The organism is Pseudoalteromonas sp. SCQQ13, from assembly GCF_015864415.1.
In the GTDB taxonomy this organism is placed as follows: domain Bacteria; phylum Pseudomonadota; class Gammaproteobacteria; order Enterobacterales; family Alteromonadaceae; genus Pseudoalteromonas; species Pseudoalteromonas nigrifaciens.
In genome coordinates this window covers 1-57671 of the sequence record NZ_JADYXG010000015.1, presented here as the reverse complement: position 1 = coordinate 57671, position 57671 = coordinate 1, and the positions used below count along the sequence as shown (strand labels likewise).

At 41.8% G+C, this 57671-nt stretch carries 51 protein-coding genes, 1 tRNA gene and 1 riboswitch (1 of these 53 running past the window's edge); of the genes, 34 read left to right on the top strand and 18 right to left on the bottom strand.

The features are described 5' to 3' along the window. Positions 1–123 carry the start of a DUF2959 domain-containing protein gene (locus I6F41_RS12840; protein WP_011326888.1) on the bottom strand. The gene continues 534 nt to the left of window position 1, outside the view, so only the first 123 of its 657 coding nucleotides appear in the window; the start codon lies at positions 121–123; its stop codon lies off the left edge, out of view. Positions 124–210: 87 nt separating this feature from the next. On the opposite strand from I6F41_RS12840, the gene I6F41_RS12835 reads away from it, so the two are divergent. Together I6F41_RS12835 and dtd are read left to right on the top strand one after the other, a co-directional pair. Beyond that, positions 211–1113 carry a virulence factor BrkB family protein gene (locus tag I6F41_RS12835; RefSeq protein ID WP_011326889.1) on the top strand — a complete coding sequence of 301 codons (903 nt, stop codon included), beginning with the start codon at positions 211–213 and terminating at the stop codon, positions 1111–1113. A gap of 1 nt (position 1114) precedes the next feature. Then, positions 1115–1552, top strand: a complete 438-nt coding sequence (dtd, locus tag I6F41_RS12830; protein WP_058372331.1) for a D-aminoacyl-tRNA deacylase — start codon at positions 1115–1117, stop codon at positions 1550–1552. Here the strand turns inward: dtd and I6F41_RS12825 are convergent. Beyond that, on the bottom strand, positions 1536–2264 hold the full coding sequence (locus I6F41_RS12825) for a spermidine synthase (RefSeq protein WP_182684119.1): 729 nt from the start codon (positions 2262–2264) through the stop codon (positions 1536–1538). The genes dtd and I6F41_RS12825 overlap by 17 nt on opposite strands. Positions 2265–2426: 162 nt before the next feature. On the opposite strand from I6F41_RS12825, the gene I6F41_RS12820 reads away from it, so the two are divergent. Continuing rightward, positions 2427–3320, top strand: coding sequence for a bifunctional GNAT family N-acetyltransferase/hotdog fold thioesterase (locus I6F41_RS12820; protein WP_011326892.1), 894 nt, complete (start codon positions 2427–2429; stop codon positions 3318–3320). 76 nt (positions 3321–3396) lie between these two features. Here the strand turns inward: I6F41_RS12820 and I6F41_RS12815 are convergent, their stop codons facing one another. The 5 genes from I6F41_RS12815 to dapA all read right to left on the bottom strand — a co-directional run bounded on the left by I6F41_RS12815 (position 3397) and on the right by dapA (position 8639). After that, on the bottom strand, positions 3397–4431 hold the full coding sequence (locus tag I6F41_RS12815; protein ID WP_182684118.1) for a phospholipase A: 1035 nt from the start codon (positions 4429–4431) through the stop codon (positions 3397–3399). 194 nt (positions 4432–4625) lie between these two features. Beyond that, complete coding sequence (locus I6F41_RS12810; RefSeq protein WP_089367575.1) at positions 4626–5744, bottom strand: succinylglutamate desuccinylase/aspartoacylase family protein; 1119 nt, start codon at positions 5742–5744, stop codon at positions 4626–4628. Between the two features lie 49 nt (positions 5745–5793). Then, the gene (locus I6F41_RS12805; RefSeq protein ID WP_182684117.1) at positions 5794–6999 is read right to left on the bottom strand and encodes a PLP-dependent decarboxylase; all 1206 of its coding nucleotides are present in this window, start codon (positions 6997–6999) and stop codon (positions 5794–5796) included. Continuing rightward, complete coding sequence (locus I6F41_RS12800) at positions 6999–7739, bottom strand: 2,3,4,5-tetrahydropyridine-2,6-dicarboxylate N-succinyltransferase (RefSeq protein WP_011326897.1); 741 nt, start codon at positions 7737–7739, stop codon at positions 6999–7001. The genes I6F41_RS12805 and I6F41_RS12800 overlap by 1 nt, the downstream gene beginning before the upstream one ends. A 15-nt stretch (positions 7740–7754) precedes the next feature. Further along, positions 7755–8639 (bottom strand): 4-hydroxy-tetrahydrodipicolinate synthase, encoded by an 885-nt coding sequence (gene dapA, locus I6F41_RS12795; protein WP_011326898.1) that lies wholly within the window; start codon positions 8637–8639, stop codon positions 7755–7757. A 152-nt stretch (positions 8640–8791) separates the two neighbouring features. Next, positions 8792–8989: riboswitch (Lysine riboswitch) on the bottom strand. Positions 8990–9192: 203 nt separating this feature from the next. Between dapA and I6F41_RS12790 the strand changes: the two genes are divergently transcribed. The 6 genes from I6F41_RS12790 (at position 9193) to I6F41_RS12765 (ending at position 17731) form a co-directional block, all read left to right on the top strand. After that, a complete protein-coding gene (locus tag I6F41_RS12790) occupies positions 9193–9891 on the top strand; it encodes a DNA-3-methyladenine glycosylase I (RefSeq protein ID WP_197108630.1) in 699 nt (232 codons plus the stop codon). A 9-nt stretch (positions 9892–9900) separates the two neighbouring features. Beyond that, positions 9901–11310 (top strand): protein adenylyltransferase SelO, encoded by a 1410-nt coding sequence (locus tag I6F41_RS12785; RefSeq protein ID WP_182684115.1) that lies wholly within the window; start codon positions 9901–9903, stop codon positions 11308–11310. A 385-nt stretch (positions 11311–11695) separates the two neighbouring features. Then, positions 11696–12760: an OmpA family protein gene (locus I6F41_RS12780; protein WP_197108629.1), complete on the top strand. Its 1065-nt coding sequence runs from the start codon at positions 11696–11698 to the stop codon at positions 12758–12760. 296 nt (positions 12761–13056) lie between these two features. Beyond that, on the top strand, positions 13057–15654 hold the full coding sequence (gene acnB, locus I6F41_RS12775) for a bifunctional aconitate hydratase 2/2-methylisocitrate dehydratase (protein WP_011326902.1): 2598 nt from the start codon (positions 13057–13059) through the stop codon (positions 15652–15654). 199 nt (positions 15655–15853) lie between these two features. Beyond that, on the top strand, positions 15854–16486 hold the full coding sequence (locus tag I6F41_RS12770; RefSeq protein WP_011326903.1) for a 2OG-Fe dioxygenase family protein: 633 nt from the start codon (positions 15854–15856) through the stop codon (positions 16484–16486). 9 nt (positions 16487–16495) lie between these two features. Continuing rightward, entirely contained in the window at positions 16496–17731 is a 1236-nt protein-coding gene (locus I6F41_RS12765) for a cysteine desulfurase-like protein (protein WP_011326904.1), read from the top strand. A gap of 19 nt (positions 17732–17750) precedes the next feature. On the opposite strand, the gene I6F41_RS12760 is transcribed toward I6F41_RS12765, so the two are convergent. Next, positions 17751–18455, bottom strand: a complete 705-nt coding sequence (locus tag I6F41_RS12760) for a 2OG-Fe(II) oxygenase (protein ID WP_011326905.1) — start codon at positions 18453–18455, stop codon at positions 17751–17753. 33 nt (positions 18456–18488) lie between these two features. Between I6F41_RS12760 and I6F41_RS12755 the strand changes: the two genes are divergently transcribed. Continuing rightward, positions 18489–18887: an acyl-CoA thioesterase gene (locus tag I6F41_RS12755; protein ID WP_011326906.1), complete on the top strand. Its 399-nt coding sequence runs from the start codon at positions 18489–18491 to the stop codon at positions 18885–18887. Positions 18888–18899: 12 nt separating this feature from the next. On the opposite strand, the gene glpD is transcribed toward I6F41_RS12755, so the two are convergent. From glpD to I6F41_RS12740, 3 genes are all read right to left on the bottom strand, one after another. Then, complete coding sequence (gene glpD / locus I6F41_RS12750) at positions 18900–20405, bottom strand: glycerol-3-phosphate dehydrogenase (RefSeq protein WP_197108628.1); 1506 nt, start codon at positions 20403–20405, stop codon at positions 18900–18902. A 58-nt stretch (positions 20406–20463) separates the two neighbouring features. Further along, positions 20464–21969, bottom strand: coding sequence for a glycerol kinase GlpK (gene glpK, locus I6F41_RS12745; RefSeq protein ID WP_197108626.1), 1506 nt, complete (start codon positions 21967–21969; stop codon positions 20464–20466). Positions 21970–22171: 202 nt separating this feature from the next. Further along, positions 22172–22414 (bottom strand): YdcH family protein, encoded by a 243-nt coding sequence (locus I6F41_RS12740; RefSeq protein ID WP_011326909.1) that lies wholly within the window; start codon positions 22412–22414, stop codon positions 22172–22174. A gap of 271 nt (positions 22415–22685) precedes the next feature. On the opposite strand from I6F41_RS12740, the gene I6F41_RS12735 reads away from it, so the two are divergent. The 8 genes from I6F41_RS12735 to speD all read left to right on the top strand — a co-directional run bounded on the left by I6F41_RS12735 (position 22686) and on the right by speD (position 30587). Continuing rightward, a complete protein-coding gene (locus tag I6F41_RS12735; protein WP_011326910.1) occupies positions 22686–23267 on the top strand; it encodes an anthranilate synthase component II in 582 nt (193 codons plus the stop codon). Between the two features lie 45 nt (positions 23268–23312). After that, entirely contained in the window at positions 23313–24473 is a 1161-nt protein-coding gene (locus tag I6F41_RS12730; RefSeq protein ID WP_011326911.1) for an HDOD domain-containing protein, read from the top strand. A gap of 368 nt (positions 24474–24841) precedes the next feature. Then, a complete protein-coding gene (locus tag I6F41_RS12725) occupies positions 24842–26047 on the top strand; it encodes an aspartate aminotransferase family protein (protein WP_011326912.1) in 1206 nt (401 codons plus the stop codon). Between the two features lie 87 nt (positions 26048–26134). Next, positions 26135–27151: an arginine N-succinyltransferase gene (gene astA / locus I6F41_RS12720; RefSeq protein WP_011326913.1), complete on the top strand. Its 1017-nt coding sequence runs from the start codon at positions 26135–26137 to the stop codon at positions 27149–27151. A gap of 16 nt (positions 27152–27167) precedes the next feature. After that, entirely contained in the window at positions 27168–28637 is a 1470-nt protein-coding gene (gene astD / locus I6F41_RS12715) for a succinylglutamate-semialdehyde dehydrogenase (protein ID WP_011326914.1), read from the top strand. A 128-nt stretch (positions 28638–28765) separates the two neighbouring features. Further along, positions 28766–29104, top strand: coding sequence for a DUF3802 family protein (locus I6F41_RS12710; RefSeq protein WP_011326915.1), 339 nt, complete (start codon positions 28766–28768; stop codon positions 29102–29104). Positions 29105–29273: 169 nt separating this feature from the next. After that, complete coding sequence (locus I6F41_RS12705; protein WP_011326916.1) at positions 29274–29687, top strand: OsmC family protein; 414 nt, start codon at positions 29274–29276, stop codon at positions 29685–29687. An 87-nt stretch (positions 29688–29774) separates the two neighbouring features. Beyond that, complete coding sequence (gene speD, locus I6F41_RS12700) at positions 29775–30587, top strand: adenosylmethionine decarboxylase (protein ID WP_011326917.1); 813 nt, start codon at positions 29775–29777, stop codon at positions 30585–30587. Positions 30588–30671: 84 nt separating this feature from the next. On the opposite strand, the gene I6F41_RS12695 is transcribed toward speD, so the two are convergent. Further along, complete coding sequence (locus I6F41_RS12695) at positions 30672–31931, bottom strand: aromatic amino acid transport family protein (protein WP_011326918.1); 1260 nt, start codon at positions 31929–31931, stop codon at positions 30672–30674. 331 nt (positions 31932–32262) lie between these two features. On the opposite strand from I6F41_RS12695, the gene I6F41_RS12690 reads away from it, so the two are divergent. Then, entirely contained in the window at positions 32263–32769 is a 507-nt protein-coding gene (locus I6F41_RS12690; RefSeq protein WP_182684112.1) for a GNAT family N-acetyltransferase, read from the top strand. Between the two features lie 143 nt (positions 32770–32912). Here I6F41_RS12690 and cysQ read toward each other — a convergent pair whose 3' ends face one another. From cysQ to cysG, 6 genes are read right to left on the bottom strand one after another with little or no spacing between them, the layout of a single operon-like run. Further along, complete coding sequence (gene cysQ / locus I6F41_RS12685) at positions 32913–33683, bottom strand: 3'(2'),5'-bisphosphate nucleotidase CysQ (RefSeq protein ID WP_182684111.1); 771 nt, start codon at positions 33681–33683, stop codon at positions 32913–32915. Between the two features lie 10 nt (positions 33684–33693). Beyond that, a complete protein-coding gene (gene cysC / locus I6F41_RS12680; RefSeq protein ID WP_011326927.1) occupies positions 33694–34287 on the bottom strand; it encodes an adenylyl-sulfate kinase in 594 nt (197 codons plus the stop codon). 34 nt (positions 34288–34321) lie between these two features. Next, positions 34322–36046, bottom strand: coding sequence for an SLC13 family permease (locus I6F41_RS12675; RefSeq protein WP_011326928.1), 1725 nt, complete (start codon positions 36044–36046; stop codon positions 34322–34324). Positions 36047–36077: 31 nt separating this feature from the next. Continuing rightward, entirely contained in the window at positions 36078–37502 is a 1425-nt protein-coding gene (gene cysN, locus I6F41_RS12670) for a sulfate adenylyltransferase subunit CysN (RefSeq protein WP_011326929.1), read from the bottom strand. Further along, positions 37502–38401, bottom strand: a complete 900-nt coding sequence (gene cysD, locus I6F41_RS12665; protein WP_011326930.1) for a sulfate adenylyltransferase subunit CysD — start codon at positions 38399–38401, stop codon at positions 37502–37504. The genes cysN and cysD overlap by 1 nt, the downstream gene beginning before the upstream one ends. 55 nt (positions 38402–38456) lie before the next feature. Beyond that, the gene (gene cysG, locus I6F41_RS12660) at positions 38457–39878 is read right to left on the bottom strand and encodes a siroheme synthase CysG (RefSeq protein WP_182677334.1); all 1422 of its coding nucleotides are present in this window, start codon (positions 39876–39878) and stop codon (positions 38457–38459) included. Between the two features lie 267 nt (positions 39879–40145). Here cysG and deoC point away from each other — a divergent pair, with 267 nt between their 5' ends. From deoC to I6F41_RS12585, 15 genes are all read left to right on the top strand, one after another. Beyond that, entirely contained in the window at positions 40146–40892 is a 747-nt protein-coding gene (deoC, locus tag I6F41_RS12655; protein ID WP_086995174.1) for a deoxyribose-phosphate aldolase, read from the top strand. Then, positions 40882–41382 carry a hypothetical protein gene (locus I6F41_RS12650; protein ID WP_089367604.1) on the top strand — a complete coding sequence of 167 codons (501 nt, stop codon included), beginning with the start codon at positions 40882–40884 and terminating at the stop codon, positions 41380–41382. The genes deoC and I6F41_RS12650 overlap by 11 nt, the downstream gene beginning before the upstream one ends. A gap of 175 nt (positions 41383–41557) precedes the next feature. After that, positions 41558–41634, top strand: a tRNA-Trp gene (locus tag I6F41_RS12645). A 132-nt stretch (positions 41635–41766) separates the two neighbouring features. Further along, positions 41767–42144 carry a preprotein translocase subunit SecE gene (gene secE / locus I6F41_RS12640; protein WP_011326934.1) on the top strand — a complete coding sequence of 126 codons (378 nt, stop codon included), beginning with the start codon at positions 41767–41769 and terminating at the stop codon, positions 42142–42144. Between the two features lie 4 nt (positions 42145–42148). Then, complete coding sequence (gene nusG / locus I6F41_RS12635) at positions 42149–42706, top strand: transcription termination/antitermination protein NusG (protein WP_011326935.1); 558 nt, start codon at positions 42149–42151, stop codon at positions 42704–42706. A gap of 211 nt (positions 42707–42917) precedes the next feature. Further along, a complete protein-coding gene (gene rplK / locus I6F41_RS12630; protein WP_011326936.1) occupies positions 42918–43346 on the top strand; it encodes a 50S ribosomal protein L11 in 429 nt (142 codons plus the stop codon). 4 nt (positions 43347–43350) lie between these two features. Further along, positions 43351–44055 (top strand): 50S ribosomal protein L1, encoded by a 705-nt coding sequence (rplA, locus tag I6F41_RS12625; RefSeq protein WP_011326937.1) that lies wholly within the window; start codon positions 43351–43353, stop codon positions 44053–44055. A 322-nt stretch (positions 44056–44377) separates the two neighbouring features. Then, positions 44378–44872, top strand: a complete 495-nt coding sequence (rplJ, locus tag I6F41_RS12620) for a 50S ribosomal protein L10 (protein WP_011326938.1) — start codon at positions 44378–44380, stop codon at positions 44870–44872. 74 nt (positions 44873–44946) lie between these two features. Next, positions 44947–45309, top strand: a complete 363-nt coding sequence (rplL, locus tag I6F41_RS12615; protein WP_011326939.1) for a 50S ribosomal protein L7/L12 — start codon at positions 44947–44949, stop codon at positions 45307–45309. Between the two features lie 270 nt (positions 45310–45579). Next, positions 45580–49605, top strand: coding sequence for a DNA-directed RNA polymerase subunit beta (gene rpoB / locus I6F41_RS12610; RefSeq protein WP_086995185.1), 4026 nt, complete (start codon positions 45580–45582; stop codon positions 49603–49605). A gap of 104 nt (positions 49606–49709) precedes the next feature. After that, positions 49710–53882, top strand: a complete 4173-nt coding sequence (rpoC, locus tag I6F41_RS12605; protein WP_011326941.1) for a DNA-directed RNA polymerase subunit beta' — start codon at positions 49710–49712, stop codon at positions 53880–53882. Positions 53883–54074: 192 nt separating this feature from the next. Further along, positions 54075–54449 carry a 30S ribosomal protein S12 gene (rpsL, locus tag I6F41_RS12600; RefSeq protein ID WP_008165517.1) on the top strand — a complete coding sequence of 125 codons (375 nt, stop codon included), beginning with the start codon at positions 54075–54077 and terminating at the stop codon, positions 54447–54449. A gap of 98 nt (positions 54450–54547) precedes the next feature. Beyond that, a complete protein-coding gene (gene rpsG / locus I6F41_RS12595; protein ID WP_011326942.1) occupies positions 54548–55018 on the top strand; it encodes a 30S ribosomal protein S7 in 471 nt (156 codons plus the stop codon). 27 nt (positions 55019–55045) lie between these two features. Beyond that, positions 55046–57160, top strand: a complete 2115-nt coding sequence (fusA, locus tag I6F41_RS12590) for an elongation factor G (protein ID WP_011326943.1) — start codon at positions 55046–55048, stop codon at positions 57158–57160. A 62-nt stretch (positions 57161–57222) separates the two neighbouring features. After that, on the top strand, positions 57223–57671 hold a 449-nt coding region (locus tag I6F41_RS12585; RefSeq protein WP_197108533.1), incomplete at its 3' end, for a GTP-binding protein.

Below are 57671 nucleotides of genomic sequence, written 5' to 3'. Positions count from 1 at the left end.
AATAAGAATATCGCGCTTGTGTACGCCTACCTTTTCCATGGCCGAGTAATAAGCTGACTGGCAACCCGATAATGTTAGTACAAGTGCAAGTACGGTAACACTCAGTAATGTTTGTTTTTTCATTTGGTTTCCTATTTACGTGTGTTAATGCTGTAAATTATGGTGCTGATTGTTATTATGGTCAAAATTATATTAGCACAAGTCAATGTTATGAACGATAAGCTCTCTTATTATAAACAGCAAGTTGGATCTTTTTTACGGCAGCAACCCGGCTGGTGGATGCAATATATTAACCGCTGTATTGATGACCAAATAACCGTTAACGCGGGCTATTTAGCTTATGTAACTTTGCTGTCTTTGGTGCCATTAATTGCCGTAGGTGTGGCGATATTTTCGGCTTTTCCGGGGTTTGAATCAACTCGATTAGCAATTGAAAGCTTTTTATTTACTAACTTTGTGCCTACTTCGTCAGATGTTATTAAAGAGCATATTAGCTCGTTTGCGGGCAATGCAAATCAAATGACCGCAGTGGGCATTGGCTTTTTAGCTGCTATTGCCTTGTTACTTATTCGTAATGTTGATGCCACGCTTAACCGTATTTGGCGAATTAAGAAAAAGCGTCCAATGATGATTTCGTTTGCCGTTTATTGGATGGTACTTAGTTTAGGGCCCGTATTTTTAGGCGGCAGTATTGCAGTTACTTCGTATATTGTATCGTTGGTGTCGTTTGCTGATCAGGGGATTCCGGGGTTTAGTGGCTTTTTATTAAAGTTATTGCCGTACGGCATTTCTATGGTGGGTTTTATTATGCTCTACACCTTGGTGCCCAACACTCGGGTTTCGTTTAAAGCGGCGATACCAGGTGCACTATTTGCTGCCATGTTGTTTGAGTTAACTAAAAAAGGTTTTGCGCTTTATATTAGCCACTTTCCATCTTATGAAGTTATTTATGGTGCAGTTGCTACCATTCCTATTTTGTTTGTGTGGATATATTTGTCGTGGATAGTGGTGTTGCTAGGCGCTGAGCTTACGGCGTGTATTAGCCCTGAAAATATTGAAGACACGCCCGAAATAGAGCTAGACGAGCAAGAAAATACAAAGGATACGCTATAAAATGCAAGGTTTAATACAACGTGTAAAACATGCCAAAGTAGAAATTAATAACCAAGTAGTTGGCGAAATTGGCCAAGGAATTTTAGTGTTGTTGGGTGTTGAAAAACAAGATGACGAGCAAGCGGCCGATAAGTTGCTGCATAAGATTAGTAATTACCGCATTTTTACTGACGAAAACGACAAAATGAACTTAAGTCTAAAAGATATTGCTGGTGAGCTGTTGGTAGTATCGCAGTTTACTTTGGCGGCAAATACTAAAAAGGGCATGCGACCTAGCTTTTCATCGGCGGCAACTCCAAGCCAAGCTAATGAGTTATACGAATACTTTGTAGCGCAAGCCAAGGCGCTCAATTTAACGGTTGCTACCGGTGAGTTTGGTGCCGATATGCAAGTGAGCTTGTGTAACGATGGGCCAGTAACCTTTAATTTAGCTGTTTAGTGATCACCACAATATGATTTATATAGCCTGCTACCTTTTGCGGGCTAACTTTATAACCAAATACATTAAGTAATACTTGCTGTAACTGTTTTAATTGCGACTCATGTTGCGATAAAAAATTAATAAATAGCGTGCCGTTGTTGTTAAGGGCTGCGTGTATTTTTTGATAAAAAGCGGGTGCGAATAAAAATCGTGGTGCGTCTATTTGGCTAAATAAATCTAAAATAATCCAATCTATGTTGCGGGCGCGACCCAGTACTTGTTGAGCATCCTCACAAAGTAACCGCTGTGTATTATTACTAGGCACTTGCTGCGTAGTAAAAAACTTTTTATAACAACTAATTATATCTGCATTTATTTCAGCTGAGGTGATTTTTGCGTGTGGATATTGGTGCAGCAAATAATTACGAATTGCGCCGCCGCCAAGCCCCAGTTCGAGTACTTTTTTAGGGGTACTTAATGTGTGCCAATGCTGTGCTAAGCACTGTAAGTGTGGCAGTAATAAATTGCTTGGTTGCTGCTGCGTTACCACAGATTGCAGAGTGTCATTTATTAGCAGCCAACGCAGTTGCTGATGTTGGCGTACTTGAATGTGATCGCCCCCATATTTATGCCAATAAAGTAACTGGCCAATACTGTGGCTATTTTCAATAAAATAGCTATTAATCAGGCCATTTACAGGGTTTATGTATTCGCTCATGTTGCCCAGCATAAACTAGCCGAAGCAAAGCGCAATGGCTTTTGTCATTAATTTTTTACACTTTGTATTTGCCATCACCAAAGTCGTATTGGCAGTTTTTTTTAGATGGAGTATGGTATTTGCCATAATTAAGTGACGTTGTATTTTATTTACGGCTTAACAGCAGGAGTATGTATGTTTCAGGTAAGTACACCGCAAAGTAGTGAAGATTGGCAAGCCTATTATCAATTACGTTGGGAAATTTTACGTGCCCCTTGGGGTGAGCCACGTGGTTCTGAACAGGATGATTTAGAACAAGATGCCGAGCATCGCTTTATTAAAAATAAAGCGGGTAAAGTATTAGGGGTGGCGCGGCTGCACTTTAATAACCAGCAACAAGCTCAGGTTCGCTATATGGCTGTAGCTGAAGAAAGTCGTAATCAGCATATTGGTAGTCGTTTATTACATGACCTAGAAAAAATAGCATGGTCACAAGACGCTGCAGAGTTGGTGTTATTTGCACGCGAGCGCGCACTCGAATTTTATAAGCGCCATGGTTATGAAACACAAGAAAAAGCGCATTTAGCGTACGGCGATGTACAACACTATAAAATGGTAAAACAAAAGCCATCAGAGCCAGGCTGGTTTCGCCACCCTAACTGGACTCAAGTGCTGCAAAACACCTGGCGTGAATCAATCCCAATTAGTGATGCAATGGGCATTAAAGTAGAGAGCTATACCGACTGGCAATTTACGACTAGCGCAGATTTAGATGCTAATTTAAACCTGCATAACACTATGTTTGCTGGTTCTATTTATAGCTTAGCAACCCTTACGGGGTGGGGCGCAACCTACTTAGCACTAAAAGAAGCAGGGCTTGAAGGAAATATTGTATTAGCCGATGCCAATATTAAATATTTAAAACCGCTTAGCAGTGATCCACGCGGCTGTGTTGATATACAAAGCTGTAAGGGTAAGCTCAGCGAGTTAGAAACTGAAGGTAAAGCCAGCTATTTAGTACCTGTTATTATTTATGATGGTGATAAGGTAGTGGCTGAATTTGAAGGGCAGTTTGTAGTAAAAAAATAACTGTTTAACTCTTTAAAACGCAAAAAAGCCAAGCGATGCTTGGCTTTTTAATTTGTTTAATTTAATCGCTAATTAATTAAAGTAAATCGGTAAGTAGTATACCTACGCCAATTCTTTCTATATCAGCGTTATAATCAATTAAGCTTTCGCCATAGCCATTAAAATACTGTGCATAACCACGCACTCGGCCCCAAAGCGGAAATGACCAATCGAGCTGTAATGCACCGCGATTGTCTGAATTTAAGTTGTTACGGGTCATAAAGCTAAATTCATGTTCATTAAGGCGATACGCACCGCTAAACTCAAAGTAACCCATGTATTTGTAAATGTCAGGGTTGTCGTCGCCTCTTGGATCTAAAGGTGTTTCTTTCTCGCTTTCTGAAATACGATACCAAGGCTTAAAGTTAAATACAAAGCCATTTTTTTCCCAAATAAAGTTAGCGTAAATACGGTTCCATGAACGTGAATTTGGCTGACTATTACCGTTAGATTGATGCGAAATACCCAAAACAACAGCCATTTCGTCGCCCCAAGGAACGTGTTCTGGATCTAAATAGTTAACCCAAAAAACCTCTGGCTCGTAGTTAGTCTCACGAAAAGGTGATGAGCTTTCTTTGTTATAAAGCTGCCAATATGACTGTAATGTAAAGGCAAAAAATATAGCTTGGTCTTCATCAGAAAAGTCATTGAATAGAGGCACTTTAATTGAAAGCTGATATTTGGCTTCTAAGTTATCGAGTGGCTCGTCATTTTTTTCGCCAGTTAGCTCGTCAAATGTTTCAAACGAGCTATTGTTCGGATGCGATACATATGAAATTGGTAAAATGTAGTTACGTTTATGTGGCGTAATCACATTACGGTTTTTTTGGCTTACTGCTTCTCGTGCTTTGCGCTTATCGATGGCGGTAAGTTGCTTATCTTCTTCAAGAGCGGAGCACTTTTTACGAAGCTGATCGAGTGTTTGCTTGCCGTCTCCACCAATCACTTCATTTAAAATACATTGTTTTACCAGCTCAATATTACTATTTTGCTCATTGCTTTTAGGTTTTTCTTCAGCAAAAACAGTAGTACTAACTAATGTTGAAAGTATGATCAAGTATCGCCAGCTCATTGTAATTCCTTTGTGAGTATTGATGGTTTAATGCGTTAATTTAATTATAACGCCTTTTTACATATGTAACGGTGAACTTTTACTGAATTTACGTATATTTAGTATAATTAGATCAAAATAAAAGCGGCCTAAGCCGCTTTTATAATGCAAATTAACTATAGTTAACTTACTCTCACGCAATGAGAAGGGAGAGCTTAAAGCTCAAATACGTTAGTAAAAAACTTATACAGTTCAGTGCCTTGATTAACGCTCGCCGAGGCAAAATGCAGTATGGCAATAGCGTCAGATTCAAGGGAAAGTGTTTGTAGTGGTTGTTCACTTAAATAACGCTCCATGCGCAGTATTTTAGCAATTGGCTCACCGGCTTTTATATGCCCGCCTAGGGGGGCAATATACTCAACCATTCCGCCCATGGGCGCGTAGTAAGCAAAGTAATCGTTTAAATGACACGCGTAGCGAGTAATGTTAGCTGGAGTGTGGGGCGCATTTACAAATACGGCTTTATAATTTAAGTAACTTAAAATACTGTTTGCATCGTTTAGTGCTTCGCTCAAGTCTATTTTTTCTTGGCTGCCTAGCTCTACAGTAAAAGCTTCTACAGGTATGCTGAGCTCGCGGCCTTGCTTGCTCAGTGCTTCGCTTAAATGCCACCACGGACAAAAGTTTGCCTCATCCATCGCACCATCAAAGTCACTTGGAATAAGCAGTACGTGCTCAATATTAAAGTAGCGAGCGCTATTAGTCGCATAGGTTGGGCAGTACAAGTGCTTGCTTGAAATAGGACCTGTGTGTAAATCCAGTACTATATCAGCTTGGTGAGCGAGCTTTTGTAAGTTAAGCGCAATGCGTTTACCAGTATTGAGTAAATAAGCAGGGCCATTAAGTTTACTGTCAACTTCGTCAATAAGTGCCTGTTTGAACGCGCTTTTTAATATGGCATCGTCGTATTGCATATGGTTTTGTGCAAACTGAGTGACTAAATCAGTATTATAATGATACATCCTATTCCAATTAGTGCCGGTGATAGGGTCGAACCGACCTAGGGTAAATTCCCCCGACTTTTGATTGCAACCAATAGGGTTGGCATAGGGCACTAAAGTAATATCACCTTTAAGATTAAGGTGCTTTAATTGTTCAAGTAGTTGAAAAATTACCGCGTTACCTTGTACTTCAGCTCCGTGCATGTTGGCCTGAATATACACACTTGGCCCCGTGCCATCGCCTTTTAAACGATACACAGGAATAGTGAGTGGTAAGCCATTGGCAACTTCACCAACGACGATGTTTTCTTGACTAATTGGTGAGGCGATCATGAGTATCTCAACATTTTAATTTTATCTCAGGTACATTATTTTAGGTACATTATCTCAAGTAATAACTGGCATCTTCGGCTGCACGCAAACAGCTAAGTTTGTTTTGTTCTAAAACATATTCGCCAGCAAGTTCGTGGCATAAAAAGTACGGCATACTTTCACTAAAGCCATAGGCACCACATTGACTAAACACCAACCAGTCGTGCTCATTGAGATCACTTGGTAATGCGTGCTCGCCCAAGCAATCGAGTGCGGTACAAAGTGGCCCGTATAAGCTCATAGCTTGGGTTGGTGTGTGTGAATCTCGTAGTAATGCTGCTGGAAAGTCTTGACTGGTGACGGCTGGGCGCAATAAGTGGTTTATACCGCCACTTAAAATAACTTGTTGTTGGCCATAGTTTTGTTTGCGCTCTACTACTGGGGCTGCGTAATGTCCGCATTCACCCACGGCATAGCGGCCAAGCTCCATCCATAACTCTTCAACGCCCGCCTGTTTTTTAATTTTAGCGAGGGCAGTTATTAAGTCATCCCAATTAAGCGTTATGTCGTTTTGCGTATACGGAATACCTAAGCCGCCACCTAAATCTAAAATTTTAAGGTTTATATTTAAATCGCGGGCAAGTTGGCTAAGTGGTGCAATCATTTGTGACCACAACTCACTGAGTTTTTGCGTGCTGAGCATATTTCCCCATTGAAAAATATGCAGGCCATCAAAGCTAAGTGCGTCATAGTCGGTAATATTAAGTGCCTGCCACTCTGTACAACCGAGTCCGAATGGCGTGAGGCTATCGCCACCTAGTGGGTTTTTTTCGCCCTCGGGCCAACGTAACTGTACGCGCAGTAATACCTGTAGTTGACAGTTTTGTAGCTTGGCTTGCTCATTGAGCCAGCGAACTTGATTAAGACTTTCGGCAACAAAAGTACGTACGCCGCGCTCAATAAAGTGTTTAATTTGTTTTGGGCTTTTAGCTGGCCCGGTGTTGAGCACGCGATCGCTACTAACGCCTTGAGCAAGTACTTGCTCAAGCTCGCCTTTACTGGCTACGTCAAAATTAAACCCGGCGTTATCTAAGCATTGAATAATTTTAGACAGCGGATTCGCTTTAACCGCATACCAAAGTTTTACCTCGGTTTGTGCGACCAATTGTGCCAAGTGACTATTTAGCGTATCTAGGTCGTAAACAAAAAATGGGCTATCGAGTTGGCTTGATAATTCATTAATTGCCGTTTTAACGCCCGTGCTCAAAAAGCTCATTAACGTAAAACCTCTTCAAGTAGTAATGATGCATCACTTTGCTCATCGCGGTACTTAACAATTAACGCGCACGACATGCTTAAACCTTGTGCACGCGCCCATTCGTTTGAAGCAGGGCGAGAGCCTGGTATTACAATAGCGTACTCAGGAATTGGCTCGCCTTTGTCTAGTTGGCGCTCGTTTACACAGTCGTAAACCGGAATTGTGGCCGATAAACGCACACCAGGGGCAAGTACTGCGCCTTTTTTAATTACTACGCCTTCAACAATTACGCAGCCTGCGCCAATAAATGCATCATCTTCAACTACCACTGGGCTGGCACCAATTGGCTCTAACACACCGCCAAGTTGCACGGCTGCGCTAAGGTGGACATTTTTACCTACTTGCGCGCACGAGCCAACTAAAGCGTGACTATCTACCATAGTGCCTTCGTCAATGTATGCGCCAATATTTACATACGCTGGTGGCATAATAATAGTGCCTTTAGCTACATAAGCACCACGGCGAACGCTTGAGCCACCCGGGACCATACGTACGCCATCGGTGGCACTAAACTGTTGTGGCGCTAAGTTATGTTTATCAACAAAGCCACCGACAAATTCGGTGTTTGTACCATTTTTAAAGGCTTCTAAAATACCCTGTTTTACTGCAACGTTAGCCTGCCATTGGCCGCTTTCGTTTTGTGATGCTGCGCGTACTGCGCCCGACTCTAAATTATTTAATAGTTCTAACCAGCTCATTATAAAAACCTATGTTTAATGCCAAGATAAAATGGTGTTGTTTGCTTGTTCAATGCACGTTGTTTGCGTTAATTCGAGGTGAGTTAACGGTGGGCGTAAATACGAACTCGTTAATCGCCCTTGTAAATGCATGAGTACTTTAACGGGAATGGGGTTTGCTACAGTGAACAAGCTACTGATTGCGCTTGACCACTGAGTAAATAAATTGGGGTATTGGCCACTTAGGCTACGCTGTACGAATTCGTGAGTTTGTAGCGGCCAAGCATTAGCTGCTACCGATACCAGCCCTTTAGCGCCGGCTTGGGCAAAGTAGGGCATAAGCGCATCGTCGCCGCTAAAAATAGCTAAGTTAGGAGCCGCTTGACGGTAAGCTTCAAATTGCGCAATGTTGCCACTGGCTTCTTTAAGTGCCCATAGGTTTTTATGTTGTTGTAGGTTTTGAATGGTTGCCACTGGAATATCGACAGCGCTTCGCCCTGGTACGTTATAAAGCATACAAGGGTGTTTACTTATATTTAAAAGGCTTTCAAACCAATGGGTTTGCCCAATTACACCGGGCTTTGCATAAAGCGGCGAGCCAAGTAAAAAGCTATGAATAGGCAAGTGGTTACAGTATTCAACCCAGGCTAATTGCTGTTTGAGGTTCATACCACCTACAGCCACCATTAAGGGTACATTAGGCGATAATTGGCACACGTGCTCAACAATGGCTTGTTGCTCTTTAAGTGTTAAGGCTAAGCCTTCGCCTGTGCTGCCTAGTAATAAAATAGCATTATTGGCAGCGGCTTGCTCAGCAACCAAAGTGGTTAAGGTGCCATAGTCGATTGTACCGTTTTGATTAAACGGAGTAACGAGCGCCGTCCAGACTGAGTAGTCATCTAAATTAAAGTTTTTGATCATCTCTCGCGAACTTATAGAATGTTCGGTGAGTTAAGAAGCTATATAGGAAAGAGCCGCATTAACATCGTTCGAACAAATACCCACGTGTAGGGTATGTTATAATTCGAAGAGCGAATGGGCTTAAATAATAGGGCGCACGGCCTTATTATACTAAGACCAGAAGCTCTCCACCAAACTAATAAGCTACGTTTAAATAGCTATTGGTGACAGTCGCTAGGATTCAACCTAGTCGCCCGAAACAACAATGACACAAATATTGTTGTTTCTCGGCGTTAATTCCCCTTACGTATGCTCAATGGAGTTTGTGCTCCTAACATACGCTACCTGAATAACGCACCTCTTCCAGCCCTTTATATTTGTACTGCTAGCAATACAAATATAATTAAATAGGGTAAGTGCGATGATTAAATCATTTTAGCCATCTGGGTGTCAAGCAGCTAAGTGCAGATAGTGTCATCGATTTTGGCAACGGTTACGTATAAGGACGATTTCCCTTAAACTAGGGGATAATCGCGGCGCGAAATTTGTAACTGCAAAATAAGGTTTCAAGCAGATGGAAAAATTTAATGATATTTATCAGCGAGCAGTAGAGCGAAAAGGCTCAACACAAATGCTACAGCAATTACTCGCTAAACCTGCATCTAAGCGACAATTAGTAGCTTTAAGTGATGATGATTGGCTGGAAGAGTTTACGCGCAAGGTTTTTCAAAGTGGCTTTTACTGGTCGGTTATTAACAGCAAGTGGGCAGGCTTTAGAGAGGTTTTTTGGCATTTTAGCGTTGAAAAATTATTAATGATGCCACCCGATATGTTGGAGCAAAAAGCCAGCGACGAGCGCATTGTTCGCAATTATAAAAATGTAAAAACGATCCCCGAAAATGCGTTCATGATCCATGAGGTTACCCAGCAACATGGTAGCTTTAGTCAGTTTATTGCAGACTGGCCAAGTGAAGATATTATTGGTTTGTGGGCGTACTTAAAAAAACACGGTGCACGCTTGGGTGGAAATACCGGCCCTTATACTTTGCGTGCATTGGGTAAAGACACCTTTTTATTATCGCGGGATGTTGAGAGTTATTTGCGCGCGCATAAAATTATTGATGGTGGCTTACAAACTAAAAAGTCGTTAACTGCAGCGCAAGCGTTCTTTAATGAATTACAACAACAAAGCGGTTTGAGCATGCAAGAGCTAAGCTTAATTATAGCCTACAGTGTAGGCGATAATCGTGTAGGTATAAGCCAACAACAGTAGAGGGTAGTTATGAATTTAATGCCAAGGTACAGACAAGTAGCCGACAATTTTGCAATTGAAGATCGCCCATCTAAGGTGGCCGCCCCACAGCTATTACTATGGAACGACAGCTTAGCTAAAGCGTTTAATATTAATGTAGTTCCTGAATTACGGGCCAGTACTTTTAGCGGCAACGAACAGCAAGCAATTGCAGCGGTTGCACTGGGATACTCAGGGCATCAATTTGGACATTTTTCACCTCGTTTAGGCGACGGGCGTGCTCATTTGCTAGGTGCAGTAGAGGATGCGCAAAACCAGTTGTGGGACATTCAATTAAAAGGCTCAGGTGCCACTCCTTACTCTCGTGGTGGCGATGGCCGCTGTGCACTTGGCCCAGCAATTCGTGAATATATAATGAGCGAAGCAATGCAAGCGTTAGGTATTAAAACTACGCGCTGCTTAGCAGTGGTTGGTAGTGGCGAAACCGTGTACAGAAACCCACCTCAACCTGGCGCTATTGTAACGCGCTTAGCCAGTAGCCATATCCGTGTTGGCTCGTTTCAGTATTTAGCAACGCAAGGCGACGTTGCAGGGCTTAAAAACCTTGCCGACTTAGCTATTGAGCGTCATTACCCAAAAATTCAAGCAACAGGACCTGAGCGCTATTTAGCATTTTTAGCTGCAGTGATTAAAAACCAAGTTGAGCTGGTGGTTAGTTGGATGCGAGTAGGCTTTATACATGGGGTAATGAATACCGATAATACGCTGGTTAGCGGCGAAACTATCGACTATGGCCCATGTGCCATGATGAACAGCTTCGATTTTGATACCGTGTTTAGCTCTATTGATAAGCAAGGGCGTTATGCATTTGGTAATCAACCTAATATTGCTAACTGGAACTGCGCCCGCTTAGCTGAGAGTTTAATACCGCTTGTAAATGATGACGACGAACAAGCTGTGGCGTTAATGACCCCAATAATAGATGGTTTTGCTGAGCAATTTAATGTTGAATTTAGTGCAATGTGGGCAACAAAACTGGGCTTAGCTGGCACAGATACAGCCGATAAAGAGTTAATTGCAGAGCTATTACAGTTATTAAAAGAGCACCAACTCGACTATACCAACACGTTTGATGCACTAACCGAGTCTTTAACAGGTGGAGTGAGCATACCAGTGGTATTAGTTCAGTGGGCCGGTAAGTGGCAAAAACGTACCGATGATCGCAGCTATACCGTAATGCGCGCAGCTAATCCGCGAGTTATTCCTCGTAACCATGTGATCGAAAAAATACTTAGTGAGTATAATAAGACTGGCTCAAGTGAATTACTGCATGAGTTTATGCAGGTTATGCACACACCTTATGAAAATACAGACAAATTGGCAAAATTTCAGGATGCACCTAGCAGCGATAAAGAGTATTATACTTTTTGTGGTACTTAATTATTAGATTGAAATTTAAGTTGCTGATTATTAAAGGTCATTTAGCGGCCGTAGCGCTGCTTTATTATTGAGCACAATAAACTGAGCTGATATTATTGATATGCATTTAAAGCTAGGAGCTTGGAGCTCAATATAAACTCAGCTAGTGAAGTCGGTATGGTTATTTAATAAATTTAGATACTAGCGATAGTATTTATTATCTAGGGGTTGGGTAAAGTAATTAATATGTCCTAAACTTACTGATACTTGTATATAGAGTGTTGAAAACGAATTAATTTATCTTTTGTTAAGTATTGATTAATAAAGGATCAGGTAATATTAATAAAACTGGTTGAGCTAGAAAGAATTAGCTATATTTTTTAATTGTTAAAATGGGAAGAAAACAATGAAATTAAAATCACTTACAATCGCAATCGCGTTAGCTGCAACTAGCGCATCAGCATTTGCAGCAGAAAAAACTGAAGGTTTTTACATTGGTGTGTTCGGTGACTATTACGATGCATCTTGGAAAAACTTAAACATGCACCAAAACTTGGAAGTTAATGAATCTGCAAGTTGGGGTGCTGAAGTTGGCTACCGTTTCAGTGATTACTGGAGTGCACGTCTTGAGTATGCAGATATGGACTTTAATGCATTTCTTAAAAATCCGATTCCTAATGGTAATCGTAACGACATAGACGGCGAGCGTTTTGGTGTTGATGCACTTTACCACTTTGGTGGCGGTCCTTTCTATGGTTTATTTGGTATTAAAGAAGTAAAAGTAGCAACAGATAATACTTTCTTAAACGCAGGTGTTGGTTACCAGCACTTCATTACAGACGGCTTATTTGTTAACGCAGAAACATCTGTTTATCAAGGTCTTGACCGTGGTTATACCGATGTGAACGCTAAACTAGGTATTAACTACTTATTTGGTCAAAGTTCAGTAGCAGAAGAGCCAGTTCAACCAGCTCCAGAGCCAGTAATTGTTGAAGTTGCACCAGTAGATAGCGACAACGATAACATTCCAGATGCAGATGATCAGTGTCCTAACACACCAATGACAGATGCAGTTGATGGCACAGGTTGTACATTATACGAAGATAAAGAAGTAACTGTAAGCTTATTAGTGACTTTCCCTAATAATACATCTGCAGTATCTACACAGTACTTAAACGATATCGATAAAGTAGCTGAGTTCTTAAAAGAGTACCCAGATACAACTGTTCTTTTAGAAGGTCATACTTCTTCTGTAGGTAAAGCATCTTACAACAAGTGGTTATCTAAAAAACGTGCTGACGCAGTAGCTAAAAAATTAGTAGCTGATGGCGTAGCAGAAGACCGTATTACTACAGTTGGTTTAGGTGAAGAGCGTCTTAAAAATGAAGCGAACACTAAAGCAGCACACGAAGAAAACCGTCGTGTAGAAGCGCATATCAAAACGATTAAAAACGTTAAAGTTTTACGTTAATAAAATCGATTGAATTACAAAAACCCAGCTTTATGCTGGGTTTTTTTATGCCTACTAAAAACTTAAATTAAAAATTAATACTAATGATTCTTACTTAATAAACATTCATAGAAATTGATTTTACTTTATCTACTATTCATAATACTTATAGTCGGTATAATCAGTTGCTGAACTGGATAGATTTTCATCTACCTACAAAAGCTTTATAATTAAGCGTTAGAATACTATAAGTATTGGGTAACATTGCGCTTATGAAGCGCTACCGAATACTTTCACGTCACCAAGAGGGCAATATTGTGCTACAAGAATATCGTAAACACGTAGAAGAACGTGCCGCGTTAGGTATCGTACCAGCGCCATTAGATGCTCAGCAAACGGCTGATCTTATTGAATTAATCAAAACTCCACCGGCTGGTGAAGAAGAGTTTATTCTCGACTTGTTTGCTAATCGTGTACCGGCAGGTGTTGATGATGCAGCTTATATCAAAGCAGGGTTTTTAGCGGCAGTTGCTAAAGGTGAAACTAATTCTCCACTACTTTCTAAAGAAAAAGCGGCAGAATTATTAGGTACTATGCTAGGCGGTTACAATATCGCACCTATGATAGACCTACTTGATGACGACACACTTGCACCTATCGTAGTAAAAGGCCTTTCAAACACATTATTAATGTTTGATGCATTTTACGATGTAGAAGAAAAAGCAAAAGCGGGTAACACATTCGCTAAGCAAATTATTGAGTCTTGGGCAAATGCAGAATGGTTTACTAATAAACCAGCTGTTGCTGAAAAGATTTCAGTTACTGTATTTAAAGTAACTGGCGAAACAAATACGGATGACTTGTCACCTGCACCAGATGCATGGTCTCGTCCAGATATTCCACTACATGCTTTAGCTATGCTAAAAATTGAACGTGACGGTATCACTCCTGACAAACCAGGCGAAGTAGGCCCAATCACCCAACTAGAAGAATTAAAAACTAAAGGCTTACCACTAGCTTACGTTGGTGATGTTGTTGGTACGGGTTCTTCACGTAAATCTGCAACTAACTCAGTGCTTTGGTTTATGGGCGATGATATCCCGTTTGTACCAAATAAGCGTGTTGGCGGTGTATGTCTAGGTAATAAAATTGCACCAATCTTCTTTAACACTATGGAAGATTCTGGCGCTTTACCAATTGAGCTAAATGTTGATGAACTTAACATGGGCGAGCAAATTGACATCTACCCATACGAAGGTGTTGTTAAGCAGCATGGTACTGATAAAGTAATCTCTAAGTTTGAACTTAAATCTGAAGTGATTTTAGATGAAGTTCGTGCTGGTGGTCGTATTCCACTAATCATTGGTCGTGGTTTAACAGACAAAGCACGTACATCACTTGGTTTAGGTGCTACTGATATATTTAAAGTACCAACAGCAACTGAAGTATCAGATAAAGGCTTTACACTAGCGCAAAAAATGGTTGGTAAAGCATGTAACGTTGCAGGTATTCGCCCAGGTCAATACTGTGAGCCTAAAATGACAACTGTTGGCTCGCAAGATACAACAGGTCCTATGACACGTGATGAGCTTAAAGATTTAGCTTGTTTAGGTTTCTCTGCAGACTTAACAATGCAGTCTTTCTGTCATACATCGGCATACCCAAAACCTATTGATGTAAACACGCATCACACGCTTCCTGATTTCATCATGAACCGTGGCGGCGTTTCACTTCGCCCAGGTGACGGTATTATTCACTCATGGTTAAACCGTATGTTATTACCAGATACCGTAGGTACTGGTGGTGATTCGCATACACGTTTCCCATTAGGTATTTCATTCCCAGCGGGTTCGGGTGCAGTAGCATTCGCAGCAGCAACAGGTGTTATGCCTCTTGATATGCCTGAGTCAATTTTGGTTCGTTTTAAAGGCGAAATGCAACCAGGTATCACATTACGTGACCTTGTACATGCAATCCCTTACTACGGTATCAAGCAAGGCTTATTAACAGTTGAGAAAAAAGGTAAAATCAACGAGTTCTCTGGTCGCGTACTAGAAATTGAAGGCGTTGAGCACCTAACTGTTGAGCAAGCGTTTGAATTATCAGATGCATCTGCTGAGCGTTCAGCTGCAGGTTGTACGGTTAAGCTTTCAAAAGAGTCTATTTCTGAATACCTAGAATCAAACATTGTTATGCTTAAGTGGATGATCTCTGAAGGTTATGGCGATGTACGTACGATTGAACGTCGTATTAATGCAATGCAAGACTGGTTAGCTAATCCTGAGCTTATGGAAGCAGATAAAGATGCTGAATACGCTCACGTAGTTGAAATCGACTTAGCTGAGATTAAAGAGCCAGTTCTTTGTGCTCCAAATGATCCAGATGACGCGCGTTTACTTTCTGATGTTGCTGGCGAGAAAATTGATGAAGTATTCATCGGTTCTTGTATGACTAACATTGGTCACTTCCGCGCGGCTGGTAAGTTACTAGATGGCTTTAAAGGTCAACTACCTACTCAGCTTTGGGTTGCTCCACCTACTAAGATGGACAAAGACCAACTAATTGAAGAAGGCTACTATGGCATCTTTGGTCGTGTTGGCGCACGTATAGAAACTCCAGGTTGTTCATTATGTATGGGTAACCAAGCACGTGTTGCTGATAAAGCAACGGTAGTGTCTACCTCTACACGTAACTTCCCTAACCGTTTAGGTAATGGTGCAAATGTATTTTTAGCATCATCTGAACTTGCTGCAGTTGCGGCAATTATCGGTCGATTGCCAACTGCTGCTGAGTATCAAGAATATGCAGCGAAGATCAATGCAACAGCGTCAGATACATATCGCTACTTGAACTTCCATCGCATGCCTGCTTACACTAAAAAAGCAGACAACGTGATCATTCAACAAGCAGTATAATTTTTACAGCTTATTTAAAAACCCGCTTTTGCGGGTTTTTTATTGGCAAAAATAAATTTTAGATAGTTAATGTTGTTTTTTTGCATTTATTGTATTAATTTTGGTGGTTAATTGTTTTGAAGTTAAATAATAAAGCAATAAATCCTCTTTGCATGCATTAAAATCCCTGCAATATTATAATTACTATAGCAGGATTTTTATGACCGCTTTAAACCCCCAGAATTTACTGCAGCTGCGTTTTATTAACCAAACAAATATTGATTTGGTTAAGCCTTCTTTTGATAACCTGCCGACTAATCCTTATGCAGATGGTGCCTTTCGTAAACGCCGTTACTCTGTAGTTAAACTACAAAATGGTGAGCTAAAGCTACAAGCAACAAAAGCATTTGTACAAGATGATGCAATTAATACCTTTCAGGGTAATGTTGAGCGTAGTTACGAAAATTTAGAGCAAAGCCTACTTGAGTCAGCGGGCATGAAAAGTATTGTGAATGAGTTTCGTCAAATTACCGGGATTGATGAAGAACGTGATATCGAAATTCACCAATTTCGTATGTTAGCCATTGATAGTGATACGCCTGCAGCGCCAGAAGGCGTGCACCAAGATGGTTTTGATCATGTGTGTGTATGTGGTGTATCGCATGAAAACTTAGAGGGCGGTGAATTGCTTGTATACGAAAACAAGCAAGCCGATCCCTGTTTTAAAATGGCCATAAAAGACGGTATGTTTGCAGTAATTAACGACCGTCAAGTGTGGCATAACGCTACTCCAATGAATAAACTTGATGCCAGTAAGCCAGGTTACCTGGATTGCTTTGTATTAACGTCTTAAGGAATGAGCATGAATATAACGCAATTACGTGAGCAATTTCCGGCATTAATGCAAAGCGTTAATGGTAAATCTCCCGTGTTTTTAGACGGCCCCGGTGGCTCGCAAGTACCGCAATCGGTACTTAACGCTATGACTGCTTATTTGGGTTATTACAACTCAAATTTAGGTGGAGCATTTTTCTCAAGCGATAAAACCGTTGAGCTAATGGCAAATGCTCGCCAAGCTGCTGCCGATTTACTCAATGCGCCCAGCTCACAACAAATTGTATTTGGTCCGAATATGACCAGCTTAACGTTTAGCTTTAGCCGCGCAATTTCACGCGACTGGCAAACGGGTGATGAAATTATTGTCACTAACGCGGATCACTTTTCTAACGTTTCGTCGTGGCAGCAAGCCGCAGAAGATAAAGGTGTTAAAGTTAATACTGCGCTTATTAACGAAACCGACTGCACACTCAATATGGCGCAGTTCGAGAGTTTACTAAACAGTAATACTAAGCTGGTAGCGGTAACTTATGCTTCAAATACCACAGGTTCAATTAACAATATTAAACGTATTGTAGAGCTTGCCCACAACGTAGGCGCACTTGTTTATGTTGATGCCGTACATTATGCACCGCACGAACTTGTAGATGTACAAGCGCTTGATTGCGACTTTTTAGCCTGCTCTGCGTACAAGTTTTTTGGCCCGCATTTAGGTATGGTTTATGGCAAAAAAGAGCACCTTGAAGGATTTACCCCGTACAAAGTTGAGCCAGCTAAAGACGTAGCGCCTGGTCGCTGGGAAACCGGCACGCAAAGCTTTGAAGCCATGGCTGGTTTTATAGCGGCGGTTGATTACATTGCAGCAATTAGCGAGCTTGACGACAGCCATTCACGCCGCGAAAAGTTAAGTGTTGCCTTTGCTAAAACCAAGCAACACGAAATGGCGCTGAGTGAATACTTTTTAACGCGCTTAGTTAATTACCCGCGTATTAAATTGTTTGGTATAGATGATTTAGATCGTTTAAATGAGCGTACGCCTACTTTTGCGTTAACTTTTGAAGGTTTAGAGCCGCGCGCTGTATCTGAATGTTTAGGTAAGCAACATATTTGTGTATGGGACGGCAACTTTTACGCGCAAGGTTTGTGTGAGCAATTAGGCGTACTTGATAAAGGTGGCGTAGTGCGCATTGGTTGCATGCACTACAACACCACCGCAGAGCTTGATCAGTTATTTAATTTGTTTGATGAGCTACTAGGTTAATATACATAAAAAAGGTGCGCTAGCTCTTTGGCGCACCGTATATTTGCTCTGCGCGGTTAAACAGTACCCACGAGGTTAAAATATACTTATCGTTAGATACTGGCTTATTGCCACGGTGAGTGTGAGTAAAGTAGCCGGGCGCTATTACCATAGTGCCTTTTTTAGGCGCAATTTTACGCTTTTGATAATAAAACTCCGTTTCCCCACCTTGTTCAACATCGTTCAAATAAAACATAAACAGCAATACTCTATGTAGCGCCTCGTTATGATTTAACTGCGGATAAACTTCGCTGTGCCAATACGGGTAACCGCCTTTATTAACTTGGTATTTTTGCGCCTGAATATTTCCTAGCCTAAAAATTTGCTGCACTAATAAGGGCAGTTGTGGTTTACCCACTTCATCAAAGTTTGCGTGTGTTAAGTCAACAGGTTCGCCACTTTTAGGGTGATACACTTTTAGGCCAAAGGCACCAATCATAATAAAAATATGTTCTTCAATGTATTTAAAAACATACTGTGCAGTGGTTTGTTGAATATGTTTTAATTGCTCAACGTATTCCGGATGATTGTTTAAGTGCAAGTCGTGGCTATCTTTTTTATTTAAATCGATACCGCCAGATGTCATCCCTTGTTTTATATGCGGGCTTTGAGAAAAGGTAGTGATAAAGTTATCACAAAAGTCATTGCTGAGCGCGTTATCGTATACGCGAATAAAGTCCGTCATAGTTTACCTTTATATAATTATTATTGGATTATTATGTTTATTGAAAAAGTGATGCCGCGCTTTAGTGAAACAGATGCGCTAGGACATATTAACAATACCGTACTCCCTGTATGGTTTGAAGCTTCGCGTGCGCCTATTTTTAGGTTTTTTACCCCAGATTTAAACCCACATGACTGGAAGCTAATTATTGCCAAAGTCGAAGTGTCGTTTGTTGGTGAGTTATTTTATGGCCATGAAGTAACCATTAAAACCTCAGTAGAGCATGTAGGTACCAGCTCATTTGTATTACGCCAAGAAGCTCACCAGCAAGGTAACTGCTGTGCAGTTGGTAAAACGGTATTGGTACGTTACGATTTTGCAGCAAAAGCAAAGCAATCGCTTTCAGTATCTGAAAAATCGTCACTTAATGAGCATTTAGCCCCGGCTAGCTAGTTTGGTAAATGTTTACAGCGGTATTGAGCCATTATAATTTTGAATATACTGGCTCAGCGCTGTTATTTGCTCAGTATTAAAACGCAAACCTAACTTACTACGACGCCACAATATATCCTCGGCGCTGCTAGCCCACTCGCTATTAACTAAATAATTTACTTCAGTGGCGTATAAACCATGGCCAAAATGCTGGCCTAAATCAGCTACGCTTTGGGCATCTGTAAGTAGGGTATAAGTGCCAGTACCGTAACTGCGTATAAAGCGATTTAAAATAAACTCAGGCAACCATGCATACTTTACCTGTAGTTGTTGCTTTAATACTACCTTTGATGAAAAGTCGCCACCGGGTAATGGAGTGTTTTTTGTCCATGTTTGGCCCATATGCGGATAAAAGCTGGCGAGTTCGTTTACTGCGTTTTCAGCGAGCTTGCGATAAGTGGTAATTTTCCCACCAAATACACTTAGCAGTGGTGCCTGGTTATTATTGCTCGATAATATCAGTTTGTAGTCGCGAGTAACGGCTTGTGCGTCGCATGAGTTATCATCTAGTAAGGGGCGTACACCACTAAAGGTATGCACTATGTCGTTATGAGTAAGTTGTTTTTTAAAGTAATTATTAGTAATGCCAATTAAGTAATCGACTTCTTTATCGCTAATTTTTACATCTGCTATATTGTCGCTGTATTCTTCATCTGTAGTGCCAATCAGTGAATAGTCATCTTCAAATGGGGTAACAAAAATAATACGCTGATCTTTATTTTGTAAAATATAGGCCTGCGGCTCAGTGTGAATACGCGGCACAATAATATGGCTGCCTTTAACTAAGCGAATATTATGTGGCGACGGCCCAGTAATTACCTCATCAAAAAGTGATGCAACCCAAGGGCCCGCTGCATTAACAACTCCTTTAGCAACTATAGAACATTGCTTTTTGCTACCTTGTTGCTCTAAGGTCACACTCCAATTATTGTTATTGCGAACTGCTTTAATACAGCGCGTGCGGCTTAAAATGGTTGCACCTTTTTGCTGTGCTGCTAACGCATTTAAAATAACTAACCTCGAATCATCAACCCAGCCATCAGCGTATTCAAAACCGCGGGTAATAGTATTATTCAATATACTATCGCGGGTAAATTTAATTGATTTTGATGCGGGTAAAGTAATGCGTTTGGCAAGATGGTCGTATATAAACAACCCAATTCTAATCATCCAGTAAGGGCGTAAATGCGCTTGATGTGGCAGCCTAAAAGATAGCGGCCACATAATATGTGGGGCATTTTTTAATAACACTTCACGCTCTTTAAGTGCCTCTTTTACTAGCCTAAATTGGTAATGCTCTAAATAGCGTAGTCCACCATGAATAAGTTTACTGCTACTTGATGATGTAGCAGAGGCTAAATCATTTTGCTCACACAGTAATACTTTTAAGCCTCTACCGGCGGCGTCAGCCGCAATACCAGTGCCATTAACGCCACCGCCAATAACCAGTAAATCATATTCATTATCGAGTAATTTCACTGAATACCTCTTTATTAATTTAAGCGATGGCATATCAATAGCCAATAACACTATCGCATTAGCAGTCGTCTTTTGTTGCGTTATTTGAAAGTGTGACTTGTGCTATACAGTGCTGCCATTTTGCGTATAAATCGTTACGTTCATCTATGCTCATGGTTGGTTCAAAACGACGGTCGCATTGCCACATAGTAGCTAATTGCTCCGTTGACTTATAAATCCCAGTTTGCAGCCCTGCTAAATAGGCAACACCCAGAGAGGTTGTTTCTGTTAGCGCTGGGCGTTCCACACTTGCGCCTAAAATATTAGCTAAAAACTGCATGGCCCAATTATTTTTTGCCATGCCACCGTCCACGCGCAAAATACTTGGACGCAGGCCATCACCTTCCATGGCTTTTTGTAAATCTTTGGTTTGATAGCCAACAGACTGCAGCGCCGCTGCTACTATAGTGCTAATGCCAGAATCACGGGTTAAACCTAAAATAGCACCACGGGCATTGGCATCCCAGTATGGGGCGCCTAAACCGGTAAACGAAGGCACTAAAAATACGCCGTGATCCAGTGGCACGTCTTTGACCATAGCCTCGCTGTCGCCGGCATGTTCAAGTAGCTTTAAGCCCTCAACAATCCATTGCATAGTGGCACCCGCCATAAAAATACTGCCCTCTATAGCGTAGGTCACTCTACCATTGAGCCTGTAAGCCACAGTAGTTAATAAGCGGTTATTAGAGGTAAGGGCTTTATCGCCCGTATTAAGCATTAAAAAGCAGCCCGTTCCGTAGGTACTTTTAGCCATGCCTTCTTTAAAGCAAGCTTGACCAATTAATGCGGCTTGCTGATCCCCCGCCATAGCGCAAATTTTAATCGGTGCACCAAAAATTTCACTGCTGGTACTGCCAAACTCGGCTGCGCTGTCCATCACTTCTGGAAGCATAGAGTGTGGAATATTAAACTGCGTTAGTAACTCTTCATCCCAACATTGCTGATGTATATTAAATAATAGTGTACGTGAGGCGTTGGTGGCATCGGTACGGTGTACTTTGCCAGCGGTTAAATGCCACAGTAAATAACTGTCAACCGTACCAAATGCTAGCTCGCCGGCTAGCGCTTGTTGCTGTGCATCGGCAACATTATCTAAAATCCAGCGAATTTTAGTGGCTGAAAAGTACGGATCTAATAATAGCCCGGTTTTATCGCTAATTTTTTTACTGAGTTTATCGCTACGTATTTGCTCGCAATACTCGCTGGTACGGCGATCTTGCCACACAATGGCATTATAAATTGGTTGGCCAGTCTTTTTATTCCATACTAAAGTGGTTTCGCGCTGATTAGTGATACCAATGGCAATGACCTGCTCGGCTGTAACCTGGTTATTAGCCAGTACTGTTTTACAGGTACTTAGTACGGTTTGTAAAATATCGTTAGGGTCATGCTCAACCCAGCCATTATTGGGAAAGTGCTGCGGGAATGTTTGCTGAACAGTATCAACTACCTTGGCATCTTTGGTAAATAAAATAGCCCGAGAGCTGGTAGTTCCTTGATCAATCGAGAGTATGTATTTAGACATAAGCTTAACGTTATTTATCTTAGATACAGATAGCTTGTCTGCAAGTTAAATTAATAGCAATGCTTTTTAAATATTAGGAAGGGCTGTTATAGCTATAACGCTGTAATTTATACCAAGGGTGGTGGCAGTGTATATTAAGAAGCAAGAGTAATAAGAGCCCATAAGTCAGAGGGCTCTTAAATACAATGGGTATAAATTGCGCTTAGCTGGCTTTTAACAATTGTTGATGTAGCCAATCTTTTAACACCACACGGTCATGTTTTAATTGCAGCATTTCCTCGTCATCGATAGGCGCGTCTTGCAGCTCTAAGGTACGAATTTCTTTATCAAGCGCGTTGTATTTTTTGGCTTTATCTGCAAACTCTGGATCATTGCTATTGAGTTTTTTAATGGTATTTAGGTGCTCAGGAAAGTCTTGAGTTAATGAATGATCTTCGCCTAACATAGGTACTCCTTAACGGTGCGTGTAATAAATGTGTTTTAAAAATAACACGCTTAGGGTTTAGTTAAATTCAGATTGTATGGGTATTTATGTACGCCATAATATTAGAACTGGGGGTTGCTTGAGTATAAATCAACACATAGCCGTTATTAATTATTATTACGGAAATACTTATATATCACTATACAAAGCACTGACACTCAAAGATGCTTAAGTTAGAATACAAAATGCAACAACTCCTCGCAAACAATAACTATTTTGAGTGCTTTATTACATGCTTTTAATGATCGACAATTACGACTCGTTTACCTATAACTTGGTACAGTACTTTCAGCGTTTAGATCAAGAGGTACTGGTTAAGCGCAACGACCAAATAACGCTTAGCCAAATTAAGCAGTTAAATCCTCAACATATTGTTATATCACCCGGTCCTAAAAGCCCAAGCGAAGCGGGTATTTCATTAAGTATTGTTGAGCAATTAAAAGGGCAGTATCCTATTTTAGGAATTTGCTTAGGGCATCAAACTATTGCCCAAGCCTTAGGAGCAAAGGTGGTGCGTGCTAAAAAAGTAATGCACGGTAAAACATCGCCAATTTACCATAGCGATCAAGGAGTATTTAAAGGTTTAGCTAAGCCCTTAACGGTCTGTCGGTATCATTCTTTAATTGTTGAGGCACAGTCGCTGCCTAAAGAGTTACAAGTAACAGCCTGGACACAAACCCAGCAAGGTGAGTTTGACGAAATTATGGGATTATTACATACAGACTTAGCACTTGAAGGTGTACAATTTCATCCGGAAGCTATTTTAACTGAGCAAGGTTTAGCGTTACTTGATAACTTTTTAACTCGCTTCTAAGCTTATAGTATTAAGTAAATATCATTACATTAAAGACAGAGAGCCATGACCGAAATAGTGCAGCAACCGCGTATTGTTAAAATGCTTAATCAACGAGCACATGATTTGCTGCTTGGTCATAACTTTGCTCATCAACAAATTGGCTTTATTCATACGCTAGAAATGGACTATGGCGAACCACTAAAGCAACGCACATTACTTGAAGTAGAGGTTGCCGCTCAGCAAAAGCGCAAGTTAAAAAGCACCGCGCATCATAAATATCGTGCAGCAGCGAGCGAGCAACTGCATAAAGCAATAGAAAAAATGATGTCTGAGCAGCTTAGCGATATAGACAGTGTTATTCAAAACACCATAGGTGTAGAGGACAGCGTATGTGCCATGTTAGATATTTTAGCCACAAAAAGCGCATCGGTTGGGCGCTTAGAGCCCTTAGTTAACGACCTAAGCTGGCTTGGCAGAGAGTTAGTTACTTTAGTTAACTTGCCTTATTATCGTAATCAGCGCAGCAAAAATACCGCAGTGAAAGTAGATAGCCCCGCTTTAGCGCTGCGTTATATTGGCCTAGATAACTTACAGCTAGTAGTACCAACTTTTGCAGTGCGCCATTGGATGCCTTATAGCACAGAGCCTTTTTCGTTACTAAAAAGGCGCTTAAAAGAAAGCGCCATGGCGAATGCTATTGCGGCACAAAAAATTGCTGAAGTTAACGAGGTTAACCCAAGCCATGCTTTTACTTTAGGGATGTTATTAAACGTGGGGCAAATAGCCTTAGTGCGTTTATATTTAAAAGTGTTTGAGCAAATTTGGCAGCGAAAAGTACAATTTGCTCGCACTACAGCGAATAAAGGCTTGCATACTGCATTGCTAGAGCTAAAACCAGACCCTTTATTTTTAACCACCTTACTGAGCGAACAGTCGTTGGCTATTAGCGCTAAAATAATTGAAAAAATGGCCTTTAAGTATTTGCCGTTTAATAGCGTAATGCAGCAACTCGTTAATGGTGTAGAAAAAGGCGATACAGCGCTGCCTTTAACGCAGGTAATGCTAAAAGCACGATGTTACTCTCAGTACTTAACGCTAAAGCAGCATCAGCTAGTTGAACCGGATGAAACGCTTAGTTGGTTTTCGTACTTTAAGTTCACCAAAAAAGAGCTAAAAGCACTCCAAGCAAGCAATTTTAATAATCTTGCTATTCAAATTGATTAAATTTGTTAATTTTTTTGCGACTATCCATTCACTTTTTATTATCTCTTTTCAATACATTTCCCCGTTTAAAGTGAGGCGCGCTCGTTGTTCAGGCGCTTTATTGGCTAAAAACGAGTTGCATAAAGCAACCAAATAGTTATTCACTATCTATGAAATTATATCTCAAGCCCTTTATTATCAAGGGTTACATGAAAGTTTTTGAAGAGACATAATCAATGTTTTCTGAAATAATAAGCGTCTGAAAATTGAACCACACAGCCCTTTTTATGCAAATATCGCTATACTGAGTTTGCTAAAAAACACATATGCTACAGGTTACCACACAGCTATTTACGGCTTTGTGATGTACACAATTAAGAGGAAATAAAATGACAGTCAATCGCGAATTATTTGATCACGTAATGGTTCCTAACTACGCACCTTCAAGCGTAATTCCAGTTCGAGGCGAAGGCTCTCGCGTATGGGATCAACAAGGTCGAGAGTTTATCGACTTTGCTGGTGGTATTGCCGTTAACTGTCTTGGCCATTGCCACCCTGCATTAGTAGGCGCATTAAAAGAGCAAGGCGAAAAGCTTTGGCATCTATCAAATGTAATGACCAACGAGCCAGCATTACGCTTAGCTAAAAAAATGGTTGATGCAACCTTTGCCGAAAAAGTTTACTTTGCCAACTCAGGCGCAGAAGCAAACGAAGCAGCACTTAAATTAGCGCGTCGTTTTGCCCTTGATCAATTTGGCGCAGAAAAATCACAAATCATCGCATTCAACAAAGGTTTCCATGGCCGTACATTCTTTACCGTAACTGTTGGTGGCCAAGCGGCATACTCAGATGGTTTTGGTCCTAAGCCAGGCGACATTGTACATTGTGATTACAACGACCTGGCAGCATTTGAAGCCCTTATTAGCGACAAAACATGTGCCGTAATGATGGAGCCACTACAAGGTGAAGGCGGTATTGTTTCGCCAACTGACGAATTTGCACAAGGCGTTCGTGATTTATGTACTAAACATAATGCACTGCTTATTTTTGATGAAGTGCAAACAGGTGTTGGCCGTACAGGTAACTTATACGCATACCAAGGTTTAAACGTTGTTCCTGACATTTTAACTACGGCTAAAGCATTGGGCGGCGGTTTTCCTATTGGTGCTATGATCACCACAACTGAAATTGCACAACACCTTAAAGTAGGTACGCATGGTTCTACTTATGGTGGTAACCCATTAGCGTGCGCCGTTGCTGAAGCAGCATTCGATACTGTAAATACCCCAGAAGTACTTGCTGGTGTAACAGCAAAAGCAGCATTATTTAACCAACTACTTACTGAAATTAATAATAAATACCACGTGTTTAGCGAAATTCGCGGCCAAGGTTTATTAATTGGTGCAGTAGTAAGCGAGCAATACAAAGGTCGTGCAAAAGAGTTTTTAGTGGCAGGTACTGAGCACGGTCTTATGTCATTAGTTGCCGGTGCTGACGTGGTTCGCTTTACACCATCATTAGTTATCCCAGAAGCCGACATTCGTGAAGGTATGGCACGCTTTGAAAAAGCAGTAGCCAGTGTTGTAAGCGCTTAACATAGCCAAACAATATCTATTAAGGGCAGACCTAGTTTGCCCTCTAATTTTAATTTACCGTTATAATATAAGGGAGTAAGCGGGTTTATGATGATCCTTCGCCCAATCCAACAAAGTGACTACCCTGCATTAGTGAAAATAGCCCACGAATCGGGTCATGGCTTTACTTCTTTACCTAATAATGAAAAGTTATTGCAAAAGAAAATAGATCATTCGGTTAGCTCATTTGCAAAAGCTGCTACCGAGCCGGGCGACGAAGGTTATTTATTTGTACTAGAGGACACCGAAACCGGTGAAGTAGTTGGTACCTCAGGTATAGAAGCCGCTGTTGGCTTAGATGATGCATTTTATCACTATCATTTAAGTAAAGTGATTCATTCTTCACGCACTCTAAACGTATATAAAGCAGTTGATATTTTAACGCTTTGTAACGATTACACCGGCGCTACAGAGCTATGTACATTATTTTTGAAAGACGCATACCGCAAAAACAGTAACGGTAAATTACTTTCAAAATCGCGTTTTATGTTTATTAAGCAGCATCAAGAGCGTTTTGCACAAACCGTCATTGCAGAAATGCGTGGTGTGTCTGACGACAATGGCAGCAGCCCATTTTGGCAATGGCTAGAAGAGCACTTTTTTTCAATGGACTTTCCAACTGCCGACTATTTAACAGGCATAGGCCAAAAAGTATTTATTGCTGAATTAATGCCTAAGTACCCAATTTACGTTAATTTGCTCAGCAAAAATGCGCAAGCTGTTATTGGTAAAGTACACGACAACACACGCCCAGCAATTGAGCTATTAAAAAGTGAAGGTTTTACCTTTAATGGGTATGTTGATATTTTTGATGCCGGCCCCACAGTTGAAGCAAAAGTAGATAACATTGCCACCATTCGTAATGCTAAACACTTTAAAGTTGAAATAGGTGAGCCAAGTGGCGACACCATGGTGTTATTAGCCAACGAAAAGCTTACAGACTTTAGAGCAACTGTAGTACCTATGACGTTCGATGAGCGCATGAGCAGCATAGTAATAACGCAACAAGTAGCCGATGCACTGTATTTACAAGCGGGCGATAGCGTAAGCGCAACCACGATTTAATTTAGGAGAAAGTATAATGACTCATCCTGCACAATTTATTAATGGTCAATGGTCACAAGGCCAAGGAACCGAATTTAGTTCAGTAAACCCAGCCAATAACAATGTTATTTTCCAAGCAAACTCAGCAACTGCAGAGCAAGTAGACGCTGCAGTTAGCGCAGCGCGCGAAGCGTTTTATGCTTGGGCTGATAAAACATTTGCTGAACGTTTAGAAATAGTTAAAGCATTCGCAGCGCAATTAAAAGAAAACAGCGAAGAGCTAGCCATTACTATTGCACAAGAAACAGGTAAGCCACTGTGGGAAACTCGCACAGAAGCGGGTGCTATGGTTGGTAAAATTGCCATTTCTGAAAAAGCGTTTTTAGAGCGCACTGGCGACGTAGAAAATGCAATGCCACTAGGGCGCGCAATGATCCGCCACAAGCCACACGGTGTTGTAGCTGTATTTGGTCCGTATAACTTTCCGGGGCATTTACCTAATGGCCACATAGTGCCAGCGCTTTTAGCGGGTAACACGGTTATATTTAAACCGTCAGAACTTACGCCTAAAGTTGCCGAGCTTACGCTTAAGCTGTGGGAAAAAGCAGGTTTACCAGCGGGTGTAATTAACCTTGTACAAGGTGAAGTAGCAACGGGTAAAGCCCTTGCTGCTCACAAAGGTATTGATGGCTTGTTCTTTACGGGTTCTTCGCGCACAGGTCATATTTTACATGAACAGTTTGCGGGTCAACCTGGTAAAATTTTAGCGCTAGAAATGGGCGGTAATAACCCACTTATTATTACTGACGTTGAAGATACTAAAGCGGTTGTTCACGATATTATTCAATCAGCGTTTATTTCAAGTGGCCAGCGTTGTACCTGTGCACGTAAACTATTTTTACCAACGGGTAGCAAAGGTGATGTAATCCTGGAGCGTTTAATTACCGCAACTAAAGCGATTAAAGTAGGTAATTATGACGATGCAGATCAGCCATTTATGGGCTCAATGATCTCATCAGCCGCCGCTGCCGGTATGGTTAAAGCGCAAAACGAACTTGTTGAGCTTGGTGCTCAAGTATTGGTAGAGCTTGAGCATACAGTTAATACTGGCTTTGTAACACCAGGTATTATTGAGTGTACAAATATTAGCGACTTCCCAGATGAAGAGCATTTTGGACCACTTCTAAAAGTATTCCGCTTTGACGACTTTGACCAAGCAATTGATAAAGCCAACGACACAAGCTTTGGTTTATCAGCAGGTTTACTTAGCGACAGTGCAGCCGACTACGAGCACTTTTTACGCCGTATTCGCGCTGGTATTGTTAACTGGAACCGCCCAATTACTGGCGCATCAAGTGCTGCACCGTTTGGTGGTATTGGCGCATCGGGTAATCACAGAGCCAGCGCGTATTACGCTGCCGATTACTGTGCATACCCAGTAGCATCAGTAGAGCTTGAAAAAGTTGCTATGCCAGCTACATTAAGCCCAGGCTTAAAAATAGACTAAAATTACTACTAAATAATTATAAAAGCAGCTTCGGCTGCTTTTTTTGTATTAGCTATGTCGCTAAGCTAGTAATTATTAGTGCTTTCTGCTTAAATTACTGAATTAATTATTTTTAAGGTATACGTGTAATGGTTTTAAATAGGCAAGGGTACGACGACTTAATTATGTACCTAACTCAAAACTTAGCTTTATTTGAAAAGCCGGGTGAAATAAAACCAGGTGCACCTACGGTTATGGAATTAATCGAAGACGTGATTGCACAAAACGTAATGCTCATATGTCAGCAGCACACAGAGCTCACTACAGAGCAGCGTAGCCAAATTGTGCGTGAAGTTGATGGCATAGTTTACGATTTACAAGAAGTCCTCAGTAGCATCACCTCGCGGCCTGTTACGGTAGAGCAACACATGTTTATTGATGAGTTTGGTGGTTTGGTTAAAAACCTATTTGATAACGCCGTTTCTTAGCCCGCAACCCTTCTATATTTTCCGGTAGCACGCTTTAAATGCGCTGACGGTTTTACCACCCTTGCATAAATTTAAGTGCCTTGATCAAGCTAATTTATATTATTGCTGGGCGCTCACTTATTAAAGCTGATTGGTATACAATCAAGAAAATAATTTTTGAGGTATAACAATGCAAGCAAATGTAAAATGGGTTGAAGGTAATACCTTTATTGGTCGCTCTAATTCAAATCATAATGTTGTATTTGACGGTGGTAGCGACAGTGCTGCACCAAGCCCTATGGAAATGGTATTAATGTCAATCGGTTGTTGTTCATCGGTTGATGTAGTGAGCATTTTAAAAAAAGCCAAACAAGATTTTAGCAACGTAGAAGTACAGTTAACGGCAGAGCGCGCCGAAACTGCCCCACGAGTATTTACCAAAGTTAATTTACACTTTGTAGCAACGGGCAATAATGTGTCTGAAAAGCACCTTGCGCGCGCTGTTTCACTCTCTGCTGAAAAGTATTGCTCGGTCGCATTAATGCTTGATAAAACAGTAAAAATTACGCATAGCCACGAAGTTGTGCAAGATCAAGTAAAATAACGCTTTTTCCATGAGTAAAATTCGTATAAAATCCGCGAACTTTTATTCTGCTAGAGCAGATTTCACTAATTTATAGGTTGGTTTATTATGAACAAACCCTTCGATAAACTTAAACTTCATGGTTTTAATAATTTAACTAAAAGTTTAAGCTTTAGTATTTACGACATTTGCTATGCAAAGACCGAGCAACAACGTAAAGAATATATTGAATATATCGATGAGCAGTACAGTGCAGATAGACTAACCGACATTTTAGGTGAAGTTGTTGATATTATAGGTGCTAACATTTTAAATGTAGCGCGCCAAGACTACGAACCGCAAGGTGCAAGCGTAACTATTTTGGTTTCAGAAGAGCCGGTAGAAGAGCAGCAAAATTACGATGCTGACGAAGCTCCAGGCCCATTACCAGATTCAGTGGTTGCCCATTTAGATAAAAGCCATATTTGTGTACACACGTACCCAGAAGCTCACCCTGATGACGGTATTTGTACTTTTCGCGCCGATATTGAAGTGTCAACGTGTGGCATAATATCGCCACTTAAAGCGTTAAACTTCCTTATTCATAGCCTAGAGTCAGACGTAGTAACAATTGACTACCGCGTACGTGGTTTTACCCGCGACATAAACGGCGTTAAGCACTACATCGATCATGCAATTAGCTCAATTCAAAACTTCATGACAGAAGATACCAAAGAAGCGTACCAAATGATGGACGTAAACGTGTATCAAGAAAACCTGTTTCACACTAAAATGATGTTAAAAGAGACTGATTTAAATACCTATTTATTCGGCCTTTCTACGGATGATTTGTCAGATGAAGAAGAGGAAGAAATTCGCTCTAAACTGACCCGTGAAATGCAAGAAATATTCTATGGCCGTAACTTGCCAGACCTAGATTAAATAGCAAAATATAGTCAATAAAAATGGCGCTCAATGAGCGCCATTTTTTTTGTGTTAAAAAGCTTATAGCCAGTATATTTAGTATTATTTAAGCATGCTGTAAAGCAAAGCCATTACCGCCATTGAGCCAACCGCTAATATAAATAAGGTGCTTAAACGATTACGATGCTTGTGTAATGCCGGTACTTTATAAACAGCAATCATGGGCATAATAAATAAAATCATCGCAATAATAGGGCCAGATAACTGATCCATCATATCGAGTATGCTCGGGTTTTTAACCGCGCAAAACCAAATAGCAAAAAACATTAGTACAGCACCTACCTTATCGGCAACTTTAGCGCTTATGTTCGACTGCTTAGTTACTAAGCCAGTAAAGCTTTCGCGTGCACCCAAAAAGTGCCCTAAAAATGACGACATAATCGCAATAAACGCCACCAATGGGCCAAGCGTAGCAATAAACGAATTGTCAGTAATGTTGGCAAGGTACGATAAAACCGACACATTTGCCGCTTTCGCCGCCGCCATTTGCTCGCCAGTTAAGGACAACACACACGAAAACACAAACAGCAATACAAAGGTAATTAACAGTAAACTGGTGCGCTTTAATATCGCCTCAGACTTAGCAACCGCTTTATTACCATAATGACCGCGTTGTACGTTTACAAAGCTCGAAATAGCCGCTGCGTGGCTAAACGAAAATACAATAATAGGAATCGACAACCACAGTGTTTTACCAAAGCTGCCCACTTCTGGCAGCGCCATATTCGGCATTTGCCAACTAGGGATTAAATACAAGGATAAAAAAAACAATATGCCCACAAGCGGATAAACTAAAATAGCAAAAGCACGAAGCATCAGCTTTTCGCCGCCCATCATTAAGCCAATCATACCTGCAACCAATACACCAGAAAGCAACACCCGCGATGGTGACTCCATGCCAAGCTGGTTCACCATAAAGCTGTCTACGGTATTGGTTAAACCGACACCGTAAATAAGTAAAATCGGAAAAATAGATAAAAAGTACAGCAAAGAGATTAGCCGACCCGCGGTCACCCCAAAATGCTCCTCTACTACATCGGTAAAGTCAGCATCTTTATTTTTTGACGACAGCACAAACCGCGCTAAACCGCGGTGCGCTAAAAAGGTCATTGGAAAGGCCAAGCACGCCATAATAATTAACGGCCAAAAACCGCCAATACCAATATTAATAGGTAAAAATAAAATACCGGCACCAACGGCGGTACCAAATAGGCTTAACGTCCACTGTGTGTCGTGCAAAGTCCAAGAAGACTGTTTTGCTGTAGATGCATTAAAATGCGTAGCATCTTGAGATGGGGGCATAAGCTCACCAGGTTTTTTTAGAATAATAATGACGGCAAAGCATATAGTTTTTACTTAATGATTTCATTCGATAAACTAGCTTAATATTCGCTTATTTGTAGCGTACCAGTTACGCCTGTAATTAATTTGCAACAGCGTTATAAAAGTGAGCAGAGAATGGCAGTGGCTTTAGCTCAACGTTAAAAATAATAAGCAGGAAAGGTGCACTTAAAAAGGGGGTTAATAGCTTTTCCCCATAAAGTTTAAAGTTTACACACTGCAATCTAGAGTATAATTATTGTAAACCCTACTTTCCACCTAGGTTGTAAAGTGATTAAAAACAGGAGTTTTTGTGATATTTGAAATCTTGTCAGTTAAGCATTTAGCTATGTTATTGCAATTTGAATCAGAAAATAAAGCTTGGTTTGAATCAATGCTGCCGCCGAGAGAGGATTACTTTTATCGCGATTTAGGCATTAAAATGCATATTTATGATGCCATTATAAACATGCAATTAGGTACGCATTATTCGGGTGTGCTTATTGTTAATGAGCAAATTGTTGCGCGCGCAAATTTAAAAGATATAACAGGGCAAACAAACACTGCCGCAGTGGGTTATCGAGTTGCTAAAAATAGCATAGGTAAAGGCTACGCCAGTTTTTGCCTTAACGAATTAATTAGCATAGCCGCTCAGCATTATGCAGTTAACAAGTTAGAAGCCTTAGTGCTAGATAATAACCCCGCCTCAAAAGCCGTACTATTAAAGTGTGGTTTTAAAGCCCAATCACATAAAGACAACTACATGACAATAAACGGACACACATTAGGCGTTACACACTTTTTACGCGCACCGATTTAAGTGTTTTTTGAGGTGAAATTGGAAGATTAAAATATTGTGGTTAACAGCGGTTATTCGTTGGGTTTCGCTTCACTCAACCCAACCTACGGTGTTTAAATTGACATAGAGCTGCTAGTAGCTAAAAGCCCGCAGCTCTAGGCGCTTTATTCTTCAATAGCTGAAACAATAAAATACGGATTTAAATACTCATCTTTGGTGTTGTAAATTAGCGGGCTGCCATCAATTTTAGTTACTTTAGCGCCGGCGATTGCGGCGATTGCATGGCCGGCGCCAGTATCCCACTCACAGGTTGGGCCTAAGCGCGGGTAAATATCGGCGCTGCCTTCGGCCACTAAACATAGTTTTAGTGAGCTGCCTTTTGAAACCATTTCTACTTCGTCAAAGCGTTTTACAAATTCGGCTAAATCGGGTGAGGGGTGTGAGCGGCTGCCAACTACGCGTATTAACCCTGTGTTTGGTTTGGTAGTTACTTTTAGCTCTATGCGTTCATCGCCTTTGTCTTTAAATGCGCCTATGGCTTCGCTTGCTAAGTAAGATACGCCAAGGGCTGGGGCGTCTACTACGGCTAAAACCGGAATGCCATTTTCGATAAGTGCGATATTTACGGTGAACTCACCATTTTTTTTAATAAACTCTTTGGTGCCATCGATAGGATCTACTAGCCAGTAACTTTTCCATGCTTTGCGAACTTCCCAGCTTATATCGGCGTTTTCTTCACTTAATATAGGAATGTCGGGAGTGAGCTGCTGTAGCCCTGCAACAATAATTTTATGAGCTGCTAAGTCGGCGTCGGTTACAGGGCTTTCATCGGCTTTGTATTCAACGTTAAAGTCCTTTTGATAAATTCCCATTATGGCGCTACCCGCTTTGCGGGCAAGGATCAGGGTTTCTTCTAGCAGTTCGGTTTGGTTCATTGGGGTTAACCTATATTATGTGCTGTTGTTTTAGATACGTTATCAGCTGAACAACCGATTGGTCTAGCGTGTTTTTACTGGTATCTAAAATTATTTCTGGATTGATGGGTATTTCGTAACTGGAATCAATGCCGGTAAAGTGTTTAATTTCGCCAGCGCGGGCTTTTTTGTATAAGCCTTTAGGATCGCGGCTTTCGCATACATCGAGTGGGGTGTCGATAAATACTTCAATAAACTCCTTGTCATCTACTAAGCTGCGTACCATGTCGCGCTCTGCTCTAAAAGGCGATATAAACGCAGTAAGCACTAACAAGCCAGCGTCAACCATTAGCTTTGCTGTTTCGCCTACGCGGCGAATATTTTCAACTCGGTCTGCGTCGCTAAAGCCTAGGTCTTTACATAAACCGTGGCGTACGTTGTCGCCATCGAGCAGGTAAGTATGAATACCTTGTTGATTAAGTGCGGCTTCTAGCGCGTTTGCTACAGTGCTTTTACCTGAGCCCGAAAATCCGGTAAACCATATAATAGCGCTCTGATGCTTTTTTTGCTCACTACGTTGTGCTTTAGTGGTTGCGTAGTTATGCCAAACAATATTTTCATCCATAGTGAGTTATCTCTTTATGCTGTGCGTGCCGGTATTAAAACGGAAATACTAGCGGGATCAAGGTTAATACTGTTATTGAATAAATAATAGAAAGGGGCAAGCCCATCACTACATAATCTTTTAAACGATAGTTACCCGCGCTGTAAACCATAAGGTTAGTTTGATACCCAAACGGCGATATAAAACTTGCTGATGCGCCAAACGCAACCGCCATAATAAATGGCAGTGGGTCTACGTTAAAGCCAACGGCAAGTGAATAGGCAACCGGAAACGACAATGCTGCAGCGGCGTTATTGGTTATCAGCTCGGTAAATAATACTGTCATTAAAAATATTGCGATAAAGGCGCTGTATGGGCCAAAGTCGCCAAGTACTACAAACATAGCCGCCGATATTTGCCCAGCAAGTCCGGTGCCTATCATTAGTTTTGCTAAGCCTATGGCGCTGCCTACTACGGCGAGTAACTCAATAGGAAAGCGACGTTTTACTTCGCTAAGCTTAATAGTACCGCAAAGCATAAAGCCAATCAGTAATACTAATAAGCCTTTAACTAGCGGCACTAAGCCAATAATACTTAAGCCCAGTACAGCGGCAAAGCTTAGCAGCACAATGTTTGACTGTTTAGGCGCTAGGTGAGTTTGTAAATCAAACCCCGATATATACACAAATTCGCGCTTTAAATTAGGCAAGCTGTAAAAATTTTTACCCGGGGCGAGTATTAGTGAGTCGCCTGCTTGTAAACGCACTTGCCCTAAACCACCTTGCAGGCGATCGTGGCCGCGGCGAATAGCAATAACGGCCGCATGAAACTGCTCTCTAAAGCGGGCTTCTTTTACGGTTTTACCAATAAATTTTGAAGACTGACTTACAACAACTTCTACTAAGTGTTCTATGTCTTTTTGATGATTGTCGTGCACTACTTTTAAACCATCGAAACGCGTAAGTAGGGGGACTGATTTTATATCGCCCACAAAAAGTAATATGTCGTTTTGTTTAATTATTTGCTGTGGCGTGACCGCACAAATACGTTGGTTATCGCGAATTATTTCGCCTAAAAATAAGTCTTTAAGTTCACGCAGGCCATTTTCTTCTACGGTGCGACCAATTAGCTTTGAACCGGCTTGTACTTTACCTTCAAGATAAAAAGGCACGACTTCTTGGTCGCTTTTACCGTTGTCGGGTAAGTATTTTAACATGACTAAAATAGTGATTAAGCCCACGCTTAATGCGCCCAAACCTACTAAGGTAAAGTCAAAAAATCCCAGTGGTGCCATGCCCGCATCTACGGCAAAACCATTTACTATTAAGTTGGTTGATGTGCCAATAAGGGTAATAGTGCCGCCTAAAATAGCGGTGTACGATAGCGGTAATAATAACTTTGATGGCGAGTGATTGGGGTTGTCTTTTATCGCGGTAATTAAGGAAGCAACCACGGCGGTGTTATTGGTAAACGACGATAAAAACGCGGTCGAAAGTCCCAATTTAGTCACTGATTTAACTAAACTACCACTCGATAGCGATTGCGCTAATTTTTGAATAAGGGTGGTTTTTTCAATCGCAATTGACACTAATATTAATAACACCAAAGTAATTAGCGACGGGTTAGTATAATTAACTAACATGCTTTCTAAATCTATTAGCCCTGCTAAGTAGCTGCTGCCAATGGCTCCCACAAATAGCCATGCAGGATTAAGCCGAGTGCCAAAAAGGCACCCGACTAAAGTAAGCATAATGCCTGTTAAAATGAGCTGATCTACCATGCTTTATATCCTATAACAGGCTCAAAAAGTATTATAACTTTGATATATCAAGCGCTTGCCAATGCGGAAAGTGCTTGCGTACTAAAGTGTTAAACTCAACTTCAAAAGCACTAAAGTTACTTTGCTGCGCTTGGCTTTGCAGTACTTGCTCTATCATACCGGCTGCAATAGTTAAGTTAGATAAGCGATCGATAAGTATAAACGAGCCGGTTTCGTGATTACTGTGATACTCATCAGCCAAAATAGTTTCGCTAAGTTCTAGCGTTACAATAGCGATTTCGTTTAACTGTAGAGTGTCGCTGCTACCATGCTCTAAGGTATTTACATCGATAGTGTGATCAATCTTAGTAACTTGAGCAGAGGTGTTTTTGCTACCAAGTTTAAAGTTATAGCTTTTACCTAGTTGCAGCGGCGTTTCGTGCATCCATACTAATTTAGCTTGTAGCTGGTTGGTAACTATTGCCGTAGAGCTTGCTGGTACAATGACATCGCCTCGGCTAATATCAATTTCGCTATTTAGCGTAACGGTAATTGCTTGGCCAGCTTGTGCACTGTCTAGGTTGCCATCAAAGGTAACAATTTCTTTAATGCTAGAAGTTTTGCCCGATGGTAATACTTTTATTGCATCGCCCACTTGTAACTTGCCTGAGGCTAGCGTGCCCTGAAAACCACGAAAGTTTAAGTTAGGGCGCGCCACATATTGCACCGGTAAACGTGCTTCAAAGTCAGTGTCGATTTGCGCTGCTGGCGAGTCTTCTAATAACTCTAGCAATGGTTTATCGGTGTAGTAAGGCGTATGTACAGAACGAGTAACTACGTTATCGCCTTTAAGCGCCGACATAGGTACAAATTTAATGTTACTTACATTAAGTTGCTCGGCAAATTTTAAGTAATCAGCTTTAATTTTTTCATAAACAGTTTCGTCAAAATCAACGATATCCATTTTATTAATAGCCACAACAAATTGCTTAATACCAAGCGAGTCACAAATAAAGCTGTGACGTTTAGTTTGTACTTGCACGCCGTAACGTGCATCCACCAAAATAATGGCCACATCGCTGGTTGATGCACCCGTTACCATGTTGCGCGTGTACTGCTCGTGCCCTGGGGTATCGGCAATAATAAACTTGCGCTTAGCGGTCGAGAAGTAACGGTACGCTACGTCAATGGTTATGCCTTGCTCACGCTCAGCTTGTAGGCCATCAACAAGTAATGCTAAATCAAGGTCATCACCTGCGTTACCTACTTTTTCGTTATCTTTATGTAGTGCTGCTAACTGATCTTCATAAATTTGGTGGCTGTCGTGCAGTAGGCGGCCAATGAGTGTTGATTTACCGTCATCTACACTGCCACAGGTAAGCATGCGTAATAAGCTTTTGTCTTGCTGACGTGCTAGGTAAGCGTCTATACCGATTGCTTTTACTTCGTTAAATGTGTCGTTATTTTGATTAGCCATTAGAAATACCCTTCACGTTTTTTCTTTTCCATTGAGCCTGCCGAGTCATGGTCAATAACCCGACCTTCACGTTCAGATGACGTAGATAGCAGCATTTCTTCAATAATTTCGGTTAATGAGCTGGCCGTTGATTCCACTGCACCGGTAAGTGGATAGCAGCCTAAAGTCCGAAAACGTACCGACTTCATCATTGGCACTTCACCCTCCAAAAGTGGCATACGCTCATCGTCAACCATAATTAGGGTGCCGTCGCGATCAACCACTGGGCGCTCTTTAGCTAGATACAAAGGCACCATGTCGATGTTTTCTTGATAAATATATTGCCAAATATCCAACTCGGTCCAGTTAGACAGAGGGAATACACGAATACTTTCACCTGGATTTACTTGGCTGTTGTACGTATTCCAAAGCTCTGGGCGTTGGTTTTTAGGATCCCAGCGGTGGTGCTTATCGCGAAATGAATAAACACGTTCTTTAGCGCGTGACTTTTCTTCGTCGCGGCGTGCGCCACCAAAGGCGGCATCAAAGCCATATTTGTCGAGTGCTTGCTTTAAACCTTGAGTTTTCATTATATCGGTATGTTTACCAGAGCCATGCTCGAATGGGCTTATACCAATTTCCATGCCTTCTGGGTTTTTATGCACTAGTAGCTCAAAGCCGTATTCTTTGGCAATACGGTCACGAAATTCAATCATTTCGCTAAACTTCCAATTAGTGTCTACGTGTAATAACGGAAACGGAATTTTTGCAGGGTAAAATGCTTTACGCGCTAAGTGCAAAAGTACCGACGAATCTTTACCAATTGAGTAAAGCATTACTGGGTTCTCAAACTCAGCGGCGACTTCGCGCATGATTTTGATACTTTCAGCTTCAAGCTGCTGAAGGTGAGTTAAAGCCATTGTTAGTCGTCCTACTAAAATAATTAAAAGTTAAAATCTAATAAATGTATAAAGCTTATGCCACATCGGTAAGTGGTTGCGCAAAACTGCTAGTTTGCGCTTTGGCACCAAACCAATGTAACTCTTGGTGCAAGGATGCTACTTCGCCAATAATAAGCAGCGCAGGAGAAACCACACTGTTACGCGTAATTAAATCGGCAAGCTCGCCCAGCTTTCCAGTAATTACGCGTTGATTTTTACGGGTGCCGTTTTCAATAATGGCAACGGGTGTATTGGCGTTGCGGCCATGCTTTAAAAGCTCAGCTTGTATATGTGGCGACTTTATCACGCCCATATAAATAGCTAAGGTTTGATTTGGTTTAGCCAGCGATTGCCAATCGAGTTCTTGGCCGTCTTTTTTACAATGCCCGGTTACAAACTGAATCGCTTGTGCGTGGTCACGATGGGTAAGCGGAATACCCGCATAGGCACTGCATCCTGCAGCGGCAGTTATACCAGGTACAATTTGATAATTTACCTTGTTAGCCGCAAGTACTTGTACTTCTTCGCCACCACGACCATAAATAAACGGATCGCCACCTTTAATACGGCATACTTTTTTACCTTGCTTGGCTAAATCGACCAGCATTTGGTTAGTGTCTTGCTGCGCTACGCTGTGATCGCCTAAACGCTTGCCTACACAAATAAGGTCGGCATCGCGGCGCACTAACTCCATGATCTCGTCAGACACTAAATAGTCATAAACCACTACATCGGCTTGTTGCATAAGTTGCAGTGCCTTAAGTGTCAGCAATTCAGGATCGCCAGGGCCTGCACCTACTACATAAACCTCGCCTTCGGGCTCGGCTTTAGCATTTAGCATGTGTTCTAACTGTTGCTCTGCGGCTTGGGTGTCGCCGGTTTGTACTTTACTAACAACAGATGAGTCGAATACGCCTTCCCAAAACTGGCGACGATCGGCAAAGTGCTTAAAGCGTTGTTTTACTTTGCTTCTAAAGCCACCCACAAGCGTTGCCAGCGGGCCAATATGTTGCGGTATTAGGGTTTCTAGTTTTTCGCGTAAACGGCGCGCTAATACCGGGGCAGTGCCTGCGCTGGATATAGCAATTGTGATTGGGTTGCGATCGACAATCGATGGAAATATAAAGGTGCACTTAGGCTGATCGTCAACTACATTAACAAAAATGTTATGAGCATTAGCCAGTTCAAACACTTGGCTATTTACATGTTCCAAATCAGTAGCAGCAATTACCAGCATCATATTTTTTAAATGTTGCTCGTTAAAGTACTCATGTATAAGCGTTACTTTATTTTCGCTAGCAAGTTCAATGAGCTGTTGGCAAAATTTGGGAGCGACTAAAGTAATACTGGCACGCGCTTTTAAAAGCGCGCTGCATTTGCGCAACGCAACATCTCCACCGCCAACAACCAATACAGGTTTGTTGTCGAGTTTGGTAAAGATAGGTAAATACTGCACGTTAATCACACCCCTAAAATAAATGGCTCGTTTAGCCTGATAGCCACAATATAGCGCCACATAGTAAGTAAAAAATAATTAAAACCCACTCGTTATAACTAAAAGTTATAACGAGTGGGTTTTTAAGGCCGAAATCTTAATTAGTAAGGCTTTGCGGTCGGTTGCATGTAAAACTAAGGGCTTAGAGTGTTTGGTTATGAGCTATAGCAAGTTTAGGTTACTATAATTACAGGTATTAAATCACGGTATAAATATGATGAGGTTACTATGATTAAACAACAAAAAGAGGCTGCTTTGGCTGTCGCCTTAATGGATTTAACCAGCTTAAATAGCAACGATGATAGTGCCGCTATTAATACGTTAGTGAACAGCATTAACCCTAAATTAGGCACGCCCGCTGCAGTATGTGTTTACAGTGATTTTGTAGCAGAAGCAAAAATAGCCTTAGCTACCAGAGAGCTAAGCCATATAAAAGTAGCCACAGTAACTAACTTTCCAACGGGTGACGCACCTTTAAATACCGTAATAAACGAAACACTAATTGCCATAGAGCGCGGTGCAGATGAAATTGATTTAGTTATTCCATATAAAGCGCTAATAGCGGGTGATAAAAGCCGTGTGCTTAAGTATGTTACCGAGAGCAAAAAAGTCTGTGGGTCGCGCGCTCTACTTAAAGTTATTATAGAAAGCGGCGAGTTACAAACACCCGATTTAATCGCATCAGCCACATTATTAGCTATTAAAGGCGGTGCCGACTTTGTAAAAACCAGTACCGGTAAGGTCGCCGTTAATGCCACGCTTGATGCGACAAAAACTATACTCAATACCATTAAAGAATCGGGCAAGCTAGTTGGCTTTAAAGCGGCGGGAGGAGTTAAAACAGTTGCAGATGCGAGCGATTACTTAACCCTTGCAAGCACTATTATGGGTAATGACTACTTACAAGCAAATACCTTTAGATTTGGCGCATCAAGTTTATTAACTAATGTGTACGCGGTATTAAATGAAGCGTGATAGCGAACAAGAAAAACAACAGTTAGAGCACGAGGCAGCGAGGTTGTTTTTACGTTGTTATGAGCAGCAATATGGCATTCATATGCGCCATATTTGGCATAATGAGCCCAATAAGCCCGACGTTAGCTGCTACAAAGGCGATCAGCAACTTGATATTGAAGTTGCGCATTTATATGCCAGTGAAACCGAAGCAATGGCAGTACTTGGCCGGCCACTGTCAATTCCAATGCAACGGGCATTGGCCGATATGGCGCAAGCCCCAAGTGAGCAAAGGTTACGCCTAGCGTTAGAGAGATTACTGGAGCAAAAAGCCACTAAATCTTATCATTCAGCGCGAACTTGGTTATTAATTCGCAATGCCAGCACTATTTGGCATAAAGCAGACTTTGATGCTCAGCTTAAAATGATTAGTGTGCCGCAAACGCATGCATTTGAGCAAATTTGGTTGCTATGCGATTTCTATCGTGGCGAGTTGGTACGTTTATTTTGATTTTTTTACGGTAACTCATTGCAGGAATGACTTTTTATTGCATAAATAAATATTAATTTAGCGAGTTAAGTGGTTAAATAATGCGGTGTGTAAATTAACGGTGAAGATTTTATCAGATGACAATCTTTACTCTTGTGTTAATGAACTGCGTAAGTATAATAGGCATCCACTTTGCAGGGGCGTAGTTCCAATTGGTAGAACAGCGGTCTCCAAAACCGACGGTTGGGAGTTCGAATCTCTCCGCCCCTGCCAATATTACTCGCGATGCGGGTAAGTCTGGGGTTAAAAATCGGTTTAAATAAGTCTGTTTTTAAGTTTAGATTTTAATGGATTAACCCTACCATAGCGTAGGGTTGTTGTGTCTGTAGTTAAGGTAATAATATTATGAGCACGAATGTAGAAACGCCATCAAGTGCGATGGAGTCAGTAAAGTGGTTAGTAGCAATAGTGCTACTTGCAGGCGCAGTTGTTGGTAATCACATGTTTGCAGATCAGTCTGTATTACTACGTGCGATTGGCGTTGTAGTTGCAATAGCAGCTGGTTTAGCAATTGCCTCGCAAACAGCTAAAGGACGTACTTTCCTTACTTTTGCTAAAGAAGCAAGAATTGAAGTGCGCAAAGTAATTTGGCCAACGCGTCAAGAAACTATCCACACGACATTAATTGTAATGGTTGCAACAGCGATAATGGCACTTATCCTTTGGGGATTAGATGGCATTTTATTCCGCGCTGTAGGCTTTTTAACTGGATTGGAGATCTGATCCCATGTCGGATGAGAACAACGAAATAAAGCTACGTTGGTACGTAGTACAGGCTTTCTCAGGTTATGAGAAGCGTGTTGCACAAACTATTTTAGAACACATTAAAATCAAAGGCCTTGAAGAGAGCTTTGGTGAGGTATTAGTACCAACAGAAGAAGTGATTGAGATGCGCGCTGGTCAAAAGCGTAAATCTGAGCGTAAGTTCTTCCCAGGTTACGTACTAATTCAAATGGATATGAACGATAAAAGCTGGCATTTAGTTAATAGCACAGAACGTGTTATGGGCTTTATTGGTGGTACGTCTGATCGTCCTGCACCAATTAGTGCCAAAGAAGCTGAGCGTATTCTTAATCGTTTACAAGAAAATGCTGAAGCACCTAAACCTGCTACCTTATTTGAACCAGGTGAAGTTGTTCGTGTTACTGACGGTCCATTTGCTGACTTTAGCGGTGTTGTTGAAGAAGTTGACTACGAAAAGAGCCGCGTTAAAGTGTCGGTACTTATTTTTGGTCGTTCTACACCGGTTGAACTTGAATTTGGTCAAGTTGAACAAGATAAGTAATTGATTAAAAAAGTGATGCTAATTTTTTTATAAAATTTGGCACGAAGCTTGAAAAAGGCCGCTGATTAACTTATAATCAGCGGCCTTTTTGTATTTGGGTAAATTAATTTTACGCTACAAAAAGTACGAAACAATTTTTTATATTGGGGAGCCGTTAGAGTACGCGTCCTCGCGCGCACAAGGCTGAGACCCACTTAATGAGGTATTTATAATGGCTAAAAAAGTTGAAGCTCTAATCAAGCTACAAGTTAATGCTGGTATGGCTAATCCTAGTCCACCAGTAGGTCCTGCACTAGGTCAACACGGTGTAAACATCATGGAATTCTGTAAAGCGTTTAACGCACGTACAGAGTCTATCGAAAAAGGCGCTCCAGTTCCTGTAGTGATCTCTGTTTACGGTGACCGTTCTTTTACGTTCGACATGAAAACTCCACCTGCAGCATACTTGCTACTTAAAGCAGCTGGCGTTAAATCAGGCTCAGGCCGTCCTAACACTGAAAAAGTAGGCACAGTAACTCGTGCTCAACTTGAAGAGATTGTTGAGACTAAACGAGCTGACCTTACAGCTTCTGATTTAGAAGCTGCGGTTCGCACTATCGCAGGATCTGCTCGTGCGATGGGCTTGAGCGTAGAGGACTAAGAATATGGCTAAATTAACTAAACGTATGCGTACTATCCGCGAAAAAGTGGAAGTAACTAAAGATTACGAAATCAACGAAGCGATCGCGCTTTTAAAAGAGTTAGCGACAGCTAAGTTTGTAGAAAGTGTTGACGTTGCTGTTAACCTTGGTATCGATGCTCGTAAATCTGATCAAAACGTTCGTGGTGCAACTGTATTACCTAACGGTACTGGTCGTGACGTTCGCGTTGCAGTATTCACACAAGGCGCTAACGCAGAAGCTGCGAAAGAAGCCGGTGCAGAATTAGTAGGTATGGAAGATCTTGCTGAGCTAGTTAAAAAAGGCGAGATGAACTTTGACGTTGTTGTTGCATCACCAGACGCTATGCGTGTTGTTGGTCAACTAGGTCAAATCTTAGGCCCACGTGGTCTAATGCCAAACCCTAAGACTGGTACAGTAACACCTAACGTTGCTGAAGCAGTTAAAAATGCAAAAGCGGGTCAAGTACGTTACCGTAATGACAAAAATGGCATCATCCATACTACTATTGGTAAGGTTGATTTCACTGCTGAGCAATTACAACAAAACCTTGAGTCACTAATTGTTGCGCTTAAGAAGGCTAAACCTTCTCAAGCTAAAGGTGTTTACGTGAAGAAAGTAAGCATCTCTACAACAATGGGCGCAGGCGTTGCTGTTGACCAAAACACGTTAAGCACTACTGTAGCTTAATCGGTGTTTACATGGCGTGAAATTTGTACTATAATTTCGCGCCATTTTGTTGATTAATTCGTTTTTCAGCAAAGTAAAGAATTCGGGTTGAAGTCCATAATTTCGTTGCACCTTAGGGTAAAGCGATAAATTGGACTTCCGTCCAAGACCGTAGGTGGCTTCGGCCTTAATACTCACCTACGTAGACGGTGTAGACCCCAGATAGATTTTTCCTAATCCTTCTGGCTCTCGCCGTAAAAAGCATCTCTATCTTGTTTGATAGGGAAGAGTAGAACAGGGGACACCGAGTGTCGGTAACCCCATTAAACCAGGAGTAACACCCATGGCTTTAAATCTTCAAGGCAAACAAGCAATAGTTGCTGAAGTCAACGAAGCAGCCAATGGTGCTCTATCTGCAGTTGTTGCAGATTCTCGTGGTGTAACAGTTGGCGCAATCACTGCCCTTCGTAAAGAAGCTCGTGCAAATGGTGTTTGGATGAAAGTTGTCCGTAACACTTTAGCAAAACGTGCTCTTGAAGGAACACAGTTTGAGTGCCTTTCTGATTCATTTGTTGGTCCAAGCTTAATCGCTTTCTCATCAGAGCACCCAGGTGCTGCTGCGCGTATCTTTTCTGCTTTTGCAAAAAAGAACGAGAAATTTGAGCTTAAAACGGCCGCTTTTGAAGGAAATGTTGTTGATGCAGCAATGCTTGCTACATTACCTACATACGACGAAGCTGTTGCACGCTTAATGAGCGCTATGAAAGAAGCGTCTGCTGGTAAATTGTGTAAAACAATTGAAGCAGTACGTGTACAGAAAGAAGAGCAAGCTGCTTAATTTTAAGCTGTTTAATCCCTTTCGGTGTAAAATTTATTTGGACTTAAAGTCCGTTAATTATTAGGAAATTTGAAATGTCTGTATCTAAAGACCAAATCCTTGACGCAATTGCTGAAATGTCAGTAATGGACGTTGTTGCTCTTATCGAAGCAATGGAAGAAAAATTCGGCGTAACTGCTGCTGCTGGTATGGTAGCTGGTCCAGCTGCTGAAGCAGTTGAAGAAAAGACTGAATTTGATGTAATCCTTACTGGCGCTGGCGCTAACAAGGTTTCTGCAATCAAAGCAGTTCGTAGCGCAACTGGCCTAGGCCTTAAAGAAGCGAAAGCTCTTGTTGAAGCTGCACCAACACCTGTTAAAGAAGGTATCTCTAAGGAAGAAGCTGAAGCTCTTGCTAAAGACCTTACTGAAGCTGGTGCTGAAGTTGAGGTTAAGTAATTTAGCTTTTGCTAAGTTCGCTGCCTGAGAAATCAGGCAAGGGCTGGTGATTATTTAATCACCGGCCTTTTTGCGCTATAGAGTGATGCACTCTTTTAGTTCAAATAAAATCTGGTTTTTTCTTTACTTTCAACGCTTTATAGTTTGCTAGTGTTAAAGTGGGACTAAATTAGAACAACAATCAAATGTTGTAAATCTTGGCATAGATGCCAGTTAAGTCTGTTCTTACAAGAACAGGTCGGGTCAAAGATCAGCAAGCTGAGGAACCCCATGGCTTACTCTTATTCTGAAAAGAAACGTATCCGTAAGGATTTTGGTAAACGTCCACAAGTTTTGGATATACCTTTCTTACTATCTACACAGTTAGAATCGTTTAAAAAATTCTTAGTGCCTGACGCTGATGGCGATCATGGTTTGGAAGCAGCCTTCCGTTCTGTGTTCCCAATTAAAAGCTACTCAGGAAATTCTGAGCTGCAATACGTAAGTTATCGTATTGGCGAGCCAGTTTTCGATGTAAAAGAATGTCAAATTCGCGGTGTGACTTATTCTGCTCCACTTCGCGTGAAATTGCGTCTTGTAGTTATGGACAAAGAAGCTCCAGGCACAGTTAAAGACATTAAAGAGCAAGAAGTTTACATGGGCGAAATTCCGCTCATGACCGATACCGGTACCTTTGTAATCAATGGTACAGAGCGTGTTATCGTTTCTCAGCTACACCGTAGCCCTGGTGTATTCTTTGATAACGACCGCGGTAAAACTCACTCATCGGGTAAAGTGTTATATAACGCACGTGTTATCCCATATCGTGGTTCATGGTTAGACTTTGAATTTGATGCAAAAGATAACTTATATGTACGTATTGACCGTCGTCGTAAATTACCGGCGTCTATTATCTTACGTGCACTTGAGTACTCGAGTGAAGACATTCTTGGTATTTTCTTCGACAACACTACGTTTGAAGTAACTGACGGTAAAGTTCTTATGGAACTGGTACCTTCACGTTTACGTGGTGAAACCGCCGCTTTTGATATTAAGAGCGAAGACGGTGAAGTGTTTGTTGAAAGTGGTCGTCGTGTTACGGCTCGCCATATCAAGAACATCGAGAAAAAAGGCATTAAGCAATTAGAAGTACCACATGAGTACATCATTGGTCGCGTATTAGCGAAAAACTATGTTGATGAGTCAACAGGTGAAGTTGTAGCTAATGCAAATGACGAGCTAACGCTTGAATTAATGGCTGAATTGGTTAAAGCCGGTCACACTAAAATTGATACGTTATATATCAATGAAGTGGACAGCGGTGCTTACATGTCAAATACATTGAACATTGACTCTTCAAGCAGCCGTTTAGAAGCATTAGTAGAAATTTATCGCATGATGCGCCCAGGCGAGCCACCGACGAAAGACGCGGCTGAAGCCTTATTCCAGAACTTGTTCTTCTCAGAAGAGCGCTATGACTTATCAACGGTAGGTCGTATGAAGTTCAATAGCCGTGTTGGTTACGATACCGATACAGGCCCAGGCACATTAAGCAAAGAAGACATCGTGTCGGTTATGAAAGTATTGATTGCTATTCGTAACGGTGTTGGCGATGTAGATGATATTGACCACTTAGGCAACCGTCGTATACGTAGTGTTGGCGAAATGGCTGAGAATCAATTCCGTGTAGGTTTAGTGCGTGTAGAACGTGCTGTACGTGAGCGTTTAAGCTTAGGTGACCTAGATGCGATAATGCCACAAGATCTTATTAACGCTAAGCCTATTTCGGCAGCGGTTAAAGAGTTCTTCGGCTCGTCTCAGTTATCACAGTTCATGGACCAAAATAACCCGCTATCAGAAGTAACGCATAAACGTCGTATTTCTGCATTAGGGCCGGGCGGTCTAACTCGTGAGCGCGCAGGCTTTGAAGTACGTGACGTTCACGTAACTCACTATGGTCGCGTATGTCCAATCGAGACTCCTGAGGGTCCAAACATCGGTCTAATTAACTCATTATCTACGTACGCACGTACTAATGATTATGGTTTCTTAGAAACACCTTACCGCAAAGTGGTAGACGGTGTTGTAACTGATGAAGTTGATTACCTATCAGCCATTGAAGAAGGTCAGTTTGTTATCGCACAGGCGAACTCAAACTTAACCGAAACCAATGAGTTTGTAGATGAACTTATTCCATGTCGTCACAAAGGTGAATCTACCTTTATGGGACGTATGGACCAGCAATATATGGATGTATCACCACAACAGGTGATCTCTGTAGCGGCAGCACTTATCCCGTTCCTAGAACACGATGATGCTAACCGTGCATTGATGGGTTCAAACATGCAACGTCAAGCAGTACCAACATTGAAAGCGGATAAGCCGTTAGTAGGTACTGGTATTGAGTTAACACTAGCGAAAGACTCTGGTGTTACTATCGTTGCAAAACGTGGTGGTGAAGTAATGTATTGTGACGCAAGTCGCATCGTTGTTAATGTACATGAAGAAGAACGCGTTCCAGGCGAAGCGGGCATCGACATTTACAACTTAACCAAATACACACGTTCTAACCAAAATACATGTATTAACCAAAAACCAACTTGTATGGTTGGCGAACCGGTTACTCGTGGCGATGTGTTAGCAGATGGTCCTTCGACTGACTTGGGCGACTTAGCTCTTGGTCAAAACTTGCGCGTGGCATTTATGCCATGGAATGGTTATAACTTCGAGGATTCAATCTTACTATCAGAGCGCGTAGTTGAAGAAGATCGTCTAACGACTATCCACATTCAAGAACTACAGTGTATTGCCCGTGATACTAAATTAGGTTCTGAAGAGATCACTGCAGATATCCCGAATGTGGGCGAATCTGCACTAGGCAAGCTTGATGAATCAGGCGTTGTTTATATTGGTGCTGAAGTTAAAAGCGGCGATATTCTAGTAGGTAAAGTGACTCCGAAAGGCGAAACGCAATTAACTCCTGAAGAGAAGCTACTACGAGCTATCTTCGGCGAAAAAGCGTCTGACGTTAAAGACAGCTCTTTACGTGTACCAAATTCTGTAACTGGTACTGTAATTGACGTGCAAGTTTTCACCCGTGATGGTGTTGAAAAAGATAAGCGTGCGTTAGAAGTTGAAGAAATGCAGCTTCGCGATGCGAAGAAAGACTTCAACGAAGAGTTCCGTATTCTAGAAGCTGGTGTATTAGACCGTGCGCGTAAGTTACTTATCGCAGCTGGCTTTGATGAAGACAAATTAGCGTTATTAAATGCTGAGAAGCTACTTACGCAAAGCCTTGCTGAAGAAGACAAGCAAGCTGAGCTTGAGCAATTAGCAGCCCAGTATGACGAGCTTAAAGCTGAATACGATAAGAAGTTTGAAAACAAACGTCGTAAAATCACTCAAGGCGATGACCTAGCACCTGGCGTACTTAAGATTGTTAAAGTATACCTAGCTGTTAAACGTTGTATCCAACCGGGTGATAAAATGGCGGGTCGTCATGGTAACAAAGGTGTTATCTCGACTATCGTACCAGTAGAAGATATGCCATACGATGATAAAGGTCGTACGGTAGATATCGTACTTAACCCACTGGGTGTACCATCACGTATGAACATCGGTCAGATCCTTGAAACACATATGGGTCTAGCTGCACGTGGTATTGGTGAACGCATTGAAGAAATGATGAAAGAGCAACGTGAGCTGCATGAGTTACGCGCCTTCATCAAGCAAGCCTACGAAATTGGCGAATCTCGTCAAGTAGTAGACATTGATAGCTTTACAGATGACGAAATTCGTCGTTTGGCTGAAAACTTAAAAGGTGGTTTACCAATAGCTACTCCAGCATTTGATGGCGCGAAAGAAAACGAAATCAAAGACATGCTAGAGCTTGCGGGCTACCCAAGAAGTGGTCAGGTTACACTTTATGATGGCCGTACTGGCGATCAGTTCGAACGTCAAGTAACCGTTGGTTACATGTACATGCTGAAACTGAATCACTTAGTTGATGACAAAATGCATGCGCGTTCTACTGGTTCTTATAGCCTTGTTACTCAGCAGCCGCTGGGTGGTAAAGCACAGTTCGGTGGCCAGCGTTTTGGTGAGATGGAAGTATGGGCACTTGAAGCTTACGGTGCTGCTTACACTCTACAAGAAATGCTAACAGTGAAATCGGATGACGTGAACGGTCGTACTAAGATGTATAAAAACATCGTTGATGGTAACCATAAAATGGAACCAGGTATGCCAGAATCGTTTAACGTATTGTTAAAAGAAATCCGCTCACTGGGTATCAACATCGAGTTGGAAGAAAATTAAGCCAATTAGATGCTGCAGTTAACGCTGCAGCATCTGTTACGGCCGAATAGAATGTAGGGACGAGACTACCCGTCCTCAAGATTAACTCCGACAGGAGAGCTAAGGTGAAAGACTTACTTAAGTTTCTGAAGCAACAAAATAAGACCGAAGAATTCGATGCAATTCGCATTGGTCTTGCTTCACCAGACATGGTTCGTTCGTGGTCATACGGTGAAGTAAAGAAACCTGAGACTATTAACTACCGTACTTTCAAGCCTGAGCGCGATGGCTTATTCTGTGCCCGTATTTTCGGCCCAGTGAAAGATTATGAATGCTTATGTGGTAAATATAAGCGTCTTAAACACCGCGGTGTGATCTGTGAGAAGTGTGGCGTTGAAGTTACACTCACTAAAGTGCGACGCGATCGTATGGGTCATATTGACCTTGCGAGCCCAGTTGCGCATATTTGGTTTTTAAAATCATTACCGTCACGTATCGGCTTAATGCTAGATATGACGCTTCGTGATATTGAACGTGTTCTTTACTTCGAATCATTCGTAGTAACTGAGCCTGGTATGACAACGCTTGAGCGTGGTCAGCTATTAGGTGAAGAAGAATACTTAGATGCACTTGAAGAGCATGGTGATGAATTTGAAGCTAAGATGGGTGCTGAAGCAGTTTTAGACTTGCTTCGTGAACTCGATCTTGCACAATTAATTGCTGAAATGCGTGAAGAGTTACCAACAATTAACTCTGAAACTAAGCGTAAAAAAATCACTAAACGTCTTAAGTTAATGGAATCGTTCCACCAATCAGGTAATAACCCTGAATGGATGATCATGACAGTACTTCCAGTATTGCCACCTGATCTACGCCCATTAGTACCACTAGACGGTGGTCGTTTTGCGACGTCTGATCTAAATGACCTTTACCGTCGTGTTATTAACCGTAATAACCGTCTTAAGCGTCTATTAGATTTAGCAGCACCAGATATTATCGTACGCAACGAAAAACGTATGTTACAAGAAGCGGTAGATGCGCTACTTGATAACGGTCGTCGTGGTCGTGCAATTACAGGTTCTAACAAACGTCCTCTTAAATCTCTTGCCGATATGATCAAGGGTAAGCAAGGTCGTTTCCGTCAGAACTTACTTGGTAAGCGTGTGGATTATTCAGGCCGTTCTGTAATTACAGTGGGTCCTACACTTAAGCTTCACCAATGTGGTCTTCCTAAGAAGATGGCACTTGAGCTATTCAAACCATTTATCTATGGCAAATTAGAGCGTCGCGGCATGGCTACGACAATCAAAGCTGCGAAGAAGATGGTTGAACGTGAAATGCCGGAAGTATGGGATGTGCTTGACGAAGTAATTCGTGAACATCCAGTATTACTTAACCGTGCACCAACACTTCACCGTTTGGGTATCCAAGCGTTTGAACCTGTGCTTATCGAAGGTAAAGCGATTCATTTGCATCCATTAGTATGTGCGGCCTACAACGCCGATTTCGATGGTGACCAAATGGCGGTACACGTACCGCTAACAATTGAAGCGCAGCTTGAAGCTCGTGCCTTAATGATGTCTACAAACAACATTCTATCTCCTGCGAATGGTGAGCCAATCATCGTTCCTTCACAGGATGTTGTATTGGGTCTTTATTACATGACTCGTGACCGTATTAACGCTAAAGGCGAAGGCGCGATATTTAAAGATCCAAAAGAAGCAGAAAAAGCATACCGTAGTGGCAATGCAGACCTTCACGCAATTGTGAAAGTACGTATTAGTCAATCAGTTAAAAACGAAAACGGCGTAGTAGAAGATACTATCACTGTTATTGATACAACTGTTGGTCGTGCAATTCTGTCGCTAATTTTACCAAAAGGCATGCCGTATGAGTCAATCAATCAGCCGCTAGGTAAAAAGCAGATTTCTGGCTTAATTAATGAGTGTTACCGTCGTCTTGGTCTTAAAGACACAGTTATGTTTGCTGACCAAATTATGTACACCGGTTTCCATTATGCAATGAAGTCAGGTGTTTCAATCGGTATTGATGACTTAGTTATCCCACCGGTTAAAGCGCAGATCATTGAATCAGCTGAAGCTGAAGTTACTGAAATCAACCAACAATTCCAATCAGGTCTTGTAACGGCTGGTGAAAAGTACAATAAAGTTATCGATATTTGGTCACGTGTAAATGAAAACTTATCACGTGAGATGATGTCTAACTTGTCGAAAGACACAGTTATTAATGCACAAGGTGAAGAAGTAGAGCAAGCGTCATTTAACTCAGTGTTTATGATGGCCGACTCAGGTGCTCGTGGTAGTGCTGCTCAGATCCGTCAGTTGGCGGGTATGCGTGGTCTAATGGCACGTCCAGATGGTTCAATCATCGAGACACCAATCACAGCTAACTTCCGTGAAGGTCTAAACGTACTTCAGTACTTCATCTCAACGCATGGTGCGCGTAAAGGTCTTGCCGATACAGCACTTAAAACAGCTAACTCTGGTTACCTAACGCGTCGTCTAGTAGACGTTGCACAAGATTTGGTAATCAATGAAGACGACTGTGGCACAGAAGATGGCTTAACAATGAAACCGCTTATTGAAGGTGGTGATGTTGTAGAAGCGCTTCGTGAACGTGTACTAGGTCGTGTTGTTGCTGAAGATATTGTTATTCCTGGTACTAATACAGTACTAGTTGAGCGTAACATTATGCTTGACGAAAAACTGTGTGACCTTTTAGAAGAGCACTCAGTAGATGAAGTTCGCGTACGTTCTGTTATCACGTGTGATAATGACTTTGGTGTTTGTGCTAACTGTTACGGTCGTGACCTAGCACGTGGCCATATCATCAACGCAGGTGAATCAGTAGGTGTTATCGCGGCACAATCAATTGGTGAGCCAGGTACACAGTTAACGATGCGTACATTCCACATCGGTGGTGCGGCATCTAGAGCGTCTGCTGAGAATAATGTACAAGTTAAAACTAACGGTACATTAAAGCTTCACAACGCTAAGTACGTATTAAATACAGACGGTAAGATTGCTATTATTTCGCGTTCTACGGAAATTACTATCATTGATAGTTATGGCCGTGAAAAAGAGCGTTATAAAGTACCTTACGGTGCAGTATTAACAGTACAAGACAATGCAGAAGTTCAAGGTAACGACATCGTTGCTACTTGGGACCCGCATAGTCACCCAATCGTACTTGAGCATAAGTCAAAAGTATCGTTCAGCGATATCGATGACTCGAATACTGAAACACAGACAGATGAACTAACCGGTTTAACCCGTATAGTTGTTAAAGATCTTTCTAAAGCGAATGCGAAAGAACCTAAGCTTATCATTGAAAGTGAAGAGCGCGGCTTACAAGAAACACGTCTACCTTCATTCACTACGATTGAAGTAGTTGACGGCACGACAGTAAACCCTGGTGACGTATTAGCACGTATTCCGCAAGAAGGTTCGAAAACTCGTGATATCACGGGTGGTCTACCACGCGTAGCCGATTTATTCGAAGCTCGTAAACCGAAAGAACCAGCTATTTTAGCTGAAGTTACCGGTACAATTAGCTTTGGTAAAGAGACTAAAGGTAAGAAGCGTTTAGTTATTACACCAGATGAAGGTGATCATTACGAAGAGATGATCCCTAAATGGCGTCAACTTAACGTGTTTGAAGGTGAACGAGTGTCTAAAGGTGAAGTTATCGCCGATGGTCCAGAATCACCGCATGACATCTTACGCTTACGTGGTGTGACTCATGTTGCTAACTACATTGTTAACGAAGTGCAAGAGGTTTACCGTTTGCAAGGCGTTAAGATCAATGACAAGCACATTGAAACTATTATTCGTCAAATGTTACGTAAATGTACCATTATGCACGGTGGTGATACTGACTTCTTAGCCGGTGAGCAAATTGAAGTGGCACGCGTTAATATCGCAAACCGCGACCTTGAAGCTCAAGGTAAGATCCCAGCTAAGTTTGAAATCCAGTTAATGGGTATCACAAAAGCATCACTAGCAACAGAATCTTTCATCTCTGCAGCCTCTTTCCAAGAGACAACACGTGTTTTAACCGACGCAGCAGTGAATGGTAAGAGCGATGAGTTACGCGGTCTGAAAGAAAACGTAATAGTGGGTCGTTTGATCCCAGCCGGTACCGGCTTTTCGTATCATCAAGAACGTATGGCTCGCCGTAAGCAAAGAAATGTAGTAGAAGAGCAGACTGTAAGTGCAGAAGAGGCAACTCAAGCGCTAACTGATGCTTTAAATGCGGATTTATCTGGAAATCAATAAACTAAACCAAATCAATAGATTAGGTTTTCGCAAGGTAGATATCTTCTACCTTGCGAGCGGTTTAGGTTGACAGGTCAATCTTTGCTCATTAAAATTCCGCCACCCATTTACCTGTGCGTTTAAAACAAACTTGTAAAAACGGGCGGATTTTTTATTTTTTCAGTAGTAATTCTAATTTCAGGAGCTATTTAAATGGCAACTATTAACCAGCTAGTGCGTAAGCCACGCCGTAGCAAGGTTACGAAAAGTAACTCAGCTGCGCTTAAAGCGTGTCCGCAAAAGCGCGGTGTATGTACTCGCGTATATACAACTACACCTAAGAAACCAAACTCGGCGTTACGTAAAGTAGCTCGTGTACGTTTAACTAACGGTTTCGAAGTAACTTCATACATTGGTGGTGAAGGTCATAACCTTCAAGAGCACAGTGTAATCCTAATCCGTGGTGGTCGTGTTAAAGATTTACCAGGTGTGCGTTTTCACACCGTTCGTGGTGCACTTGACTGTGCAGGCGTTAGCGATCGTCGCCAAGCTCGTTCTAAATACGGTACTAAACGCCCTAAAGGCTAATAGTTCTCCGTTAGTAAGGCCAAGCACTAAATATTTTTAATTATTGTTTTGGGTTATTGACTCGATAAGAGCAAACCTGAATAAACCGGAGATACAAAATGCCTAGAAGACGCGTAATAGGTCAACGTAAAATTCTTCCAGATCCTAAGTTCGGATCGGAGCTTCTTGCGAAATTCGTAAACATCGTAATGTTAGATGGCAAGAAATCTACTGCTGAAAAAATCGTTTATGGTGCGCTAAATGTGGCTGCTGAGAAATCAGGCAAGTCGCACCTAGAAATCTTTGAAACGGCACTTGATAATATCCGCCCACAGGTAGAAGTTAAATCTCGCCGTGTTGGTGGTTCAACTTACCAAGTACCAGTTGAAGTACGTCCAGTTCGTCGTAACGCATTAGGTATGCGTTGGTTAGTAGACGCTGCTCGTAAGCGTGGCGAAAAATCTATGGGCTTACGTTTAGCTCAAGAAATCGTTGACGCTGCTGACAACAAAGGCACTGCGGTTAAGAAACGTGAAGACGTTCACCGTATGGCTGAAGCGAATAAAGCATTCGCTCATTACCGTTGGTAATCTGCCCTTAACCTTTAAGAGGATTTTATGGCACGTACAACTCCACTTGAGCGCTATCGTAATATCGGTATTTGCGCTCACGTAGATGCAGGCAAAACCACCACAACAGAACGTATTCTGTTTTACACGGGTCTTTCTCATAAGATCGGTGAAACGCATGATGGTGCTGCAACTATGGACTGGATGGAGCAGGAACAAGAGCGTGGTATCACAATCACTTCTGCTGCAACTACGTGTTTCTGGAAAGGGATGGACGCTCAATTTGACGCTCATCGTATCAATATTATTGATACTCCAGGACACGTTGATTTCACTATCGAAGTAGAGCGTTCTTTACGCGTATTAGATGGTGCGGTAGTTGTTCTTTGTGCTTCATCTGGTGTACAGCCGCAAACTGAGACAGTTTGGCGTCAAGCGAACAAATACGAAGTTCCAAGAATGATCTTCGTAAACAAAATGGATCGCACAGGCGCTGACTTCTTTGCAGTTGTTGACCAGGTGAAATCTCGTCTTGGAGCAACGCCTGTTCCAATTCAGTTGCCAATAGGCGCTGAAGACGGCTTTAAAGGTGTTATTGACCTGATTAAGATGAAAGCTATTAACTGGAACGAAGCGGACCAGGGAATGACTTTCACTTATGAGGCAATACCGGCAGAACTTCAGGAATTAGCCGATGAATGGCGCTCTCATTTAGTTGAAAGTGCTGCTGAAGCTACTGAAGAACTAATGGATAAATACTTAGAGGGTGAAGAGTTAAGTGAAGCCGAAATAAAAGAAGCTTTACGCCAACGTACATTAGCAAACGACATTGTTCCTATGACGTGTGGTAGCGCATTTAAAAACAAAGGTGTTCAAGCAGTGCTTGATTGCGTTGTTGAATACATGCCTGCTCCTACGCAAGTGAAACAAATTCAAGGTATCCTAGAAGATGGTACCGAAGAAGAGCGTCCTGCTGATGATAAAGCGCCGTTTGCTGCACTTGCATTTAAAATTGCAACGGACCCGTTTGTTGGCACCTTAACTTTTTTCCGTGTTTACTCTGGTACTGTTAAACAGGGTGACGCGGTATACAACCCAGTTAAAAGTAAGCGTGAGCGTCTTGGTCGTATCGTACAGATGCATTCAAACTCACGTGAAGAGATCAAAGAAGTCTTCGCAGGCGACATCGCGGCGGCTATTGGTCTCAAAGACGTAACAACAGGTGAAACACTGTGTGATCCGAAATCCATTATTACGCTTGAGCGTATGGAATTTCCTGAACCAGTAATCTCTGTTGCGGTTGAGCCTCGCACAATCGCTGACCAAGATAAGATGGGGATCGCGCTGGGTAAACTAGCGGCTGAAGATCCATCTTTTCGTGTACAAACCGACGAAGAATCGGGTCAGATTATAATATCTGGCATGGGTGAACTTCACCTCGATATCCTCGTCGAACGTATGAAACGTGAATTCAGTGTTGAATGTAACGTTGGTAAGCCGCAGGTTGCATACCGAGAAGCTATCCGTTCAACTGTTAAAGTTGAAGGTAAGTTTATACGTCAATCAGGTGGTCGTGGTCAATATGGTCACGTCTGGCTTAAACTTGAACCGATGGATATTACGGATGACGAAGCACCAATTTACGAGTTCGTTAACGAAACTGTAGGTGGTTCTATTCCCAAAGAATACGTCCCTGCGGTAGACAAAGGCATCCAAGAGCAAATGTCTCAAGGTGTGCTGGCAGGCTACCCATTACTTGGCGTTAAAGCGACTTTATATGATGGTTCATTCCATGATGTAGACTCGAATGAAATGGCATTTAAAATAGCAGGTTCATTGGCAATGAAGCAAGGCGCGCTGCAAGCGAGCCCGGTACTTTTAGAGCCAGTAATGAAGGTTGAAGTACTCACTCCTGAAGCAAACATGGGTGATGTAGTTGGTGACTTAAACCGTCGCCGCGGCATGATCGAAGGCATGGAAGATGCATTAGGTGGACTGAAGCAAATTAATGCACAGGTTCCCCTTTCTGAAATGTTTGGTTATGCTACTGACTTACGATCTGCAACACAGGGTCGTGCTTCATACTCTATGGAGTTTTTGAAGTACGCCGAAGCATCGAAACATGTTGCAGAGACAATAATTTCAGCTCGCGCTGTAATATGATTTTTAGCTTGTTTAACTCAATAGTGAGTTAGACTTTAATTTCTTTATAGGAATTTTTTAAGATGGCAAAAGCAAAGTTTGAACGCGTAAAACCGCATGTAAACGTAGGTACAATCGGCCACGTTGACCACGGTAAAACTACACTAACTGCAGCAATCACTAACGTACTTGCAAAAGTATACGGCGGTGTTGCTAAAGATTTCGCATCAATCGATAACGCTCCAGAAGAGCGCGAACGTGGTATCACTATTTCAACGTCTCACGTTGAATACGATACACCTACACGTCACTACGCACACGTAGATTGTCCTGGTCACGCCGATTATGTTAAAAACATGATCACTGGTGCTGCTCAAATGGATGGCGCTATCTTAGTAGTTGCTGCGACTGATGGCCCTATGCCACAAACGCGTGAGCACATCCTACTTTCTCGTCAAGTTGGCGTTCCTTACATCATCGTGTTCATGAACAAATGTGACATGGTTGATGACGAAGAGCTACTTGAGCTAGT

Coding starts and splice junctions, on each gene's coding strand:
- rplA (WP_011326937.1), top strand. CDS start 43,351: ATGGCTAAATTAACTAAACGTATGCGTACTATCCGCGAAAAAGTGGAA.
- rplL (WP_011326939.1), top strand. CDS start 44,947: ATGTCTGTATCTAAAGACCAAATCCTTGACGCAATTGCTGAAATGTCA.
- I6F41_RS12735 (WP_011326910.1), top strand. CDS start 22,686: ATGCTTTTAATGATCGACAATTACGACTCGTTTACCTATAACTTGGTA.
- I6F41_RS12725 (WP_011326912.1), top strand. CDS start 24,842: ATGACAGTCAATCGCGAATTATTTGATCACGTAATGGTTCCTAACTAC.
- cysQ (WP_182684111.1), bottom strand. CDS start 33,683: ATGAACCAAACCGAACTGCTAGAAGAAACCCTGATCCTTGCCCGCAAA.
- astD (WP_011326914.1), top strand. CDS start 27,168: ATGACTCATCCTGCACAATTTATTAATGGTCAATGGTCACAAGGCCAA.
- nusG (WP_011326935.1), top strand. CDS start 42,149: ATGTCGGATGAGAACAACGAAATAAAGCTACGTTGGTACGTAGTACAG.
- I6F41_RS12710 (WP_011326915.1), top strand. CDS start 28,766: ATGGTTTTAAATAGGCAAGGGTACGACGACTTAATTATGTACCTAACT.
- I6F41_RS12765 (WP_011326904.1), top strand. CDS start 16,496: ATGAATATAACGCAATTACGTGAGCAATTTCCGGCATTAATGCAAAGC.
- I6F41_RS12650 (WP_089367604.1), top strand. CDS start 40,882: ATGAAGCGTGATAGCGAACAAGAAAAACAACAGTTAGAGCACGAGGCA.
- I6F41_RS12740 (WP_011326909.1), bottom strand. CDS start 22,414: ATGTTAGGCGAAGATCATTCATTAACTCAAGACTTTCCTGAGCACCTA.
- I6F41_RS12755 (WP_011326906.1), top strand. CDS start 18,489: ATGTTTATTGAAAAAGTGATGCCGCGCTTTAGTGAAACAGATGCGCTA.
- speD (WP_011326917.1), top strand. CDS start 29,775: ATGAACAAACCCTTCGATAAACTTAAACTTCATGGTTTTAATAATTTA.
- I6F41_RS12810 (WP_089367575.1), bottom strand. CDS start 5,744: ATGATCGCCTCACCAATTAGTCAAGAAAACATCGTCGTTGGTGAAGTT.
- I6F41_RS12780 (WP_197108629.1), top strand. CDS start 11,696: ATGAAATTAAAATCACTTACAATCGCAATCGCGTTAGCTGCAACTAGC.
- dapA (WP_011326898.1), bottom strand. CDS start 8,639: ATGATCAAAAACTTTAATTTAGATGACTACTCAGTCTGGACGGCGCTC.
- I6F41_RS12815 (WP_182684118.1), bottom strand. CDS start 4,431: ATGAGCTGGCGATACTTGATCATACTTTCAACATTAGTTAGTACTACT.
- I6F41_RS12695 (WP_011326918.1), bottom strand. CDS start 31,931: ATGCCCCCATCTCAAGATGCTACGCATTTTAATGCATCTACAGCAAAA.
- I6F41_RS12825 (WP_182684119.1), bottom strand. CDS start 2,264: ATGCTGGGCAACATGAGCGAATACATAAACCCTGTAAATGGCCTGATT.
- astA (WP_011326913.1), top strand. CDS start 26,135: ATGATGATCCTTCGCCCAATCCAACAAAGTGACTACCCTGCATTAGTG.
- I6F41_RS12785 (WP_182684115.1), top strand. CDS start 9,901: ATGAATTTAATGCCAAGGTACAGACAAGTAGCCGACAATTTTGCAATT.
- I6F41_RS12800 (WP_011326897.1), bottom strand. CDS start 7,739: ATGAGCTGGTTAGAACTATTAAATAATTTAGAGTCGGGCGCAGTACGC.
- I6F41_RS12705 (WP_011326916.1), top strand. CDS start 29,274: ATGCAAGCAAATGTAAAATGGGTTGAAGGTAATACCTTTATTGGTCGC.
- cysN (WP_011326929.1), bottom strand. CDS start 37,502: ATGGCTAATCAAAATAACGACACATTTAACGAAGTAAAAGCAATCGGT.
- I6F41_RS12675 (WP_011326928.1), bottom strand. CDS start 36,046: ATGGTAGATCAGCTCATTTTAACAGGCATTATGCTTACTTTAGTCGGG.
- I6F41_RS12805 (WP_182684117.1), bottom strand. CDS start 6,999: ATGAGCTTTTTGAGCACGGGCGTTAAAACGGCAATTAATGAATTATCA.
- rpoB (WP_086995185.1), top strand. CDS start 45,580: ATGGCTTACTCTTATTCTGAAAAGAAACGTATCCGTAAGGATTTTGGT.
- I6F41_RS12820 (WP_011326892.1), top strand. CDS start 2,427: ATGTTTCAGGTAAGTACACCGCAAAGTAGTGAAGATTGGCAAGCCTAT.
- rplJ (WP_011326938.1), top strand. CDS start 44,378: ATGGCTTTAAATCTTCAAGGCAAACAAGCAATAGTTGCTGAAGTCAAC.
- I6F41_RS12790 (WP_197108630.1), top strand. CDS start 9,193: ATGGAAAAATTTAATGATATTTATCAGCGAGCAGTAGAGCGAAAAGGC.
- cysC (WP_011326927.1), bottom strand. CDS start 34,287: ATGGATGAAAATATTGTTTGGCATAACTACGCAACCACTAAAGCACAA.
- fusA (WP_011326943.1), top strand. CDS start 55,046: ATGGCACGTACAACTCCACTTGAGCGCTATCGTAATATCGGTATTTGC.
- I6F41_RS12770 (WP_011326903.1), top strand. CDS start 15,854: ATGACCGCTTTAAACCCCCAGAATTTACTGCAGCTGCGTTTTATTAAC.
- rpsG (WP_011326942.1), top strand. CDS start 54,548: ATGCCTAGAAGACGCGTAATAGGTCAACGTAAAATTCTTCCAGATCCT.
- secE (WP_011326934.1), top strand. CDS start 41,767: ATGAGCACGAATGTAGAAACGCCATCAAGTGCGATGGAGTCAGTAAAG.
- cysD (WP_011326930.1), bottom strand. CDS start 38,401: ATGGCTTTAACTCACCTTCAGCAGCTTGAAGCTGAAAGTATCAAAATC.
- I6F41_RS12730 (WP_011326911.1), top strand. CDS start 23,313: ATGACCGAAATAGTGCAGCAACCGCGTATTGTTAAAATGCTTAATCAA.
- I6F41_RS12760 (WP_011326905.1), bottom strand. CDS start 18,455: ATGACGGACTTTATTCGCGTATACGATAACGCGCTCAGCAATGACTTT.
- dtd (WP_058372331.1), top strand. CDS start 1,115: ATGCAAGGTTTAATACAACGTGTAAAACATGCCAAAGTAGAAATTAAT.
- glpK (WP_197108626.1), bottom strand. CDS start 21,969: ATGTCTAAATACATACTCTCGATTGATCAAGGAACTACCAGCTCTCGG.
- rplK (WP_011326936.1), top strand. CDS start 42,918: ATGGCTAAAAAAGTTGAAGCTCTAATCAAGCTACAAGTTAATGCTGGT.
- rpsL (WP_008165517.1), top strand. CDS start 54,075: ATGGCAACTATTAACCAGCTAGTGCGTAAGCCACGCCGTAGCAAGGTT.
- I6F41_RS12835 (WP_011326889.1), top strand. CDS start 211: ATGAACGATAAGCTCTCTTATTATAAACAGCAAGTTGGATCTTTTTTA.
- deoC (WP_086995174.1), top strand. CDS start 40,146: ATGATTAAACAACAAAAAGAGGCTGCTTTGGCTGTCGCCTTAATGGAT.